The sequence below is a fragment of the Maribacter algae genome, from assembly GCF_047345745.1.
In the GTDB taxonomy this organism is placed as follows: domain Bacteria; phylum Bacteroidota; class Bacteroidia; order Flavobacteriales; family Flavobacteriaceae; genus Maribacter.
In genome coordinates, this window is sequence record NZ_JBLFES010000003.1 from 288356 (window position 1) to 346026 (window position 57671).

Sequence of the window (57671 nt, forward strand, 5' to 3'; positions counted from 1 at the left end):
AAACCACTGCAAGGGTCCCAAAAATACAGGCCGTTCCAAAAATTGTTTTCTCCATAACTTTTAATGCTTATTTTTTTATAAATCTAACAATTTGATACCTTAGCTATTCTTAAGTCATAAAAGTAGGTAATAAGTATGTCGCGAAAAATTCTTGTAGTAGGTGCCGGGAAGTCTACGTCCTATTTATTGGATTACTTTTTAGAAAAAGCAAGTGCCGAAAACCTTTTGCTCACTGTAGTTGATAAAGACCTAAGTCAGATTCCATCATCTATTTCAGAACATCCGAACTGTAAGGCAATTTCTTTGGATATTTTCAATGAAGAAGCGCGAAAAAATGCAATAGCCGAATCTGATATTGTTGTTTCTATGTTACCCGCGCGGTTTCACATAAAACTGGCCGAAGACTGTATTACTTTTAAAAAGCATTTGGTTACGGCTTCTTATGTAAGTCCTGAAATAAAGGCTATGGAGCATCGTGTGAAGGAGAACAATCTTGTTTTTATGAACGAGGTAGGCCTTGACCCCGGTATAGATCATATGAGCGCCATGCAAGTAATTGATAGTATTCGGGAAAAAGGAGGTAAGATGTTATTGTTCGAGTCTTTTACCGGAGGGCTGGTCGCTCCCGAATCCGATACCAATCTATGGAACTATAAATTTACTTGGAATCCAAGAAACGTAGTCATGGCCGGACATGGCGGTACGGCGAAATTCATTCAGGAAGGTACCTACAAGTACATTCCCTATCATCGGCTTTTTAGGCGCACGGAATTTTTTGAAATCGAAGGATATGGTAAGTTTGAAGGATATGCCAATAGGGATTCCTTGAACTATAGGGAAGCATACGGACTACAAGATGCCCTCACCATCTATAGGGGCACCATGCGGAGAGTGGGTTTTTCCAAAGCTTGGAACATGTTCGTACAACTGGGCATGACAGATGACAGCTATACAGTAGAAGATTCTGAAAATTTGACCAATCGCGAATTTGTAAACTTGTTTCTTCCCTATTCCCCAACGGATTCTGTTGAATTAAAACTGCGTCATTACCTGAAAATTGACCAAGATGATATTATGTGGGAGAAATTAAAGGAGCTGAACTTATTTGACGATACTAAAAAAGTAAATCTTAAAAATGCTACTCCCGCCCAAATATTACAAAAAATATTGGAAGATAGTTGGACGTTACAATCGGACGATAAGGACATGATCGTGATGTATCATAAATTCGGTTATGAGATCAATGGTGAAAAAAAACAAATAGATTCCAATATGGCGGTCATTGGTGAAGACAGGGTACACACTGCCATGGCAAAAACAGTGGGGCTGCCTACAGCAATCGCTACGCTGCTTATCCTAAATAAAAAAATTATGACTCCGGGAGTTCAGATTCCCATTTCGAAAGAAATCTATGCACCCATACTTTCCGAACTCAAAAACTATGGAATTGTCTTTAAGGAATTCGAGGTGCCCTATGTTGGCTATAACCCTGATTCGGTTTCAACTTAAAGGAATCCAAACGAAGTTTTTAAAATGATAACTATTGTGGGATAATAATCAATTCCATTAGCTAAATATCTACTGACCTCTACAAAGTTTTATTTTCTGGTTATCGATTTAAGGGATAATGGCTATTTTTACTTCAATCTGAAATTAGAAATATGAAATCCAATAACGTAAAGGTCAAAATTGATGGAATTGACAAAAAAATCCTAAGATTTTTGATGGAAGATGCCCGAAAACCCGTTTTAGAGATAGCCCGAAGCATAGGAATCTCGGGAGCGGCCATTCACCAACGTTTACGAAAGCTAGAGGCCTCAGGGTTGTTGGCAGGCTCAAAATTCATCATCAATCCTAAAGTGATGGGGTATACCACAATGGCCTATATAGGTATCTATTTGGATAAGGCCATGAGCAATCCCGTTGCCGTAAAACAATTGGAAAAAATCCCCGAAGTCTTGGAATGTCACTATACCACGGGCAATTGGTCCATTCTTATAAAAATATTATGCAGGGACAATGAGCATTTAATGCATGTCTTAAATAAAGAAATACAACAAATAGAAGGAGTCTCCCGTACGGAAACTTTTATCTCTTTGGCACAGCAGATCGATAGGCAGATTACAATTTAGCGACCAACTCTGTCCATGCCACATAAACCATATTATTTTTGGGGATGCCTATTATTCCTTTTTATACGCTCGGCCAATACTTTTGGTCAGCAACTCCACGATTCAATTCCCTTGCATCAAATTGAGTTAAGGCACGATAACGATTTTTTCCTGTTGACCGATCGGTATTATTCTTCCGGACTATTTGTTACTTATCGTAAACTTTTAAATAGAGGGATTTTAGGAAAGGGTGGAGAACAATTATCGTTCAGCCTGAATCAAGAGGTATACACCCCGTCACAAACACAGTCTACCGACCCGAATGTCTTTGATAGACCTTATGCCGGTTTCACTGGATTAACCACTTCATGGTCCATTGCACAAAAAAATCAGTTGTTCGAAACCCGTTTTCTCTTGGGAGTTGCCGGTTTAAATTCTGGTGCGGGCGGCTTTCAAAGATGGTACCACGATGCGGTAGCCATTTCCGATTCCCCACTGTGGATAGAAGAATTGGCGGACAGCTTTCACGTGAACCTCTATTTTAGTTATGTAAAAGAATGGCAATTGGCTCCTGTTCCCTTTGGTGTGAGATTTGCCCTAAAACCAAATTTGGCATTGGGCACACGAGATATTTATGCGGAACCAGAAGCTATTTTTTACTTTGGTAGGCGCAATGAGACCCATAAGACCATTGCATATGACCGTTTGGGAAGTTTACAACGTGAAATCTATTTCGCGTTACGATTTGGGTATCGGCAGGTGTTTTATAACGGACTTATTGAGGGGAATCTATTAGGAGATAACTCCGTTCGTGTTAAAAATCCAAAGAATTCGGTCTACCGGATTGGTCTTGATTTTTTTCATCGCTTTAAAAAGAACGATTACAAGGTTGGGATTCGTTTTAATTCCCAGGAAACCGTTCAGGCTAAAAATCATCAATATTTTCTATTGGCTTACGGACTTACTTTTTAGTTTGGCACCCATTATTCCTTCCCGACTTTATTTTTGGATTTTCCTCTAGTTGAAAATCGAACATAATCAAATGCTGAGGTGCTTTTTTCCCTCCGGAAGCAGTGTACATTTTTTGTGCAGCTACATTATCCGTATCCGTTAATACCCATGAAGACGAACATCCCAACGATTTTCCATGTTCATTTAGGAACTTTACCAAACTTCTTCCAATCCCCTTATTTTGATGGGTTTCAAGTACTCCTACCTCATCAATGAACAAACTGGGCATTTTGTCAGGATGTACATAATGAACCCCGGAAGCCATTCCCACCACCTTTTCATTATCCAAGGCAATCGCCATATGGTGTCTTTTGCTATTCAAAAACGCTATAGCACTTTTTTCCTTGATCGGATAATCAAACAAAGCGTCCCCAACAACGATCAATTTTTCAAGGTCTTCATTATTTGCCAGACGGATTCTCAAGTTACTTTTCATCACTTCATTCCTATAAAAAAAGCCTGCTCGGAAAATCACGAACAGGCCTCTATATTCAAATTTACATGTGGTTTAATCTCTTCCTCCAAGAACTTGAAGCCCCCAATATACTAGAGTAGCCAGAGAACCTATTGCTGCCACCAAGTATGTTCGTGCCGCCCACTTCAAGGCATCTTCGGAGCCTTTGTATTCCTGTTGCGTCACAATGTTCTTATTTTTTAACCAAGCCAATGCCCTATTACTGGCATCATACTCGACGGGAAGGGTAATAAAGCTGAACAGCGTTGCAAAACTCATCATCACCAAACCGGCAATAGCTACCCAATATCCAAAACCAACTCCAGCCGCGGCACCCAATGCCAAACCACCGAAAACCACCCAAGTGGACATACTGGAAGTAACACTTACAACGGGCACTAATTTAGAACGCATAGTCAACCACTCATAAGCCGTAGCATGTTGTACAGCATGGCCTACCTCATGTGCAGCAACCGCCGCGGCAGAAGCGTTCCGTTGATTATAAACTCCTTCACTCAGATTCACGGTTTTGTTTTTGGGATTGTAGTGGTCCGTTAACATTCCGGGAGTGGAAATCACCTTTACATCCCTTATCCCATGGTCATCCAACATTTTTTGAGCGATTTCTGCGCCGCTCATTCCGTTTTGTAAGTGTACCTTGGAATAATGTTTGAACTTACTTTTTAAGCGGCTACTGACTAGCCAACTGACCAAAGCAATTGCTCCAATTAATATATAATATCCTATCATAACTTTTCAAATTTTAAATTCTATTAAATATACTAAGATTCCGATTATTCTAAGAACCTGCCTATTGAAAAGCAAAAACCCCGCCAAAACTGAACGGGGTTATTCAACTGACAAAATGTACTTTTATTTAAAAACCTCTTCCCAGCCAAAGGCCTCTATAATTTCTTCATAGACCACTTTTCCTTCAATAATATTCAAGCCTTTTCGCAAGGTTTCATCTTTATCGCAAGCTGCTTTCCAACCTAAATTGGCCAATTTCAAGGCATAAGGCAAGGTAACGTTCGTGAGTGCCATAGTGGAAGTATAAGGTACCGCTCCGGGCATGTTTGCCACGGAATAATGCACCACGTCATCAATAATATAAATAGGGTCTTCATGGGTAGTGGGTCTGGTAGTTTCCACGCAGCCCCCTTGATCTACCGCAACATCAACGATGACCGTTCCCGGACGCATTTCCTTCAACATATCCTTCGTAATAAGATTTGGGGCCTTGGCACCTTTCAACAATACCCCTCCAATAATTAAATCATGGGTTTTTATGTGCTTTCTGATGTTGAACTCATTGGAGAATTCCGTGACCACATGCGGCGGCATTACGTCATTGACATATCTGAGGCGTTTCATATTAATGTCCATAATCGTGACGTGCGCTCCCAATCCCGCTGCCATTTTAGCAGCCTGAATTCCAACAACGCCCGCACCCAAGACCAAAACTTTACCGGGAGCCACTCCGGGCACTCCTCCTAAAAGTACACCTCTACCTTTTACGGGTTTCTCCAAATATTTTGCCCCTTGTTGTATGGCCATACGTCCCGCTACTTCAGACATTGGAGTCAATAACGGTAAGCTGCCATCTTTATCCTCTACCGTTTCATAAGCAATACAGATTGCTTTTTGTTTGATCATGGCCTTGGTCAACGTTTCGCTAGATGCAAAATGGAAATAGGTAAATACGATTTGACCTTCTTGAATTAAATCGTATTCTTCTGCAATGGGTTCCTTGACTTTAACGATCATTTCACTCATAGCATACACTTGATCAATAGTATCCAAGATAACCGCTCCGGCTTGTTTGTAATCCGAATTGAAAAAACCGCTCCCTTCCCCTGCATTGGACTGCACGCACACGGTATGGTTGTTCTTTACGAGTTCAAATACTCCGGCCGGCGTCATACCGACCCTACTTTCATTATTTTTAATTTCTTTTGGGATACCAACAATCATTGTTATGTAGTTTTGAATTACACCGCTAAATTGTGATAATTTAAACACATATCAAAAAAATATTCGATAAAAAGTAGGGGTTAGTTGACGAAAAATATATTTTTAAACATAACACCCCCTAAATTTTAGGGGGTGTTATGTTTTTATTTAAAAAAAATAAAATCGAAATTATAATTATGAACACTGAAATAATAAGTGTTAGCCCACAATATTTACAATTTTACCAGGCACCACAATTACTTTTTTAGGCGTACGACCTTGCAGCTGGTTCTGTGTTTTTTCATGTGCCATAACCGCTGCTTCTATCTCATCTTTTCCCAAATCCAAAGGCAATTCCATGGTAAACTTCATCTTTCCATTAAAGGAAATGGGGTATTCCTTGCTGCTTTCTATCAAGTAACTACCCTCGAATTTTGGAAAGGGAGCAGCACTGATGGATTCCGAATGCCCTAATTTTTGCCAAAGCTCCTCAGCAATATGAGGCGCATAGGGCGAAACCAAAATGGCCAAAGGTTCTAAAATTTCTCTATGAGTACACTTTTGTGCTTGTAGCTCGTTCACACAAATCATAAAAGTGGATACCGATGTATTAAAACTGAAATTTTCGATATCTTCTTCTACTTTTTTGATGGTCTTGTGCAAGGTTTTAAGGGCCTCCCCCAGCCCCTCAGAAGAAGGGGAATCAGTCACATAAAAAGCTCCATTGGCACCTGTATGATACAACCGCCACAATTTCTTTAAAAACGAATGTACGCCCGTAATCCCAGACGTGTTCCAAGGTTTGGACTGCTCCAAAGGCCCTAAGAACATTTCGTATAGGCGTAGACTGTCCGCCCCATATTCTTTAACAATATCATCTGGGTTAACGACATTGTATTTGGATTTGGACATTTTTTCGACTTCGCGATGAACAATATAAGCCCCTCCCGGCCTCCCCAAAGGGGAGGAGTCGGCTACATAAACTTCTCCATTTTCTAGAATAAATTCTGCATCTCTATATTCTGGTCTCCATTTCTTAAAACTTTCAATATCCAACTCATCGGAACCATTTACCAAACTAACGTCAACTCGATGTCTAAGTAATTTGAAATTCATTTCATATTCAACACCGTCTTCCTCAAAATAGAATTTGTCCAAATCATCAATAAAACTTCTAATAAAGTCAAAAATAATCTTTGAATCAGATGTTTCTTCATAGCCTAATTTTCCATCAATTTCCTCAAGCAAATCAACCATTTCTACTGAGATAAATAGCGGCGGGAAATATTTTCCTTTTCCAAAGAAATTATTCTTTTCTTTGCTTCTCCTTATTCCAGGCATTACTTGAAAAACAAAAGCACTCGTCCCCGTAATCATCCCTTGATTGATTAGTTTTTTGGCAAACTCATCTTTGGGTACATAGCCCCTGTCAAACATAAACTTCTGCCAAAAACGGGCATACAATAAATGTCCCGTGGCATGTTCACTTCCGCCAATATATAAGTCTACATCTTGCCAATAGTCAATGGCTTCCTTAGAGAAGATTTCCTCGTCATTATGAGGGTCCATATACCTATTGAAGTACTGGGAACTCCCGGCCCAGCCCGGCATGGTGTTGAGTTCAAGTGGCCCTCCTTTGATTTCGGTGCTTCGGCTCCGCTCAGCATCCGAAATTGCTTTATTAAATTCTTCTTCAGACACTACATTGCCCTCGTCACCATACTGTAACCAATGCCATTTTTTTGCATTTCCCAATGGCGGTTCCCCTGTTTCAGTAGGCAGATATTTATCAACCTCAGGCAACTCTAATGGTAGGAATTTTTTGTCCAACATTTGAGGCATTCCATCTTCGTTATAATACACAGGAAATGGTTCGCCCCAATAGCGTTGTCTGCTAAAAACGGCATCGCGTAAGCGGTAGTTGATTTTTCCTTTTCCCTGTCCCAGTTTTTCCAATTCGAAAATGGCGCGTTTTACCGCTTTTTTATAAGGCAATCCGTTTAGAAAATCAGAATTGGCGATGACCGTTTTTCCTTTGTCCGCAAAAGCTTCCTCGGAAATATCCACACCCTCAAAAATATTGGGAATAGGAATATCAAAATGTTTGGCAAAATCATAATCCCGTTGGTCCCCACAGGGTACTGACATTACCGCACCAGTACCATAACCCGCCAATACGTAATCCCCAATCCAAATGGGAATAGGTTCCTTGGTAAACGGATGCTCCGCATAGGCTCCTGTAAAAGCGCCGGAAATGGTCTTTACGTCTGCCATGCGGTCACGCTCGGAACGTTTGGCGGTGGCCTTTATATAAGCATCTACCTTAGCTTTTTGTTCCGGAGTCGTGATTTTTGACACCAATTCATGTTCCGGTGCCAAGGTCATAAAAGAGACTCCGAAAATAGTATCTGGACGGGTGGTGAAGACTTCAATTTTATGGCCCCCTCCCTTGGAGGGGGTTGGGGGGAGGATATTAAACGTAACACTAGCCCCTTCACTTCTTCCAATCCAATTGGTCTGGGAATCCTTCAACGGTTGTGGCCAATCTATTTTTTCCAATCCGTCCAGCAAGCGCTGCGCATAAGCAGAGATACGCATGCTCCATTGGGTCATTTTTTTCCGAATTACGGGATGCCCCCCACGTTCCGAAACGCCGTTTACAATTTCATCATTGGCCAAAACGGTCCCCAAAGCCGGACACCAGTTCACTTCGCTTTCGGCCAAGTACGTCAATCTATATTTCAATAAAATTTCCTGTTTTTCCTTCTCTGAAAAAGAGTCCCAATCCACCGCAGAAAAAATGGTGACCTCTTCATCGCAAACCGCATTAACACTTGCATTCCCATCGGTCTTAAAAATGGAAATCAACTTTTCTATATCCTCGGCCTTATCGGCATCAACATTATACCAAGAATTGAACAATTGGATGAATATCCACTGTGTCCATTTATAATATTTAGGGTCCGAAGTTCTTACTTCTCTATCCCAATCGAAAGAAAAGCCAATTTTATCAAGTTGCCTTCTATAACCCTTGATGATATTATCGCGATAATTATCGTCGTGAATAGAAGTAGGTAAATTTTTATCTATTAAAGCTTCATTTTTTATTGAGCCATCTCTGTTAAGATACTTCTCGAGAATATTCTCCTTTTCATCTAAACAACCTTCAATATTTATTTCTGTAGTATCTCGAGGATGCTGTCCTGTCTGTATGGCGTATTGCTCCGCCGGAAGTCCAAAGGAATCATAGCCTTGGGGGTGTAGGACATTAAAGCCTTTATGTCTTTTATACCGCGCATAGATATCACTGGCAATATAGCCTAACGGATGCCCAACATGCAGCCCGGCTCCGGAAGGATACGGAAACATATCCAACACATAGAACTTCTTTTTTTCGGCCCCGTCGCTTCCGGGGTTTTCCGCTTTAAAAGTTTGGTTTTCGGCCCAATATTTCTGCCATTTGGCCTCAATTTCGTTGAAATTGTAATTCATTTTATATATTTCAGCAATAGATAGGCAAAAATAGGTTTAATACCGCAAAGCGGAAAAGATTAAATAATTGTTCCGTTAGGAATTAAAAGGAAAAAAATTGCAGCATCACAAGGTATTCCTGGTTCTACTTTTTGCCCTGTCGTTTGGTACAACGTATGGCCAATTGGGGTTTTGTAGCGGCAGTTCCGGCGACCCTATTTTTACAGAGGATTTTGGAACGGGAACTACGCAAGGACCCGCGCTGCCATTTGGCACTACCACTTATACCTTTACATCGGGCACCCCGAACGATGGCAGTTATACCATTTCCAGTAATTCCAGGTTTTTTGAATTTCATGATATTCCTGACCATACCCCAGGGGATACCAACGGAAAAATGTTTATCATCAATGCCGATGATTCCGTAAACGGGGGTGAATTTTTCCGGACTACCGTTACGGGACTCTGTGAAAATACCACCTACGAGTTTTCATCATGGCTGATCAATATATTATCCTCTAACTCCGTCTGTCCGGGTGGAGGAATCCCCATCAATGTAAAATTCCAAATTTTGGACAGCTCCAATACTATCGTTTTGGCGGAAGGTGATACAGGGGACATTCCCGGCACACTATCACCCGTTTGGGACCAATATGCTTTGGTCTTCACCACAAAACCGGGGGAAAACTCGGTAGTCCTAAAGATGTTGAACAACGGGATAGGAGGCTGTGGGAATGATCTGGCCATTGATGATATTGCCTTTAGGACTTGTGGCGATTTTGTTTCCCTAACGGATACCGCCAACAATACTTTTTTGGTACAATGTGAGGCTGAGGGCGCCCTATCGGCTACTTTGAACGTAAAACCTGATTTTTCGATTTTTACATCACATGCATACCAATGGCAACAAAGCGCCGATGGAAGTATTTGGAACGATATCATTGGGGAAACAAGCACTACCTACACCACACCTCTTATAACCGAGGATACTTTTTACAGGGTGAAAGTGGCGGAAGACCCCATCAATCTTAATAATGATTCCTGTAACATCGTTTCCGACATTTTTGACATAAATATTGTACCGCAACCCAATCCACCCGTTAGCAATGGAGATATTACCGTGTGCCGCAATGCTATTGAACCGATTACGGTGACCGTTCCAAACGGACTTAGCACAAATTGGTACGATGCGCCTATTGACGGTAATCTTATATTGGAAGGAAGCAGAAGTTTTAGAACCGAGACCGCAGGCACCTATTATGCCGAAGCTATCTCGAGTCTTGGCGGATGCGTTTCGGGCATGAGAACACCGGTTAGGCTTACCTTAAATGAACCTCCCACAGTAACGGATGAAATCCTTACGTTCTGTGAAAACGAATCTATTGAGTTTTCCGCAAGTGTAGACAATGCCTCGTACAGATGGAACAATGGGGAAACTACACGAGAAATTAGGGTAAACGAGCCTGGTACTTACACTGTGGAAATTACCGCTTCCAATAATTGCATCGTTACTAAAACCATTGAGCTGAACGAAATAAAGCAACCTATTATAAAAGAGATTATATCCGACCATAGGGATGTTGTCATACTTATGGCCAACGAAGGCGACTTTGAATATGCTATTGATGGATTTAAGTATACGGACAGCCCTCGTTTTGAGAACTTACGCGGAGGCAGGTATACTGCTTTTGTGAGAGGAAAAACTGGATGCGGAGCGGTACAACAGGAGTTTATTCATCTGGTTATCCCAAGATTTTTTACCCCGAACGGAGATGGTTCCAATGACTCTTTTCAGGTAGAAGGAGCTGGTTTGTTCGCCACTTTTGAAATCCAAATTTTTGACCGTATGGCCAGACTTTTGAAGCAGTCCAACAACGCCGATTTTCTTTGGGACGGCACCGTTGATAATAATCCGGTGTTGGCAGATGATTATTGGTATTCCATACAAATTGATGAAGCCATTTTTAAGGGACATTTTACTCTGAAGCGTTAGCTCCCTTTTTTCACATTCATTTCATATTACTTTCCTATTTTTACGGAACGATTACCTACTATGAGCAATTCTTTTGAAAATTATCAAAAACGCAAACTAATATCCTCCTACTTTTCCGTGGTATTGAGTATTGCTCTTGTTCTGTTCCTGCTTGGTATTTTGGGGCTGCTGGTCCTGAATACCAAAAAGATGGCGGATCGCTCCAAAGAACAGATAACGGTCTCCGTATTTTTAAAGGAAGAGGCCAAGGAGGTAGAAGTGGAGCAATTGAAAAAAACCTTGGTGATGTCCGACTATACAAAATCGGCCACGTATGTTTCAAAAGAGGAGGCCGCCATGGCCCACAGTGCCGAAATAGGCGAGGATTTTGTGGGTTATCTAGGCTATAATCCCCTTAAGAACTCAATAGACGTAAAACTAAATGCCGATTTTGTCACCGCCGAAAAGGTAGCCGAAATTGCAGATGACCTCTCGGAGAAAAGCTATGTGGACGAAGTAAGCTATGACAAAGTGCTGGTGAGTATGGTGGCCAAAAGTGTTGAAAAAATAGGATTTTGGATACTGGTGGCCAGTGCCATATTCACCTTTATCGCCGTGCTATTGATCAATAGTTCTATCAGGTTATCCATTTATTCCAAACGCTTTATTATCAAAACCATGCAAATGGTCGGTGCTACCAAAACCTTTATCAGAAAGCCCTTTATCTGGCAAAATATAAAATTGGGAATGCTCGGTGCGCTTTTGGCCTTGGTGGCCATTGGTGGGGTCATTTATTATGTAAATATCAATTTTCAAGACCTAGGGCTTCTAGAGGAGCCTTATATATTGATTATTTTATTGGTCGGCGTGTTTCTTTTGGGCATCTTAATATCTTTGGTCAGCACCTATTTTGCCACGCAACGTTTCCTAAATCTTAGAACGGACGAATTATATTACTAAATTTGCGCCATGAGTAAAAAGAACAAAGCGGAACAAACGCCAAAGCAAGAGTTTATTTTTCAGAAGAAAAATTACCTCTTCATGTTTGTTGGGTTAGCCTGTATTACCTTGGGGTTCATATTGATGAGTGGCGGTGGTAGTGACGACCCAAACGTTTTTAATCCCGAAATCTATAATTTTAGACGCATTCGTTTGGCACCTACCTTAGTTCTCATTGGGCTTGGTATTGAAGTCTACGCCATTTTATTAAATCCCCATAAAAAGAAAAACTAAGTGGATACACTTGATGCTATTCTGCTGGGAATCATACAAGGATTAACAGAATTCCTTCCGGTTTCCTCCAGCGGACATTTAGAATTGGGAAAAGCCATTTTAGGCGATAGTTCCGTTCCCGAAGAAAGTCTTTTGTTCACCGTAATCCTTCATTTTGCAACGGCTCTGAGTACCCTAGTGGTTTTTAGAAAAGATGTTTGGGAAATCATCAGGGGGTTGCTTCAATTTCAATGGAACGAGGAATCTCAATTTTCAGTTAAAATCATTATTTCCATGCTACCCGCTGTTTTAGTGGGATTATTTTTTGAGGAACAGCTCGAAGCTTTTTTTGGCGGAAACATTCGTTTTGTTGGCTTTATGTTATTGATTACCGCAATACTGCTCTACTTTGCGGACAAAGCCAAGGATACCGAAAAGAAAGTAAGTTTTAAAAACTCCTTTATTATTGGAATTTCACAAGCCATTGCCATGTTACCCGGTATTTCGCGTAGTGGGGCCACTATATCTACTTCCGTACTATTGGGTGTGGATAAATCCAAAGCGGCACGTTTTTCATTTTTGATGGTAGTTCCTTTGATTTTTGGAAAAATAGCCAAAGATGTATTAAGCGGTGACCTTACTTTTTCCGGCGAGAACAACGTTGCGATGGGCGCGGGTTTTATAGCGGCTTTCATTTCAGGATTGGCAGCATGTACTTGGATGATCAAATTGGTCCGTAAAAGCAAGTTATCTTACTTCGCTATCTATTGCCTGATTGTTGGGGTGATTGCAATCGTCTATGGATTCATCAACCCATAAATTTATTTTAATATTCCTCTCATGAACAAATTGACCAAAGAGGATTTTTTGAACGGTCAATTGTTACTGATCGATAAGCCCATGGGCTGGTCTTCTTTTCAAGCCGTTAACAAACTGAAATGGGCCATCCGGAAGAAATTCGGTTTAAAAAAAATAAAAATCGGCCATGCCGGTACGCTAGATCCTTTGGCTACCGGACTCTTATTGATTTGCACCGGAAAATTCACAAAGAAAATACCTGAATTTCAGGGACAAATAAAAGAGTATACCGGCACCATTACCTTGGGAGCCACCACCCCATCTTACGATTTAGAAACCGAGGTGGACAAAAACTACCCTACGTCCCATATTACAGAAGATCTCATTTTAGAAAAAACCAAGGCCTTTATTGGTGAAATAGAACAATATCCACCAGTATTCTCAGCGCTTAAAAAGGATGGAAAACGTCTTTATGAATTTGCCCGGGAGGGTAAAACAGTGGACATACAACCTAGAAAAATTACCGTTCAATCTTTTGAGATTACCAATATTGCACTTCCAAAAATCGATTTTAGGATTGTGTGCAGTAAAGGTACTTACATCCGTTCTTTGGCACATGATTTTGGTAAAGCTTTGGCTTCCGGAGGGTATTTAACAAGCCTCAAAAGAACCAAAATAGGAGATTATACCGTAAATAAAGCCATAGACCCTACGGTCTTTGCCAATGAATTACTTGAGGAAACGGACAATTAAAGTTGAATTTAACACCTCGTTTTCATCGATTTTCTGAAATATTTCGGCAAAAAAAAGGTTATACTAATCATGAACTTCAACAGGCAACAATTATCGGCAATCATCACCACTCTCTCTATGGCGATCATGGTATTGGTCCTGTACAACATTCAATTGGGCAAGCAGAGCGAGGAAGATGACGATTATGTAGTGGAGATGGTCATGGAAGAAGCCCTTACCGAAGAAGAGGAAAAAATATTGGAAGAAATGGCCAATGCGGACCCTATTAAAAGTCATATGGCCTTTAATGAAACCGCTAAACCCAGTTATGGTGATCCAGAACCGCTAAAGACCTTGGAAGAAATTTTAGCAGAACGTGCCGAAGCCAATGATGGCACTCCCGAAGAAAATTCACTTTCCGATGCGGAATATGTGGAAAGAGTCAAGGAACTGGCAAAAAAACGCGAGGAAAATGAACAAATGCTTGGTGAGAAAGAGGCTCAAAAACAGGAATTTACCAATAATCTAGCGGCAAAGAGAACCAGTATATCCTATTCTTTAATAGACAGGAATAGCTATAGATTGCCGCCACCCATTTATACTTGTATTGAAGGTGGGAAAGTTGTTATCAATATTGAAGTTGATGGTCTTGGAAACGTAATCGAAGCCGATTTTAATCAAAAAAGTTCCGGTACCTCAAACGGATGTTTGGTAGACAACGCCATTGCCTATGCCTTAAAAGCAAAATTCAGCGCTTCTGAAAAAGCTTCACAAAAAGGGACTATTACCTATTTATTCCAAAGGAAGTAATTCCATTAAATCTTTGAGAATGTTCTGCCCTTTGTCCTTATTGTACCAAATTTGGATGTCTTCCTTAAACTGAGGAAGTATTTCGCCATGTTCCAATTTATGGGCTTCAACAAGAGCTGTGGCCGCTTTTGAACGCGGGCCCCAATCGTCGAGAACTTCATGGGTCTCAGTATCCAATTGTATCAATTTGGGAATGGACATTCCTCCGTTGGTCAAAAACTGATCCATTAGAAGTAAATTTTCATCCCTCAGCACGATCTTAAGTTCAATATTGGGATTCAATGCTGCAATTTTGTGCATGACCGGCAGCGCTGGGGAAGCATCTCCGCACCAACTTTCCGTGAGTACCAACCAAGTAATCCTTCTATCTATTTTTGAGATTTTTTGAGCTATATCCTCATCGAGCTTAAACACTTTGTCCCAGCGTTTCATACGCCTGTCGTTGAGCTGGGTATAATTGGCCAAAGCTTCGGTTTGTACGGGTCCGGTCGACTTTTCTTCGGCTGCCAGTTGTCTTACCAAATCTCTGTATTCCATATAGGAAATAGCCTTTCTTAAAGTTGTTTTGATAAGATCTGTAATCCCTTCCAAATTATCTGTATTCATGGCACTATTGGTTATGAGCATACTAAGTGGTAAAATTATCCAAAGCCTTACTTAAAAAGTTAAAATATTCTAGAATTTTTAATATAATATTTCTTTAACCATTACTTAAGTTTCACATTGTAATTTAGTGTAATAAAATATTGGGAATATGTTGTTGCCTAAGCCACCAAATAATAAAGATTATGCTACTTTTTATCTATACGGACATCTTAAAAATTTTCATGAATACAAAGCTTATATTGATGAAATCACAGTGTCCAAAAATGAGTTGATCTATAGACCCCCTACCTATGAAAATTATATTTATGAAGTTGTAGAAGGTGCCATTAAATTGGGCAGTTATTCCGATTGCGGTAACGAGCATGCCCATGATATCTTGACAAAAGGAGATCTTTTTGGAAACTTAAGGTATTTGAACGGGCAATTTTTTGAGTTTTCCAAAACTTTAGTGGACAGTAAAATTAGGGTTTATGACTTGGGCTTTTTTAAAAAAACTATTGTCCGTGACCCTGATTTGGCAGACTGGTTCATTTCTTATTTATTGAAACGATGGTGTTCCTCCGAAAAAAAGCTTGACAGTATAAACGGAAACAATATCCAAGAACGCATACAATACCTACAATTTCAATTTAACATTGACGTTACCGATGCCAATGGAAATCGGCACGTCTTATTTGAATTACTGACCCAAAAAGATTTAGGTGACCTTATTGGGGCCACCCGCCAAACTGTGTCAACTATTTTAAAAAAGAATCAATCTTTTCTCTCTAAAATCCCCGGATAAAGAACACCATTTTCAGCTTTAAAATTCAATTGTAAAAGTTCATTGATTAAAGGAGCAATATCCTCAAGGCCCATTTTTTCTATATTTTTCGCTTTAGAAATACCAGCACCCCAAGCTATAAAACCCGTTTCAATTTGAGGAAAATCAGGAAAATAACCGTGCGTACCTCCCTTTCTGGGCTTTAATACAGCTCCTTTGGACGAGGCATTCATAGCTATTCCGGGAATAGGCGCCAAGGCCAATACTGCGTTGGGGTCGGCCCCTATACCATCCAACTCATCCCTCTCCACAATGCGAAATAATTTCCGGTAGTTTTGTGGTAAGGCTTTCAACTTCTCCCTGATCTTGTTCAATGTCTTTATATCTTTTTTGTCCTTCAACATCAAAAAAGCCGATGCCCCAGAAGTATGAAAGGTAGCCTTCCAGTTTCCCCTATCCTTTTTATCCTCCATAAAACCTTCTTCCACTAACCAAACGTTAGGACTTAATGCGGAGTGGATGTCCACAAAACCATGATCCCCAGTGATAATAAAGGTAGTTTGCTCCAATATCCCTGAACGTTCAGCAACTTCTAAAATTTTCCCAATAGCGCGATCTACGGCAGCTATGGCGGTATGTACCTTTTTCCCGTTCCTACCCTGCTCATGTTGAAAATGATCTGTAGCGATCAAATGAACGGTCATTAGGTTGGGTTTGTACTTACTTAAGATATATGCGGCCATTTCACCTGTACGGTCTTCCCTGTTCAAATAGTCTCCATTAAAATTAGTGGGGTTCATTTTGCCCAAAACGGCTACTTCCATTTCCTCCAGAAGCCCTTTTGGTGCCTGGTTGTTTCGCATAGGGGTTATTCTTCCCACACTCTTGTCCAAGGTCCAAACTTCTGGGATGTTATAATCGATCGGGGCTCCTACGGAAACGGGCCATATAAGACTTGCACTTTTTAATCCCGATTCCCTGACCGCATCCCAAAGTGTTCTGGTCTTGATAAGACTACTTTCCCAAAACCAACGGCCCGTTTGCCCCTCTGGCTCAAAAGGACTGTTGTAATAGATACCATGCACGGCCGGATAGGCTCCTGTGATTAAAGTTGTGTGCGAGGGATAGGTGACGGAAGGGAACACCCCACGCACACCATTGGCACTCACCCCTTCCTCTGCCATGGTCTTTAGGTTGGGGGCAGGCCATTTTGCCTCCTGATAAAAATTAGGTCTAAAACCATCTATAGAAATTAAAATGACATGCTCCGATAATTTTTTTTCTTGAGCGTTTATGGCAAATACGGTAAAAATGAATTGTACCGCTAAAAGATATTTATTTTTCACTTTTTTATTTTTAGATTGAAGGAGTTTAACGATTAAAGTCAAGTACCTTTCCTGATTAAAAAACTAACTTGGACCAACTTTTAGTTAAATGTATATCTCGCCCCGATCTGTAAACGCCATGGGTCTCCGTTTATGGGTTCAGTACCTGCTCCGGTCTGTACACTGTAATCATAGGCGTTCGTTGTGGCGTCAAAACCATTTACTCTCATAAAATCCCTTCTTCGATCAAAATCATTGGTACGCCCCCACTCTTTGTTCAATAGGTTCGCAAAATTGAAAACATCCGCAGTAAGCTCCAGACCATGTTTATTGTTGTTAAACCCAAAACGCTTTTGTAAGCGCAAATCAATAGTGGCCCTAAAAGGATTTTTACCTCCATTACGTTCAGCGAAACCCCCAAAACTATTTCTCAAATAGTCTTTAAAACCTTCCGGCGTTTCCGGGTCGTCCAATACTTGGTTATATGCATCGGTAATGGCTTGTGGGGTATTCGGGTCGTTAGGATCAAATATATAGGCGATATCGTTCCTTAGGTTAAAATCGCCATTGGCACTTGTATTATCGTCCACATGCAAGGAATACCGCGTTCCACCCGTACCTATAAGCGTAGCACCGAACGTAAATCCTCTCCAAGTAGGTGTAGCACCGTTAACAATGACTTTCGTATCAAAATGATTATCGGAAAAACCGTAATTTAAATCTCTTGGGTCACCTTCTACCGGTAAAAAAGTGGATGTATTGGCCACGCAACAATTATAGGATGAATTATCCTTTGAACGATTGGCCGTAAAACTGGCATTGATATAACCGTCTAGGCCTATTCTCGCCGTTCCTTCCAATACCAGAGCAATATTATCCGAAACACCATCGGAAGTAAGCACTAAAGTCCTACCGATCAAATCCGAAATTCTGGAATTGGTCCAATCCGTATTTCCGTTTTCGGCAATGGTACTGGCCGGAACAAATACTTCCCTGCCTTGTGGAGTAGTAAAAAAAGGTTCCGTGACCAAGTTCGCTTCTTGATATACATAGTTATTAACGGTATGGCTAAAAATAGCATTGATTCCCAAGCTGTACCTATCACCAAAAAAATGGGTGTAGTTTATGTTTCCCTTATAGATAGTAGGGACCTCAAAATCCTGTCCTACCGCATTGATCGTAGAAAAGGGCGTTACGCCGTCCGGCACTCCTGGAACCGTACCCGGGTCATTTCTATAGGCAGGAAAATCAGGAATTGGCACATTGGCACCGGTTACATCTATAGCACCCAATAAAGTACCGCTGTTCTGTATATTGTTTACCTGTGCATAATAATGGGGTTGAGCCGTAAAAACACCACCCCCGACTTTTAAGATATCCGAATTGGTCCCTTTTATATTCCAAGTTAGCTGTAGTCTTGGTTGGATATTGTCAAAATCATTAGGTTTTTCATCTGTACGAATCCCAAGTTCATCAAATACAGTTTGATTGAATTCCGCTTCGTCCAAAAAAGCCGTAGCATCATAGCGGAGCCCAGCTATAAGGTTTAGATTAGGATTGATGTCAAATTCTACTTCTCCAAAAAGCGATAGATCCAAAACCGTTTGTTTTACCAATGAAGAGCCCTGTAATGGGACTTCACGAGCATAACGGGAAGGATTAAGATTTTCAAAATCGTCCAGGGAATCGAAGAAAAACCGACCATTTTGTTCGTTGGACAGTTGTGTTTCCAAGTAGGTAATCAAATTATCCGTTCCAAAGGTAAAATTAAACTTCCCCGAACTCACATACGTAGTATTGGCTATCTGAAGCTGGTTCTCCAGGTTTGTTTCCGGTGTAAAACGCTGTCCCCCTAATTGAACACTTCTATTTCTGGTATTTCCATTTGGCAAAACCGATGAAACCTCAACTATGGCCCTAGGTATGTTCTGTGAAGGCAATTCTGGATTCGGGCCAAAAAGACGCTCCGCATACTGGTACTGTATTTTAAATTCGTTCGTAACATTCGGCGAAAACATGGAACGTAGTGACAAGAATGCACTGTTTTCCTGTGATTCAAAATCCGAAAAAGATTCCGCAACTTCAATATTGGAATTATCGCTTACGCTTAATGGATTTTCCCATTTGTTGTACAGATTTCTGAACGTTAACCTATGCTTGTCATTTATCTGCCAATCCAAACGGAGAAAAAGATTGTTCGCTTCGGTCACTCGATCAAACTGCCCCACTTGTTGAGCGTTGCTCAATCCATACGAATCGCGGCCAATCTGTAAAAAGCGGTCTAGATTTTCCTGTGTTATTCCTAACCTATTGGCATCAGCATCACTCTGTATATTCGCAATAAATTGCGGGTCACCTGCATCTTGCCTTTCATACACCAAAAAAAAGTGCAATTTGTCCTTGATCAACGGTCCCCCAACACTTAAACCATATTGGGAATTATAAAAATCCGCCTCTCTTTCCTCTCCTTGAATATTAAATTGACTTTGAAGCGCATCAGCTCTGTGAAAAAAGAAAGCGCTTCCTTCAAATTTATTTGTCCCGGATTTGGTAACAGATGTAATGGCCCCTCCTCCTTGGCGACCTTGTGCCACATCATAATCATTGGTCGAAACCTCAAATTCACGTATCGCCTCTTGTGATATCGTATAGGGTCCGCGGCCTATCTCGCCGGCCGTCAATGTATTTCTAAAGTTTACCCCATCTATGGTAACGTTCGTAGATGTTCTTCTTTGCCCGCCGAGATTTATACTTCCACCTCCCTGCAATGGTGATAGACTAGTCAATCTTGTGAAATTTCGCCCTTCCGTGGGCAAATTTTTAATCTGTCCGGCAGATATTTTTGTGGAAGCACCCACTTGTTCTATCCTTTTGGTAAGACTGTTTGAAGATACCGTCACTTCATCCAATCCGGTGGCGGATTCTTGCATATTAAAATTTAAGGTCAAAGCGTCTCCCAAATTTAAAGTGAATCCTTCTTTCACAATATCTTGAAATCCCAGATACTGAGCGGTAATTTGATAAGGCCCGCCCAAGGGCAACTGTTGAATTTTATAGTTTCCGTTTTCATTGGTGACTGAACCGGAAGTGAAACCTGTTGCGTTGTTTTTTACGATTATGGTAGTACCCATCAAAGGCACTCCTTCTGCATCAGTTACCTTACCCTTTATTGAGGCATTCGTGGCTTGACCCAATACAACTGAGCTCATTCCCAAAAAAAATATAAGGGAAAGCAAAAGATAATAATCTGATGTTTTTTGATTTGTTGAATAATAGTTTTTCATCTTCGTACTTTTAGTTTGAAGTGCAAAACTATTTAGGCAAAAAGCTACCTGATGTTAAGTTTTAACATTGGTGCCGAACTTAACTTTAAGTTTTAGATTTTTTAATACTTAGTGAACTAGGACTCATTTTAAAATTTGAATCAAAAAGGTAAAGTAAATCATAAAAACCCTTCTTTTTACTAGGGTTTTTATGATTTATAGAAGAAGAAGCATTAAAAAATTATTTGACGCAAGAATAGGGATTAAAATCTTTTGGTAGGTATTTTTTCACGTCAAAACCTAAGTCGATTTCTTCTTCGGTATCAATGACCTCGATTTCATTAAGTACCATAGTCATACCTTCGTATGGATCAAAATTAAGGGGTAAATAATTGTAAGTGTCAAATCCTAGATTTACTTCCTGTTCAATCTCGATTAAATTGATGTGCGAGATATCAAAATTTCCTAAGCCTTCATCATCAGTACTCTTTTCTACTGCACAACTATTCATATGTACATCATTAAATGGATTTGTAGCTTCCATAACATTAAAAGCGCTTACGTTTTGATTGATTAAAAATCCAAAAAATACGATACTACTGATTAATTTGTTTCTATTTTTCATGTTGAGCATTTTAATTCTAATTATATAACTGTTAATTCGTTTTTGAGGAATGATTTTTCTAGTTCGGCATAAATTCTAGCTATCCTTTTAGAGAAAGGGGTTCCATCCATTCTATCAAGAACTGCGTAATATGTTCCATTTTTCATCTTTAAAATACTCGTTACCAAAACTTCCGTTCCTTCAAATTGCGATAGTTCTTTAAGACTGTAGACCCTATGTTCCGAAAAATTTAGCGAAGGGTATATATATTCAAAATAACGGTTGGACGGCTTTCCTAATTTAAGTCTTTGGCCCGGTCGTATATCTTCCCATTGAAGCCCCTGTACATCTATATTATTTTCAGTACTGTCATACTCCGGAAACGGTATTGGTCTTTCTCTCTTTTTCATGCTTTTGCCATTTTATAATTACACTATAAATTGACCAGATTGTTTTACTTATTGCTTGTACAAATATAACTTGGAAAAACCTATTTAATAGTATTAATCCGTTAAACAATAGTTAATGTATTATATATTAATAGTTTTACTATTAATATATAATTTAATAAATACAAATAATTGGAATCTATCTAAAAAAACTCTTGATGAAAGTGTTTTGAGAAAAGTGAAGTTTATAAATGCCGCTTTTTGATCATCCCGCCACGGGTATCATTGATTCTGCTCATGACTACGAAGGCTTTGGGGTCAATTTTATTGATTTCGATGTTTAACCGCCTGATTTCCAAACGTGTGATTACGGTAAAAAGAACATCGTGCTCACTATGAACGCCGTTTTTACCAAAGCCCCCTTTAGCATGATAGATTGTGACTCCATGGCCCAGCTTTTCAATCAGCATTTTTCTAATTTCATCGCTCGAATCGGAAATAATCGAAACCCCTGTATATTCCTCGATTCCGTCCACGACAAAATCCAAGGTCTTTGATGCCGCCAAATAGGTAAGCATACTGTACAAAGCCGTTTCAATAGATAAAAAATATGCAGCCGCCAAAAAAATAAGAATATTGATGAGAATGATAATATCCCCTATGGTGGTCCCCAATTTTCTACTTAAATAAATAGCCAAAACCTCGGTGCCATCCAAAACACCACCACCTCTAATGGACAGCCCTATACCCGCGCCTAGAAAAAAACCACCAAAGACAGCGACCAAGAGTTTGTCCTGCGTAATTTCCGGAAAATGTATCGTGGCCAGAACCAAAGCCAATCCCAATATGGCCAAAGTAGCTTTTATCCCAAATTGTTTGCCGATAACCTTAAACCCCAAAAGGAGAAACGGCAAGTTTACCATAACGATCAAAGTAGATAACGGCAATGGACTAATCGTAGTAATCAAAAGAGAAATTCCCGTTGCACCACCGTCTATGAAGCTATTGGGCAGTAAAAAACTTTCCAAACCAAAAGCTGCGGCGAATATTCCGGATACAATGAAAAAAACATCTTTTAAATAGGATTTAATCATAGGACTTTCAGGTTTGGAAAAGAAAGATAGTGTAATTTAATAAAGCCTAGAGTATCTTGAAAACTATAGGTTTTCAGGATTTACCGCTAAACTTTGAAACAGTTTTGCCTTGGCCTTAAAGTATTTATTTTCCACTTTGTTCTGTTTCAAGACCGCATCTATTAATTTGCTTTCGCGGGAGTTGATCAAAAATAGGGAGCTTTCCCCAAAACTGAATTTACGTTCTTCCGCGGCCAACAAGGTTTCATAATTAAAAACAATATCGTCTATAAGAACATTTTGGTTTTCAAAAGAGTCCAATTCATTATAAATGGCCAATACCTTATTTCGAATTTGAATCTCCGCATTGTCCAATTCAAACTGAGCATCCCTTAATTTGATTTTTGCCAGTTTTAAATCGCCCCTTTCCTTTCTCAAAAATAACGGAAATTGAAAGTTAATACCTCCTTTATACTCTTCCGTTACAAAGGAATTGATAAGGTCCGGTGTCTCCGTTAAAAAATTATACTCCACATCTATCTTAGGCAATAACTTGTTTGTTTTTAGCCTTTTATCTACTCTTAACCCATCAATCTTAAAGCCTAGGGATTTTAATTTAGGGTGACTTTCCAAAGTAAAACTGTCCAAAGGCTTTCCCAAGATTTCCAAGGTCCGATCGATTTCCACATCCAAATCAAGATCAGGAATTACGTTGGGTTGTATCTCCATTGGTATATTATCTCCCATCCAAAGGAAGTTGGAAAGTTCTAAAGATTTATTGCGTAGTACCACTTTTGCCTGTTCCAATTCCAACGACCTGTTCTGAACGGCTATTTTGGCCTCAACGGTATCTATAGCTGCTTTGTCGCCTGCTAGTGCACTTCTTTTGATTCCTTCGAACCGTATGGCGGCGTTATCCAAAAAATTATTGAACACCAAGCTGTTCCTATAAGCTTGTAGCCAATCAAAATAGGCCAGCGAAGCATCGAAAAGAATCTGGTTGACCAATAAATCCCGATCTGCTTTGGTCTGCTCCCTAAAAAATTTTGCTTTTTTTAAAGTTGCCATACGTTCATTGATCCATGACCCTCTGGCCAAGGCAACAGAAACCCCTGCACTGTAGAGTCCGTCATCTGGCACATCCTCTGAACGATTGATAAAATCTCCGTCGTTCTGCTCAAAATTCCCTTTTAATTCTATCCCGTACCATGTAGGGATTTTAAACGTAGCATTGAGCCTGTCCCAATATTCGGTATCCTTAAATTCTTTGCGCTCATAATCCACGCTCACCTTGGGGTCAAACCCGCCACGGGATTTCATGAGATTTGCCTGTCCGGCACTAATGGTCAATTCTGCTTGTTTGGCAATGGGATGAAATTTTTTGACATAGCCTAAATACTCGGCAAATTTCAAAGTCAGGGTATCCTGCGTTTGAGCATTTGCGGTAAGACAGATTCCAAAAAATAAATAAATAACGTAGTTCCGCATCTTTATTTTTTAATCGGTTTTGCCATGGCGCCTTCTGGTTGATAGTAATTAGGAGGGAAACCGTTCAGTTGCCTCCATAATTCAAACCAAATAGGCACATCTTCCAATAAGGCGATAGTGGTTGCGCCGGAACCGACACGCAGTTCCTTGGGCCATTCATGATCGTCTTTGTCCGGGGCCAACAAAATACGGTACTTTCCATTATCGCTTATAAAAGTTTCAATGGCCACTACGGTGCCCCCATAGGTTCCATACGAAACGTTTGGCCAGCCACTAAATATAATCGCAGGCCAGCCATCAAACTGAATACGTACTTTCTCGCCCAAATGAATCAACGGCAAATCTATGGGTGCCACAAAGGTCTCCACGGCCATATCATAGTCGGATGGCATGATGCCCACCAAACGATCACCCTCTTTAAACGTCTCCCCAATCCCTGCCTGTATGGCCTTGTTTATATATCCGTTTTGTGGGGCCCTTATGTAATAGAGGTCATTCCGCATTTCATAATTGGTATATTCGTTTTCCAGTTTTGTAACCTGGGCCTCGGAATCAAATTGGTTGGACTGCGCCGTAAACATATCGCTCTGCGCTTTGGAAATTTTATCCGTGTAGGATGCCTGTACCCTATTTATTTCTACCTCGGCATTGATCACCTCATTTCTGGCAGCCAATAATTTATTCTGTTGTGAGATAAGTTTTGCCTGAGTTTCCTGTAATTTCAGTCTTTTTTCCTCAACATCGGTCACCGCTTTCAACCCTTCGCTTTCTAACTGGGTAGTACGGTCAAACTGTCGCTGTGCAATAACAATGTTCGTTTTAGCAGCTTCTAAATCTATGCTATCGCTCTGGACCTTTAGCTTGGCCTGTAACAGTTTGTTCTTGGCTTGCTCCAATTTTAACCTTCTTTCGTTGGCCAACGCAGAAATCTGGTTGTTCAATGCCTTTACTTTTCCTTGATAGGAATTTACGGAGGCCGACTTTGCCTTGATTTGTTGACCGGTACGTTCCACCAATCTAGGGTCAAAGTATTCGTTCTTTATCTCGGAAATAAACAAAATGGTATCTCCCTTTTCTACATAATCCCCTTCCTGAACATACCATTTTTCGATACGCCCCGGAATAGGCGATTGTACGGTTTGTGGACGTTGGCCCGGCTTTAAGGTCGTTAAAAACCCTTTACCGCTGATATTTTGGGTCCAAGGAAGAAACAATATGATGAGTCCACAAATGGCAAAGGCCAAAAGGAACCTGTTCAAATGTTTGTAATGCCTTTGGTGAAAGACTATTTTGGCAGATGCATAGCCATCCAAGGACACTTTTTTATTCAATTGATTATTGGATATATTTAGCATTTTACCTCTATTTTTCGTTGATAATTTTTCCGTTTTCCATGGTAATTATCCTCGTACAGCTCTTTGCCCATCTGTCATTGTCACTCACTACCAAAAGTGCCCAACCATTGGTAGGATCACTCAGGAAATTCATGATTTCTACGGACTCTGATTCCCCAAATTGATCAAGAGGGTCTTTAAGAATCAATAGTTTTGGTTTTCTTACGATGCTTCTGGCCAGGACAATTTTCTTTGAAACGGTATACGGTATTTGCTTTCCTTCCGGATACAGTATCGTATTCAAACCATTGGGTTGTTCTTTTACGAATTCCGTAAGCCCTGTTTTTTCAAGTGCCCAGTATACCTGATCTGTAGGTACTTTTTTATCTCCAAAAGTGATGTTATTCAAAATTGTACCCTCAAAAGGGGACTCTTCGGAAAGCGACTGTCCTAAATGGGAACGGTAATAGTTTAAATTCATTCCCTTTAGAGATACATCATTAACAAAAACACCACCTGAATCTGGCTCTAATATTCCCGCGATAATACGTAGTAAAGTAGATTTACCCGATCCGCTACTACCTTTTAAAAGAATCATGCATGTAGGTGTAATAGAGAGGCTAACATTATCAATAATGATTTTCTCCCTATCCGGTACACTGTAGGACACATCTTTTAATTCTATCGTAAACCCCTCGTTTTCGGTAAAAGGTTTTTCGCCATCCTGTGGTTCAAGTTCCTTATCCACTACCTGCCCCAATTTCTCTAAAGAAGTGAGCAAATCATAAAACGTTTCTAGCCCGGTAATCAACTTTTCTACGGAACTGATAACCAATAAGATGATAATTTCCGCTGCCACAAACTGACCAATGTTCATCTCTTGATTTAGTACCAAAAGACCTCCTATAAGCAATAATCCAGCCGTTACAAGTACTTTGAAACCGATCATTTGTATGAACTGAAGCACCAATACCTTAAAGTGGCTCTCACGAGCCTCTAAATACTGCGCCACCAATTGATCGTTCTTGGATAGGGCATGCGAGGTTTTCCCAGAAAGCTTAAAGCTTACAATGGAGCGAGCAACTTCCTGTAACCAATGCGCTACCTTATATTTTTGCTTGGACTCGTCCAAACTGGTATCCAGTCCTTTTTGTGCCGTAAACTTGAATACCACGTAGATGAGGAGTAATAACAAAATTCCATAAATAATAAAAAATGGATGGTAGAACGACAGTAACAACAGCCCAAAAATAATTTGAAGCAAGGCCGCCGGAAAATCAATCAAGATTTTGGACAGGCCTTTCTGTACCGTTAACGTATCAAAAAAGCGATTGGCCAATTCCGGTGGATAGTAGTTACGTAATTCGCTCATCTTAATTTTTGGGAATCTATAGGCGAATTCAAAAGAAGATCTGGTAAAGATTTTCTGTTGTAAATTCTCAATAATACGAATCTGCATTAATTGCAAAACCCCTACAAAAGCCACCCCAAGGGTCACAACTACCACCAATACAATCCACGAGGTGCTGATTTGGGCACCTTGTATCAAATTGATGATTGCCTGTATTCCCAAAGGCAGGGAAAGATTTACCAGACCTGCAAAAATTGCATAGTAAAACACCTGAAAAATGTCACGTTTGTCCAAACGCAACAGTCCCATTAACCGCTGCCAAGCGGTCAAAATATTTTTAGCCATTATTGGTCGTATTTAAAGCATTGAATACTAAATCCGTGAGGTATTGTGTAGGGGTGACATTATCATTACAATCTGTCATGGAAGAGAAGTGTTCCTTTAAAAAGTGTTGGTGTAACGCACCTTCAACAACGGTACTTGACAAGCTAGAAGGGTATTTGTAATTAGCATCGACCTGTTGTATCATCTGGGTTATCCGCCCGACAAGCCTTTTGTAGATGACAAAATAGCCTTCCTTGTTCTCTTCATCCACTTCTTTGGTCAGATATGATTTTGAATATTCGTTGATTACAATCTTGTTCAATAAGATTTCATTAATATGGGAGAAGGAAGAATCCTCTTTTGTCTCCCTTGTTATTATCTCAATGGCACGTTCCAACTTTTCCTCTGGTACAGCAATACTATTGGTCGCGAATACCAGTTGATATTCCAACCACCCCCAATACCAAGAAGTTAAATAAAGAAGTAACTTGTGCTTGTTTTCAAAATACCGATATATGGAACTTTCATTTGAACCTATTTGTGTCCCCAGCTTTTTAAAGGTAAAACTTTCGAATCCCATATCGTTGATCATCAAGATACTTTTTTCAATAATTCGCTTTCCTAGATTGGAAGACTCAGGGTCTTTGACAAAAATTTTTTCGTTGATCCTAATTTTTACAGAATGTAGAAGTTGTTCCATAGTTAAAATTTACAAAAGCAAATATAATAGTATCACTATCATATTATAATAGTTTAACTATTTTTTAACGAAAGTAACACTATTTTATTTCAAAATGGATATTATCTTTAAGTTGAATTTTAAACTGTTTGGGCCATGAGATTAATATTACTTCTATTTTCAATGTTTATATTTCAATATGGCGCAGCACAAGAGGTTACCTTTTTAAAGTTAAAGGCTGCAGAAAACCCGGAGAGCGCATTTAGTGAAATGCGACCCAATATCAATATCGGCAATCAAAAAGTTGTTGCTATAATGGGCGGCTTAAACGATTGGGACGGCGCCAATAATTATTTCAACCTTTTTGGCAGCAAAGTAATCATAGAACGTAAGGATATTACCTTAAACGGAGCAACGCACTTGGTTCTGAGAAGAGAAGATGGAGAAAATTTTTATGGTCTCTATCCTGTGCTCAATGCCGAAATTGTTCCCGCTCCGAATAAAAAAAGAGATTTTTTTAACCCTAAAATCTGACAAAATGAAAAATTTTCTAACTATTATCATTCTAGCTGTTTTTGTTTCGCACAATTCAATATCCCAAGAATCGGAATCTATTGTTAAACAAGGAGATATTCTAATCATCAGTAAAGACTCCAATGTTCCTTTTAAACATATTCATTTCCCAAGGAAAAACTTCATCCTTAAAAGAGGAAACATTGCCAATTATAAAAATCTGGATGGCATGGCGGTAAGAGTCGAGGAGCTCATCAATAATAGTGATACGAAACAAAGAGCAACGCTGTCGCCTCTTTCGAGAAAAAAATTTTTTAACAGCTATACCACTGTTACAGCAGATATCTCAAAAGCGATTCAAAGCGGCGAACTTGTTCCCCATGTTCCTAAAGGACAATCAATTGCCCAACAATAATATAAGCTTTGTTCTCTAACACCGGCCTCCTTCCTCTGTTTCTTCGCTAGTCATAAGGGAAATTTTAGGTCGGTGTTAAATTTACGTCCATGATATTAGCCCATATAATTGTAAGAGACAAAGAACAAGCCATGGAAATTGCCTCTTGTTTAACGCGTAAAAAGCTCATCTTAAATGCCGGTATTTCCGTAAAGGAGGTGTTTGAACTGAACAAGCGAACCAAAAAACTGGAACGCAAAGAACAAACGCTGATCATAGGAAAGACCAAAGCGTTGCTTTTTGCGGAAATCAACAATGCGCTGAAAACAAAATACAAGGAAACAATGCCTTGGCTATATGCCATCCCTATTGTTTATATGGATGAAGAACAAACCATATTCCTAAGAGCCAATACCGCTAAAATCTAAACACTCTTAATATTCCTTTATCCAACTAAAGTGTTTTTGGATAATGGCCTCTTTTTCCTCATTTAAATACTCCAAAAAGGCGGTAGCTGCCGGGGAAAGCTTTTTAGATTTAAGCCATATCAAGTTCCACGTGGTGCTGATGGGAAGACCCGAAACCTTCACGATACGCAAATCATTGTTTTTTATTTCGTTCTTAATTCCGATTAATGGCATAATGGAATATCCCAAACCCGAAACGACCGCTTGCTTCACGGCCTCATTGGAGGTTAGCTCCATTTTTTTTATGGTTTTAAAGTTATTCTCGGATATAAACGCTTCCATAGCATTTCTAGTTGCCGACCCTTGCTCTCGGTAGATAAGGGGACGCGTTTCAAAAAGATGCCTTTTGGAATGGCTTTTTTTTAGTTCCTCTTGAGTTCCTCCTACAAAAAACAACTTGTTTTCCATCAACTCAACCCTATCTATTTGTAAATGTTCGGGCAAAACAGACACCAGGGCAAAATCAATTTCATTCTTTTCCAAGGCCCGTACCACTTTAAGTTTATTGGTAACGTCCATAATTAGCTCCAGTCCTTCATGTTGTCGCATAAAATCTGTCAAAAAAAATGGCATTAAATACTTTCCCGTGGATACAACGGATATTTTGATTCTACCGGAAAGGTTGCCTTGATAGGCCAACGTACGATAGTTTATGGCGTGCACCTCATCAAGGATTTTCTGGGCCGCTTCAGCAATCTCCTTCCCAAATTCGGTTATAAAAAGCTTTCTGCCTATGACCTCTGTCAAGGGAATGGGAAATTGATCTTGAAAATTTTTTAGCTGTATGGATACGGCCGGTTGCGTTAAAAAAAGCTCTTCCGCAGCTAGTGTAATACTCTGTTTTTCAGATACCTTAAGAAACACCTGAAGTTGATGCAATGTATAATTCATAAAATGATTTTATGTATTTCATAATAAATATAAATAAAAATTTATGAATTAATTCCTTCACCTTTGTACAAAATAAAAGATTATGATATTCAGACTTATACAAACACAAGCCATAAGGTATCAGGAGGAAAAAGTAAAAAAAGTTGACCGATATTATCCATTGTATTATGCAATCATGTCCGTACTATTTGTTGGCATATTGTTGCTCTCCGCTTTGAACGGGTTTTTATTCTTTGGATGGCTGAGCGTATCAATGGCTATTGTATTCGGAATAATGACCATACATCTTATTGGACAAAAACAAACAAAAAAATCCTAACCTAAATATTGGAAAAAATGAAGACAGACATTCTTACAAAGCAAGACATTAAATTAATAGACGGTAAATTTACCCCAACTGAGGCCAAAGACCTTTTGGTGGCCTTGATAGACCACAAAATAAATTTTCACAAATTAGAGCGATTGGCTGTCTACGCTGTTGCTCCCGATGGTGATACCGAAGAACCTTCTGGAAGAATCGGAGAATTGGAATATGAGAAAAACGTATTAAATGATATTATCGCGATAGCTCGCAGAGAGGGCAAAAAATTAAAAATAAGCGGTGACGTAGAAATAACATTTGAGGATTAACCTGAAAACAAAGGAATCTCAAGCACAAAGTTTCCCTCTAAAGAGCCTTCACCCAAAATAAATAGTGGACTTACATTATTCAATTTAAGGATGAAGGCTTTTTTACGCGCAAAAAATACTGCATTTCATGCATCGTCAAACCAATTTTTTTACCTAATTAATGGATTTACATCTACTCATAGATAACCTCACCAACCCTGCACTTCTTTTTTTCTTTTTAGGAATTATTGCCGTTCAATTAAAGAGCGATTTGGAAATTCCGCCAAATTCCTCAAAATTCATCTCGCTATACCTTATGTTTTCCATAGGTTTCAAAGGTGGCTTGGAATTGTCACACAGCAATTTGAATATGGAGATACTGTGGTCACTCCTATTTGGGGTTTTTTTAGCATTATTTGTACCTATTTACACCTATTTTATCCTAAGGAGAAAGTTTAGCGTAGCCAACTCAGGCGCCATTGCCGCTTCTTATGGCTCCGTAAGTGCCGTGACTTTCGTGACCGCGGTTTCCTTTTTAGAAATTGAGCAAATTGATTTTGGCGGGCATATGGTCGCCGTTATGGCATTGATGGAAGCGCCATCCATCATTATCGGGGTTCTTTTAATGTCCTACTTCCAGAAAGAAAAGAACAAGAGCATAAACCTTGGGAGCGTGGTAAAACATTCCCTCACCAATGGGAGTGTATTGCTTATTATGGGAAGTCTGATCATCGGTTTTTTGGCCAGTGACCAACAAGCTAGGGGTATTGAACCTTTTACTACGGATATTTTCAAGGGTTTTCTCGCCGTATTCTTATTGGATATGGGCATCACCAGTGGCAAAAAATTAGCTGATTTTTTAAAGAAAGGATGGTTCGCCTTCTTCTTCGCTATCATCATCCCATTAATCAACGGTTGTACGGTAGCGTTGGTCAGCAGTGTTTTTACGGACAGTATCGGGAATCGGTTTCTATTCGCCATCCTAGCGGCCAGTGCCTCCTATATTGCCGTTCCCGCAGCAATGCGACTCGCCGCTCCAAAAGCCAATCCAAGTCTCTATTTGCCTATGGCACTCGCCATTACTTTCCCTTTTAATATCACATTGGGCATGCCTATTTATCTGTGCATAATACAAGCATGTTAAAAATTGGATTATCTTTAAATTCGATTTTTACGTATGGAAAAACATAGATGTGGTTGGTGTGTTGGAGATGCTTTGTACGAAGCATACCATGATGAAGAATGGGGCACACCTGTAAAGGATGATGCAACCTTGTTTGAATTTTTAATACTGGAAAGTTTTCAGGCAGGTTTGAGCTGGATCACCATCCTAAAAAAAAGGAAAAACTTTAGGAAGGCATTTGATAATTTCGATTATAAAAAAATTGCCACATATAATCAGTCTAAAATAGACAGCCTTTTAGAGGACGCTGGTATCGTTCGGAACAAGCTAAAGATAAATGCTACCGTGGCCAACGCCAAAGCTTTTCTTGAAGTCCAAAAAGAATTTGGGAGTTTCAGCAATTATATTTGGGATTTTGTAGATGGGAAACCCATAAAAAATAGTTTCAAAAACTACAAGGATGCTCCGGCCAACACTCCATTATCGGATGCCATAAGCAAAGACCTTAAAAAAAGAAGCTTCAAGTTTATGGGCAGTACAGTAGTCTACGCGCACATGCAGGCAACAGGAATGGTAAATGACCATGAAACTTCCTGTTTTAGATATCATGAAGTGTAGCAAAAATCATATCTAATGAAGATGCCGTTTAAATTATTTCTTGTTTTCTTTTTGTGCTGTGCCTCGTTGGCCATAGCACAAAACAAATATGAACGGGAATTTCGCATTCGTAAATCCCAGTTTCCGGAAAAGGCCATCGCTTTGATAAAAGAAAAATTGGAGGGTGCAAAGCGTTTAAAATTCTATAAAGAGATTGACAGTTTAAAATCCAGCTTTGAAGCAAAATTCAAAAAAGACCGTCTGTGGTATAGCGTTGAGTTCGATGAAAATGGGGTATTGGAAGATATTGAAATCCTCATAAAGCCCATAGATGTCCCGACCGATACTTTTGGGGAAATTGAAAACTTTTTAAAGCGAAAATTTTCAAAATACCGTATAAAAAGATTACAGCAACAGTACCCTACCTCTGAGGATGAACTCTTGGAAGAAACGGTGAAGAAGGCATTTCAAAATCTTATCGTCCCCTCCGTGAATTACGAAATAATTGTTTCCGGAAAGAATGAAAAGGGTCATTTGGACTATGAAATCCTTTTTGATGCCCAAGGTGAATTTGTAAAACTCCGTCAATCCTTGCCCCCTAATTACGACCATGTATTGTATTAAGAGAAAGCAATCGCTTTTTTTTATCGGCATGTTTTATATGCTTTGCAAATTAAGCGCACAAGAAAACCTAACAGGGTATTGGCAGCCACAATTATCGTTGAATTATGAGGTCGCCAAAAATTATTCCCATAATTTTTCATTGGCCAAACGTTCCTATGTTTTTAGGGACGAAACATTTCTATTTGATATACGCCAATTGGATTTGGTACATTTCTCCAAGCTAAAAGTGAGCGGCAACCAAAGTTTAGGATTTGGGATTCAATATCGATTCCGGGAAACTTTTGAAGAAAATAGGGGTAACGAACTGCGCCTGACGCAACAATACAACATCACCAACAAAATTAGGAGTCTAAGATTGGGGAATCGGTTTCGAGCGGAACAACGTATTACGGCGACAGCAACCATTCATCGGTTTCGATACCGTTTGGCATTGGATTTTCCGTTACAAGGGGAGTCTTTGGATATTGGGGAATCATATGCTATCATTACCACAGAAGCCTTGTTAAGTACAGATAAAGGCCAATCCTCAGCTTATGACCAACGGCTCACTACGCAATTGGGTTGGCTTATTAGCGATGTGACCAAATTTCAGATTGGAACGGAATTTCGTGCCGAAAACTATTCACAAAGCACGGAGTATGTTTTTTTCCTTTTGACCGGTTTAGTTCTTTCCCTTTAAGAGCTTTATAAATGAAGCTCTTGACATTTCTTCCGCGCCCAAGCTCGCCAAATGGTTCGTGTACAATTGGCAATCTATAACTTTATAATTTTGCGCCTCAAGTTCCTTAGCCAATTGGATGAAGGCGAATTTGGAGGAATTCGTCTTTAAACTGAACATACTTTCGCCACAAAAAATATGTCCTAAATCTATACCGTACAATCCGCCGACCAATTCACCGTTTTCCCATACCTCATAAGATTGCGCATATCCTTTTTTGTGCAATTCCCAATAGGCATCTTTCATTTCTTGTGTAATCCAAGTACCTTCCTGATCTTTTCGCGCTATGGCAGCACAATGCTCCATCACCTTTTTAAAACTTTTGTTTTTCGTAAACTTAAATTTACCATCGCGAATGATCTTGCGCATACTTTTAGAAATACGCACTTTGTTTGGAAAGAGTACCATCCGCGGATCCGGACTCCACCACATGATCAAAGAGCTATCGTTGAACCAGGGAAAAATTCCATTTTGATAAGCCAGTAACAATCGTTCCGTGGACAAATCACCGCCTACTGCCAAAAGCCCTTCGGAATTAGCTTCTTCTACGGGCGGAAACACCAGCCTATCCGTCAAAAAATGTATATGTCTATCCCCTTCTTTCAATCTTTTTCTTTTGAAATTAGAAAAAAGAAGTGTCATCTAAAAACTTGTTCAACCCTTTGCAAAAAAAAGAACCTTGCCAAAAGCAAGGTTCTTTTTTATTATTTCAGTTGTAAAGAAATTCGAATACGAGTTACTTCTTAAAAAGGAAGGTCATCATGATCTTCATCGTTAATGTTATCCGCAGGCTCAAAAGCTTCCATTGGCGGTACTGGAGGCATGCCCTCCGGTTGTGCTTGTGTTACGTTTTCTATTCTCCACCCTTGGATAGCGTTGAAATATTTAACTTCTCCTTGGGGGTTTGTCCATTCCCTGCCCCTAAGATTTATACTAACTTTCACATCTTGGCCAACGGCATAACCATTCAACAAATCACACTTATCCTGAACAAATTCTATAAGAATATGCTGTGGATATTGTTCGTCCGTGGTAACCACCAATTCTCTTTTTCTAAAACCGTTGTTCCCAAAGGTCTTGGTCTCTCCTATTACTTTTACTTTTCCTTCTATTTCCATCTTTTACGCGCTTTTTACTATAAAAATCAAAAATACATAAAGAACCGGTCCAAACTTTTTGATTTACCTAAAAAATATAAACAAGTTTTTAGCAATGGTGATTAGCGTTGAATTACGTACACAGAAACTACGGCGAATACAACAATTACCTACATTTTGGGTTATCTTTAGTAGCAGAAACTGGCTGGATGAATTTCAATCCTAAAAAAAAGATTTCCAATATTTTTCTCTTGGTAGGTTCTTTCATTGTGGTGAGCCTTATCCTTTGGAACACGAACAGCTTTTTTAAAACCTTTAAAGAAGAGGAACGCTTAAAAATGGAAATCTGGGCTACGGCCCAGTCGGAATTTTTGCAATCTGCGGAAGATGTGGATCTGGGGAGTCTCCACCTAAAAGTTTTTCAGAACAACACCTCCACTCCCATGATATTGATCAACAAGGACGGTTCTATTCGTGTGAACAATATCCCAGCGGAAATGGCTTCCGATTCCATATATATTCAAAAACGATTGAGAAAATTTCAAAGCGAGAATACGCCCATATCCATTGACCAGCAGGGAGAACATTTGGCCACGCTTTATTACGGGAATTCTGAGGTTTTGAACAAACTGAAATTCTATCCCATTGCCTTATTATTGATCATCTTTTTGTTCGGAGCGGTGATTTATTTTTTGTTCAAGACCAACAAAGCCTCTGAGCAGAACAAACTTTGGGCAGGGATGGCCAAGGAAACGGCACACCAAATAGGAACCCCTTTGTCATCATTGTTAGGATGGAACGAACTGTTGAAGACCGAAAATATAAACCCGGACATCACCAAGGAAATCGAGAAAGATATCTCCCGCTTGGAAACCATAACGGAACGCTTTTCCAAAATAGGCTCCTTGCCAAAATTGAACGAGACCGATATCGTTTCAGAAACCAGGGAAGCTTATGAATATTTAAAAATGAGAAGTTCCAAACTCATTCACTTTTCATTTACCACACAGGTTGAAAAACTTCCGGTATTATTGAATAGCTCCCTTTTTAATTGGACCATCGAGAATTTGGTAAAAAACGGAATAGATGCCATGAGGGGCAAGGGCAGCATCGCCATTGATATTATTCCGGACGGGAAATTTGTAAAGATTTTAGTGGCAGATACCGGACACGGCATCCCAAAGAGCGATTATACACGTATATTTAATCCAGGGGTCACTTCTAAAAAAAGAGGTTGGGGACTTGGCCTTTCATTGGTGAAGCGTATTGTGGAAGAATACCACAACGGAAAAATAAGAGTACTTTCCTCTGGAAAGGAAGGTACGATTATGCAGATATCCTTAAAAATAAAGCAGTAGTTATGGCAAAAGAAAAACTTGTCGCCATTAAAGAGGCAGATTTAAAGAACAATTGTCCCGAGTGTTTTAATCAGGATTTAAAGCTTACTTTTTTTCAAAAACACACCTATGGTACCTTTTTCCATAAAACTACGAACGAGGTAAGCAACCAAATAGTATGTAGAAAATGTAGTTCTATGATATATCCGGTAAAATGGACGGACGATATTGAACGAATGTTCGATTATTATCAGAAGACCGCTACCCCGGAACCAAAATCTTCAAAACCTACTTTTATTTTCTATTTATTGCTCTTAGTCTTAATTGCCTTAGTTGCAGCGGGAGTCTATTTTTATTTGGGAGGAACTATTGAATTTTAGCACTTATTAGCGCTGCCGTAGCTTCAAATTCCTCGGGAGACAGTTTTACCTTATGTTGAAAAGTAGCATTATCCATAGTATTCAAAGGGATAAGATGCACATGAGCGTGCGGTACTTCCAGCCCGATTACCGTTAATCCCACTCGTTTACAAGGAATAGCTTTTTCAATGGCCTTGCCCACTTTTCTGGAGAAAGTCATGAGTCCCGTATACGTTTTCTCATCCAAATCCATGATTTTATCTACTTCTTTCTTAGGGATGCATAGCGTATGTCCTTTGGCATTGGGATTAATGTCCAAAAAAGCGAGAAACGAATCGTTTTCCGCTACTTTATAACAGGGAATTTCCCTATTGATGATTTTAGTGAAAATTGTTGGCATGGTCGTGTAGTTTAACTAAAAAGTCCCGTCATCTTTAAAGATGACGGGACTAAATATATAATAATTTTAGGGTCTTAGGCCCTTGTAATTTCCAATATATCAAATTTAAGGGTACCGTTAGGAACAGTAATCTCTGCGGTGTCGCCAACACTTTTGCCCAACAGGCCCTTACCAATTGGGGAACTTACCGAAATTTTTCCCGATTTTAAGTCCGCCTCACTTTCCGCGACCAGCGTATACTCCATCGTCATACCGTTACCTTGGTTTTTGAGTTTTACTTTGGAGAGCACCAATACTTTAGAGGTATCCAATTGCGATTCGTCTATAATTCTGGCGTTGGACAAGGTGGCTTCCATTTTAGCAATTTTCATTTCTAAAAGACCTTGTGCCTCTTTTGCGGCATCATATTCGGCATTTTCGGACAAATCTCCCTTATCACGGGCTTCTGCGATGGCCTGCGATGCTTTAGGGCGCTCTATGTCACGAAGATGGTTCAACTCATCTTTTAGTTTTTTTAGCCCTTCTGGGGTGTAATAGGATACTTCACTCATGATAGTGTCGTTTTTATAAATAGTAAATCCTCTGCAAAGGCCATATATACGAGGCTTTTTAGCGAGGATTTAACGCAAATATACATAATTTTTGTGCAATTTTGTTTACGTTTTCTTAAAAATAGATTCCTATAATGAAGCAATTTTTAATCCCATTTTTACTCCTGATTGTTTTGTCATGCGAAAGTGATAGAACCAATAGAAATCCATTTTTACAGGAAATTGGGTTTCGGTTTGATGCCAATTTGAATTTGCCGCTCTATAGCCCGTTGACCAATACCGGCAGTGTAGTATTAATTGAAAATAACGGGGTGGGTACTCGCGGTGTATTTGTCATCAATACCGGATTTGACCAGTTTAGGGCTTTTGAAGCAAGTTGTCCCAACCATACCCCGAACGACTGTTCTACCATGAGTTTTAATGGTCAAGTGGCCACTTGTTCCTGTGAGGATTATGAGTACAGTCTTTTCACCGGAGAACAATTCAACAGGCCCGATGACGGAAACAGGTACTACAATATGTTGGAATACAGAGCTGTTTTCAGCGGAAACATAGTGAGCATAACCAATTAGAAAACCAGAATTATCACCCTTTTAAGCGCATCCATTTTTTGTGGTAGGTATCGTTCAGCATCTTGGTAAACTCATCCAGTTCCTCCCCAACGCTTTTAAGGTAAGTGGCGTACATTTTTAAGGATTCCTTATCCAAGTCCTTTTCAATCTCAATGACCGAAATAATACTCATCAACGTTGTGATGGGCTTTCTAAGCACGTGAGAAATATCAAAAGACATCTGCTCCAAAGCATTGGTATATTCCTTTTTGTTGGAAACATCTTGAAAAGTCCCGTACCAAAAAATACTACCGTTCGCTGTTTTTTCGGGTTTTGCAATCCCCAAATACCAAGAATAACTACCATCTGCTCTTTTGATACGAAATTCCGTTTCCCAATTTTTGCAGTTCAAAGAAGATTCCAAAATACTTTTAAGCACATAATCGCAATCATCGGGATGTATCACATCCAACACTTTCTTTGGATGTTTTTTAAGGACCTTTGGTGTTAATATAGGATTGATTTTCTGAATTTCCTGGCTGATAAAATTGAACGCTATTTTTCCCTTGGAGGAAACCTCAAATTGTAGAAAAACACTTTTGGATTGCCTTGAAAAATTGATGAGGTCAGCCGATTTTTTCTGTAGGGTTTCCGATTGACGCATTAGCAATCTGCGCGTTTCCAAATATTCCATGACTTCATTGGAAAGCAACTTTAGTGCCGCTAACTTTTTCTCACCTATTTTCCTTGGCTTATCATCCATAACGCATAAAGTTCCCAAAACGTGACCTTCCTTTGTTCTTAGCGGTGCACCTGCGTAATATCTGATATTTGGGTTGCCTTTTACTAAAGGATTATTGGCAAATCTAGAATCGTTCAATGGATCATTGACCACCAAAATCTCATTAGGGCTTTGTAGCGCGTGATTACAAAAGAAATCTTCTCTACGGGTCTGGGAAATTTCCAATCCCTTTTTGGCTTTGAACCATTGCCTATCCGAATCTACTAGGGATACTAACGAAATAGGAGTGTCGCAAAGGGCTGTTGCAATCTCTACAATATCGTCCAATTTCTTCTCGGACGGTGTATCGAGAACTTTGTAGTTATAAAGTTCTTTCAACCTTTTGGACTCTTTCATAGTTATTTTAGGCTTGGTTTTACCAAGATATATAAAAACTAAGAATTTTCCTACCTTATCGATTATATTTTCTTAAAGTTCAAATACCAAATCCCGGTATGTTAAGGGTTTGGATTCCAAGCCGTTGTTTTTTAACCAAGCTATGAACTCATTAACTTCTCTCTCGTTTAACAGTCCCCAATTGTCTTTATTACCGTAGAAGGGAGACGTAAACTCTTGACTTTCCAGCAAATTAATCGTCGAATCGTTTACAGAAACGAATGGTGTCAAAAAATTGGCGGCATCCAAGGGATGTTCCTGCGCATATAAAAATCCTTTTTTTGTGGCTTCCAGAAAAAGTTTATAGTCATTCCTATGCTCGGAAACATGCTTCTTACTCGCCATAACAACGGGGGAATATCCGTAAGGAATTCCATAATCCGCCATTTTGAAAAGGTTTAATTGCACTCCTTCATTTTTTGCCCTTATACCTTCCCAATTGGTAAAAATCCATGTAGCATCCGAGCTATTTCCCAGAATAGTTTCCCAGATTCCCAGTTTTTCCGGATATACAATCTTAAAGTCACCTTTTCCTCCGTCATTTTTAATCATCCGCCTAACGATTTCATCTTCATAACGGGCCTTATAGGAGGCATATAATTTACCGTCCAAATCCTTCGGCCTACCGATACCACTTTCTGCCAGGACGGCAATAGCACTTACATCTTCCCGAAAAATGGCCGCTAGTGCCACGGCATCGAACGGACTGCTTTTTGTGCGATAGCTAATGATACTTTCCATAGGGCATAAAGCCATGTGCGCTTCTCCCAGTTCTACTTTTTTAGCGGGGGTAACGGCATAATTATCAATATCTGGAGTGAGCAAGGTTACCTCCAACCCTAAGTCCTTATAAAATCCTTTTTTCTGGGCTACATAAAAACCACTATGGTTTGTATTCGCCGTCCAATCTAACGCTAACTTAAGTGCTTTCATCTTAAAAATTTAAGGTTGCTCCCAAAAGGAAATTAGTTCCTGCCTGTGGATAATATCCTTGGACTTCAAAAGAATTTCCCGGTGTAGAAAAATCATCTAAAAAGGTATAACCATCGGACACATATAGTTGATTGAAAATATTGTTCACCAGTCCAGAAAAAACAATGGACTTTAGTATTTTTTCTGTTTTGATTTCATAAGTAATATTGAAATCCGTCGTAAAATAAGCATCCAGTTTAGAGGCTTCCGTATCCGTGTTGCTCAAGTATTGTTCGCCTACATATTTACTCAAAAGTGCCATTTGAAGGTTTTCAGTTGGCAAATAGGCCAACCTGTTGCCTGCAATTATATTTGGCGAAAAAGCGATATTGGTGTTCCCCAAATCTTGAAATGCCCCATCCCTATTAATAAAAAAATCTAGGTTCTTGTTGGAACTTACCGCGATATTGGGCGTTATTTGAAATTTACCACCCAAGGCAATGTTAGCATCTATTTCCAAGCCCAAACGATAGCTATCCCCAACATTTTCCCTAATCGGGGCACCTACATCATTAAGTGCACCCGTCAATACCAATTGATTCTTATAGTTCATATAATACACGTTTGTATTTAACTGAACATTTTGGGAAACATAACGCCAGCCCAATTCGAAATCATTTAAACGTTCCGGCTCCGGATTTCCGTTTTCGTAGTCGTTACGGTTTGGTTCCCTATTGGCTACGGCATAGGACAGGTAAAAATTATTGTTTCTGTTTAAATCGAATATGACCCCAGCTTTTGGATTGAAAAAATTAAAAGTATCATCTACCAATCCTGTGTCTTCACCATTTGCTTGATACCTGACCATGCGGTATTGCAAATCTCCATACAATGCCCATTGATCGTTCAATTTATAGTTGGCCTTCGCGTAAACATTAAAGTCTTTCTTTACGGAGCTATCATCATAATAACGGTCCCTATATTCGCTATTACTTGCAAAACGGGCCCATATTACCTCTCCAAAATGGTCTCCTTCATATTTGTTCCATCCACCTCCAAAGATTAGATTAAGATTTTCCTTTTGATAATTGGCCGAAAAAACGGTCCCATAAAAATCATTGTCCAACCAGCGTCTTCTGATTAGATCCGTGGTATTTACGGCTGCTCCATTTACCGTTAAAGGATCAAAATTATAGGTACTAAAATCATCGTCTTCCCTAAATTGCTCAAAAAAACCACGTCCTCTGGTGTAGTGCAATGCGATATTGGTACTCCAAAATTCTGAAAGCTGTTCGTTCCACAGTAGTTGTGCATGGTCCTGTTTGTAATTATCCACTTCATTCTCATAGAACTGCGTTTCTCCATTTTCGTCAGTATATTCCCCCGCAGGGTTGAAAGTTCTATTTTCCCGCAAAGTTTCGGCATCTATTCCAAACCAAGATTGATAGGTAATTTCGTGACCCCCGAACAATATTGCCTTTATCAATGTATTATCATCCTTGAAAGCACCTTGTAAAAAATAGGAATCCAACTCCGAGCTTGCCCTATCCACATAACCATCCGATGTAATTCTGGACAATCTCCCGGAAATTTCCACTTGATCGTTCAAAAGACCGGTGCTGAACTTGATGTTATTCCTTAGGGTATTGAAGCTTCCAAAAGAAGAAGATATTTGACCATAGGCCTCCTCGGAGAACCTATCCGTCAACAGATTGAGACTGGCACCAAAGGCCCCTGCCCCGTTGGTGGAAGTGCCTACACCTCGTTGTAATTGTAAACTCTCTGTTGAAGATGCAAAATCTGGCATATTCACCCAAAAAGTTCCTTGGGATTCCGCATCATTGTAGGGTATGCCATTAATGGTTACGTTTACCCTTGTGGCGTCACTGCCCCTAACCCGTATGCCCGTATATCCTATTCCTGCACCTGCATTGGAAGTGGTTACCACGGACGGCAAAAAATTCATGATAATAGGAATATCCTGACCTAAGTTTCGAGGTTTGATATCTTCCTTTGTCAAATTTGAAAAGGTTACCGGAGACTCTTTTGTAACACGGATAGCAGAGACAAAAACTTCATCTAGTACCACCTTTTTACCTTCCAAAGAATCTGTAGGTTGTTGTTGGGCCCGTGAGGCCATGGTCAGGCCAACGAGGGCCAGCGTAGTGAACATAGTGTATTTCATTCGTAAAATTTTTTACGAATAAAAGGGGCTATTATTCTAAATTAAAATTGATTTTAGCTGCTTTCCAAAACTTTTTTGGCGCAACCATGAATAACCTAAATGGCGACTATCGCCTCCCTTGGCGGCATTACCCGCCCAGGTTCATTGGGTATAATCTCAGCTTCATCCAGAACTCGCTTCAGGACCTACCTGATTCAAATTCGGGATTCAGCACCCCTTTGAGATGGGACAAATGTACTACCACAGACTTAACTTTCATAATGAAATCCGAAAATTATGATCAAATCCCATTTCGTACAGAATTAACAGGGTTTTAGAACTGTACCCACCTTTACACACGTATGTATGGTAAGCCCTACACGTCATGAACCGCCCAAAAAATACTTTTACCATAAAAATACTGCTCAGTTATCTTTTACTGATAGGGATGGCCTTGGTGGCTTCTTTCTACATCTATTCGGAAATACGACAGCACCTGACCAATAATATCGTTAATGAAAATGATACAAAATTGCTACAAACCAGTACTACGTTGACCCAATTGTACGAGTCCGAAAGTCTTTCGAGGTTGGCTTTACAATCCAAAAAGAAAAAAGATTTTATGACCTACGCGCGTAAAATCGATTCGATTTATATTGATATTGATGCGCTAAAAACGCTGACCGAAAGCGAGCAACAGCATCTTTTGCTAGACAGTCTGAAAATATTGTTGAAGAAAAAGGTGGCCAACAACGAGCTATTGCGCAATCTTAAAAAACAGAACCAGGCCAGTATCGCCATAGATTCCGCCTTAAAAGAATTTGATGCCATGGAAGCTTCCTTGGGCATTATCACTCCGGAAGGGCTCGCCCCCAACTTTGCCGATCTGCCTCCCAAAGCGCAGGAGACCATTAAAAAAGTTGCTATGTATTTGAACGAAAACGTTCCAAAAAAAGGCTCGGAACAATTAAAGACACAGCGTTTTGATAGTATTTTACGGGTTTCCAAGAATTTATTGAAACAGGTTCAAGAAGAAAAAACCCTCAACCAAAATACGGCGGAGCGAAGAGAAATCGCCATCAATAAAAACGATTTGGAACTTTCACGAAAATTGCGAAGTATCCTTTCTTCTTTTGAGCAAGAAATCATGATCAATGGCATTAACGATAATATTAAAAAAGAGGCCGCACTTAAAAAGAGTATCCGCTTGGCCATTACGACCGCTTTGTTAGGTTTTCTGGTGGTTGCCCTATTTGCTTTTATTTTGAATCGGGATTTTTGGAAAGCACATCTGTATCGTAAAAAGCTGGAAAAGGAAAAAAAATACTCGGAATCGCTCCTTACGAGCAGGGAACAGCTCATTGCTACCGTAAGCCATGATCTAAGAACACCGTTGAACGCTATTTCCGGATATTCCGAACTCATTGAGGAGACCGGGCCTTCGTCCAAACAAAAAGAGTACGTAGCCTATATAAAATCTGCCGCCGATTATGTGAACAATCTTGTGAACGATCTGTTGGATTTTTCCCGATTGGAAGCCGGAAAAATGACGATTTCGCTCGAGAATTTCAATCTTTCTAAGTTGTTGACCGAAACGGCACATCAAATTGCGGCCAACTACGACCACAAGAACATAAAACTTGTTTTGGATATTGATTCTGTTTTTGAAAAACCGATTATAAGCGATGCTTTTCGAATACGTCAAATCGTCTCCAACCTCATTGGAAATGCCTATAAATTCACGCAAGAAGGTGAAATTACAATCACTGCAAACTTGGTTGATAAAAAAGACAAGAACTATGGACTCTCCGTTTCGGTAAGCGATACGGGAATAGGAATTTCCAAGGAAAAGCAACCGCTCATCTTTAAGGAATTTACACAAGGAGAAGAACACACCGTCAAAAAATATGGGGGTTACGGACTGGGACTCACCATTTCCAAAAAACTGTCCCAACTTCTGAACGGAACGTTGAGCCTTAAAAGCAATCCGGGAGAAGGAAGCGTTTTTACACTGGAAATTCCTTTTGAATTTAGTGAAACGACTACCGTCGAAAATCCCAGAGACAACAGTCAAGATGTATTAACAGGCCTTACCGTAATCCTTTTTGATGACGATACTACCTTTTTACAGCTCATTGGGGAGCTATTGGAAAAATCGGGTATGGAAACCAAGCAATTTTCCAGTTTTAACGACTTCAGTAGCGCTGATGCCCACATTCAATACGATATTGTTTTAACGGATATTGAAATGCCCGATATTACCGGCTTTGAAATCGTAGACGAATTGAAAACCAATAAGTATAAAAGCTACACGGACCAACCTATTATTGCCATGACCGGAAGACAGGACATTAAAAAAGAGGTATTTCTTTCCCATGGATTTTCCGCTATACTTCGAAAACCTTTTGATAAAACCGCGCTTCTTCATACGCTACATTCGCTCCTCTCAAAAGATTTTAAAATTCCTGAAAATACTGTCCAGAAAACCCATGGCACTGATACCCGAGAAGGCTACAGTTTGGAAATACTGACCTCTTTTTTAGGCGATGACAAAGAAGCATTGGACAACGTATTACATACCTTTTTAATGGATACCAAAGCGAATATGGCGGCTCTGGAAAACGCTTTATCGAACAACGATTATGATATACTCCAAAAAACCGCCCATAGAATGCTGCCCATGTTCAAGCAATTAAAAGCACAATCGTGTGTTCCCATACTGGCGCACTATGAAATTGCGGAACCAAAAACAGCTAGCTTGGAAAAGCTAAAAGAAGATTTATGTGTACTGGAAGAACGTGTAGCTCAATTGGAAAAATCGCTATTAGAGGAACTGACTATATATCCAGACCATAGTGGCTAATGCGATTGTAAAGGGTTTTCCGGGTGACCTGTAACAATTTTGCCGCTTTGGACTTATTATAATTGGTACGTTTTAAGGCCTTTACAATTTGTTCTTTTTCAAAATCGGCTTTGGAGAGGGTTTCCATATCCGCTCTTTTTGTTCCGGGCGATTTCATTTCTTTCGTCAAGGCCTTCAATTGTACTTCGGTCCCATCGGTCAATAATACGGCACGCTGAATACAATTTTTCAATTCCCTAATGTTGCCCGGCCAATGATATGTATTGAACACCTCCCAGACTTCCTGCGAAAAACCCGCCACCTTTTTTCCCAATTTTTGGTTGGATTTCGCTAAAAAGTGTTGGATCAAAAGGGGTAAATCACCGACCCTATCCACCAAAGTGGGAAGTTGCAGCGAAAATTCATTTAACCTATGGTATAGGTCCTCCCTAAATTCACCTTTGGCGACCGCTAATTGTAAGTCTTCATTGGTAGCGGATAGGATACGTACATCCACTTTTATTTCGGTATTACTGCCAATACGTTTGATCTTTCGTTCCTGTAGGGCCCTTAGCAATTGTATCTGGTTTTCATAAGAAAGGTTCCCTACCTCGTCCAAAAATAGGGTTCCGCCGTTCGCGGCCTCAAAACTGCCCATTTTATCATCAATGGCCCCTGTAAAACTTCCTTTTAAATGGCCAAAAAATTCACTGGCCGCCAATTCTTTGGGAATTGCCCCACAATCCAAGGGAACAAACGCTTCCCCTGCGCGCTTGCTTTGTTGATGTATTGCTTTTGCGGTGACCTCTTTTCCGGTACCGCTTTCCCCGATAATCAAGACCGACATATCCGTAGGAGCGACCAAAGAAATATATTCCTCCAGTTTTTCCGAAGCTTCACTTACGAATTCAAATTCCGTTCTAGGAGTAGCTACTGCGATTTCACCGGCTTTTTTAATTTTTCCGGAAATAGAATCAGTAACATTTGAAGTGCTTTTGCCCTTTTCCTCTAATCCGTTCTGTAGAATTCTAAGCAATTGGTCCGGTGGAAAAGGTTTGGCAATATAATCAAAAGCGCCCTGTTTCATAGCTTTTACGGCAGTGGCTACTTCGGCAAAACCGGTCATGACCACCACGGGAACGGTATGCCCCCATTTAGAGACCAGTTTAATACCGTCATAATCGGGCAACCTTAAATCCGTTAGGACAATATCAAAAGAACTGTTCTCCAATTGTCGTTCCCCATCAGGACCGGTCAGGCTTAACAATACCTCAAAGTGTTTCCGCTCCAAAAACTTTTGAAGCATTTGACCAAAGGAGGCATCGTCCTCTATGATTAAGATTTTGGGCATGATATTTTATTGCTTATCAATAGGTACGTAAAAATACCACCTGATAGCTATTTTGGTTCTAAAATTATCATAAAGCTTTATAACAATGAACTTAAAAACTTTTTGGTATTTTGTTCAACAGACATTTTCTTAGTTTTATTTTTATGCGTTCTCGCAAGCCATTTTTTAATCCCAAGAATCTTTGGAGAATTGGATTTAGAATCAATAAACAAGTTTCATCCGTCAGTTGGATTAGGATACACGATTATGGTATTTGATGCTTCTGGAACTAATGATGGATTTGACGTTATAGATGCAAGTGATACCCAAAGTGGATTTAACTTTGATCTCGGACTTGCTTACAATGCAACCGAAAAACTTTTTGTTCAGGCTCAATATGATTTTGTCAAACTCGGAATTAATAATGATGTTCCTGATACAAAATTCAATACGAATGTGAATATTTTGAAAATCGGACTTGGATACCGATTATAAAAACTACTTTCAACAAAGAAGGTTATAGTTCATTACGGCGAGATGATACTCGCGTACCATTCCATAACGAAACTATAATCAAAACTATTGGCAATAATTCCAGAACACCTCTTCCTTTACCACAGAATTAGTATAAAACAATAAATATTCTTTAAACCATTTGCGTAACCGAATGATTACATTTATATTTGTAACCGATTAGTTACTTAATATAATGAGAAGAGACGTTTTTCAGGCAATCGCCGACCCAGTAAGACGGGACATTATTGAACTCTTAGCGGAAGAAATACTTTCAGTAAACTCAATTGCAGAAAAATTCGAAATCAGTAGACCTGCCATCTCCAAACATCTAAAAATTTTAAAGGAGTGCGAAATAATCGACTATAAAAAAGAAGGAAGGGAACGATTTTGCTTCATTAAACCGAAAAACCTCATTCCTGCATTTATGTGGATTGAGCAATACCGTGAACTATGGGAAGACAAATTGAACTCTTTTGACAGGTATTTAAACAAATTACAATCTAAAACCAACCAAAATGAATAAATCTAACGAAATGGACAACAAAACAATAACGATAACACGAACCTTCAATGCACCAATAAATTTAGTCTGGGAAGCTTGGACGCGACCAGAACACATAGCGGAATGGTGGAGTCCAAAAGGAGTTAAAACAGAAGTAGTAGAGCACGATTTCAAAGTTGGTGGAAAATGGAAATATAGTATGCCCATGCCAAATGGTCAAGAATTTATAGCTGAGGGCGTATACACGGAAATAGTAGAATTTGAAAAAATCGTTTCTTCGGCTAATTTTAGACCAATGACTGAAGGGGTTGAAATCCAATCATTGTTTAAACCCAATGGAAACAAAACGGATTTTACATTTAATGTGGTTCATCCAACCGAAGAATATAAGATACAACAGGAGAAAATGGGAATTATGAACGGTTGGGGCTCTGTTTTCGAAAGACTTGATGAACTTCTAAAAAATAGGTAACCAATAAATAGAAATATAATGAAAACAATGACCTGTAAACAATTAGGCGGAGCGTGCGACCAAGAATTTCGCGCATATACATTCGAGGAAATTGCCGAATTGAGTAAAAATCACGGAATGGAAATGTTTCCAAAAAAAGGACGAGGCACATCAAAAAGCTATGGGAGAAATACAAAAATTAATGCAATTGCCCGAAGAAATGAAAAAATGGTTTGAGAATAAGAGGAAAGAATTTAATGCACTACCCGAGAATAAGTAGTAAAAAACAATTATTGCCAGCGGAATCTGCACGCTACCCCCATGACTCAGGTTTTCCCTAACTTGCAAATAAGGGAGCAGAAGCCAAAAAAGTACGGCCCCCAACTTTGAATATAACCCATGGGCGCACCCCGTACGTTACCCCGTGAGGCTGCGCCCACAGGCCATATACAGATTCCATTGTACATAATTATGAGAAACCTTAAACTATAGACCTAATGAAATATTTTTATTTAACATTCTTAGTTATTTTCTATCTATCCTTCTCTATTCGAGTCCAAAGTCAAGATACGCTAGTAGACGTTGGGGGCTATAAAATGTATTTCAACATAATAAAAGGAAAAGGAACTCCAATTCTTTTTGACGCTGGTGCAGGTAACGATGGTTCTGTCTGGGACAACATATTAGAAAAAATTCATAAGGTTACAGGCACAACCTTAATCACCTATGACCGCTCTGGATTTGGACAAAGTGAGTTAAATCCAAATTTGAAAAACGATTTGGATTTTGGAATAGAGAACGGAATTAAAGAACTGGAGGTAGGTCTTTTAATGTTGGGCTACAACAACGATGAAGTTATATTGGTTTCCCATTCATACGGTGGACTGTATAATCTGTTATTCGCACATAAACATCCTGAAAAAGTTAAGTCGGTCATTTTAATAGATGCTACGCTTAACGATTTTTGGAATGAGGAATTACTGACAATGAGAGATAGCAATGTTGATATTAGTACAATAGCTAAACCTTCAGGAGACTATTATCTGAATGCCAATTTTAATGAAACCATGCGATATGCGAGAAATATACATTTTCCTGAAAACATCCCAATTATAAATATTTTTCCAGAAATCTCCTTTTCAGGAGCACCAGAGGTATACACAAATCGATGGACAAAACTACACAAAGAGTTTGGTGACAATAGGGATAATGTAACAAACATTATCGCTCAAGGAAGTGGTCATTATGTATTTCAGGATAACCCTTCGTTAGTAATCAATGCTATTATCAAAGCGTACTCAAAAACATTAGACGAAGAGCAACAAAATGAGATATTACAAAAGGCTTTGGATAATGCCATAGAATTATCTATTGAAGCTAAGATAAATAACCGTTCAGAACAAGATTTGAATACATTAGGATATTCATTTTTGGGAAATGAAGAATTAGATAAGGCTTTAGAAGTTTTCAAATTAACTATAATTTTATTTCCTGATAGTTTCAATGCATATGATAGCTATGGTGAAGCTTTATTAAAAGCAAATCGAAAAGCAGAAGCAATTGAAATGTATGAGAAATCGATAGAATTGAATCCAGAAAATGAAAATGGAAAAAAGGTTTTACTGCAATTGAAACAAAAATAACTATGTGCAACTAGGACTGTAACAACTAGGGCATAAAGTTGCTATAATTAAAAGTTTTTATGTGTTTATGAAGCAGGTAGGTCCGCAAAATCTTTGGCCCGAACATGCCGTTCAGTACGGGCAGTCAAAAAGATTTTGCTACGCACGTGGCAAAAAGCAAACGCTAGTTTGCTCCCGTATCGTTCATATTGCAACCATTAGTACAAACACAGGATATCAAAAATAACAACATGGCTAAATGGCCATAACCTATATTTATATACATAAAAAATAAGTTATCTTGCGACTTGGCCCGGAGTTCAAAAAGATTCTTGACCAACCATCACAATTAATATCAGTTTCAATATGCGTCTTATCAAATTTTTGACTTTTCCCATCGCCTCTATATGTATTTTGTTTATTCTGGTTCTAGGTTGTGCCGAAAAAAAGAATGCCTCACCAGAAGAGGAAAAATCGGCAAATCTTGTAAATCCTAAAGATTGGCCAAGCATCAAACCGTTACCATTAGACCCGGTAATCGAAGCTCAGATAGATGATATCCTACCAAAACTGACGTTGGAACAAAAAGTAGGTCAGGTCATCCAAGCGGATAATGGATCTATTACCCCGGAAGAAGTTAAACAATATCGCTTAGGCGCTATATTAAGTGGTGGAAATTCCGCGCCCGGGCCATTACCTTATGCAGATACAAAAACTTGGCTGGAAAAGGCCGATGAATACTATAACGCATCCATCGATGAAGAAGGTGTAGAAATCGCCATTCCTTGTATATGGGGAATAGATGCGGTACATGGTCACGCCAACCTTACGGGAGCTATAGTCTTTCCCCATAATATTGGGCTCGGTGCGATGAACAATCCGGACTTAATCGAGCAAATTGCATCGGTGACCGCTCACGAGCTTACCGTATCCGGACACGACTGGACCTTTGCCCCAACTTTAGCGGTGCCCCAAGACATACGTTGGGGTAGAAGCTATGAAGGCTTCTCCGAAGACCCGAAGATTGTAAAATCCTATGGTAATCGCATCGTTTACGGATTGCAAGGTCATTTTGGTGAAGAAGATTTTATGGGAGATGGCCGGGTCATCTCCAGTGCCAAACACTTTCTTGCTGATGGTGCTACGGAAAAAGGAGTGGATCAAGGCGATGCCCTCATCAGTGAAAAAGAGTTACGCGATGTGCATGCGGCAGGCTATTACAGTGCTATACCCGCAGGTGTGCAAACGGTGATGGCTTCGTTCTCCAGTTGGCAAGGTAGAAAACTCCATGGCGATAAGGAACTGTTGACCGATGTCCTGAAGGGGCAACTTGGTTTCAACGGTTTTGTGGTAGGTGACTGGAACGGTCATGGTCAGGTTCCTGGCTGTACCAATACAGATTGTCCGCAGTCATTGAATGCAGGCCTGGATATGTATATGGCCCCTGACAGTTGGAAGGGTCTGTATGAAAGTACCTTAAAGCATGTAAAAAGCGGAACTATCCCTATGTCCCGCTTGGACGATGCGGTACGCCGTATCCTTAGGGTAAAAATTGCTTCTGGCATATTTACCAAAGGTGCGCCGAGTACCCGCAAAAACGCAGGAGATGAAAGTCTTTTGGGACTTCCCAAAAATAGGGCCATTGCAAGGCAAGCAGTAAGGGAGTCCATGGTTTTGCTTAAAAACAACGACGGTACGTTACCGATAAATCCTAAGAAAACCATTTTGGTAATCGGGGATGGGGCAGAAAGTATTTCCAAGGCCTGTGGCGGTTGGACATTGTCATGGCAAGGCACAGGTCATACAAACGATGAGTTTCCCAATGGCATCTCCATCTTGGACGGCATAAAAGAGGCTGTAGCTGCGGCCGGCGGCAAAGTAATGTATTCGGCCAGTGGAGATACAAGTGTGGCGGCAGATGTCGTAATCGCTGTATATGGAGAGGATCCATACGCAGAATTTCAAGGCGATAGGGAAAATCTTGACTTTGCCCCGAACGGTTTCGATGTAAGTAAATTGGCGGAATTTAAAAATAAAGGTATTCCGGTCGTATCCGTTTTTCTATCCGGTAGGCCGCTATGGAGCAACCCTGAAATAAACCAGTCGGATGCATTTATCGCCGCATGGCTGCCCGGTAGTGAAGGGGGAGGAATTTCCGATCTGTTGTTTCAGAGAGACCCTGCTTTTGATTTTACGGGCCGTCTATCGTTCTCTTGGCCCGCGAGTGCCGTAGTGGACAAGGCTGCGGAACCCTTGTTTAAATTAGGGTACGGACTTTCTTATAATAGTGCCGAAACGGTAGGCTTACTTCCGGAAAACTCGGGCCTAGAAAATAACGAGGTAAAATCTACGGGTGAATTTTTCAACAAGGGTGTTCCTGTTGCGCCCTGGGGACTATGGTTGAATTCCGGAGATCTAGTAAAACAAATTGCCAGTTTCCCTACCTCTGTCGGAGGATTGTTAATCAGCAAAACGGACCATTTGGCACAAGAAGATGCTTTAAGAATAAACTGGACCAAAGCTGATCGTGATGAAATGCGAATCAGTACGGCTTCACCAAGCAATATGTCCCGAGAGTCAAACGGAGCCATGGAGCTTACGTTCTCGGCAAAATCATTTAAGGTAGACGAGGCCGTTGTTCAAATTGGCATGTGTAGCGCAGACTCCTCCTGTGATCAAACCCTAACTATCAATATCACGGGCAATGATTGGCAAGAATATCGAATTAGCTTAAGTTGCTTTGAAAAACTTGGGGTAGACATGACCAAGGTCACCTCTGCATTTATGATTACGGCCGGAGAAGGTATAGATATTGGAATTAGTAATATCCGTTTGGAATCGGATATTGATGCTAAACCCGGATGCGATGGTAAGTAGGGCTTTTTTTCGGATAACTTAAATGATATGAACGAGACCGTTGCTATTTACGATTAAGGTAGGTATGATGGTCCGGAATCCAAAGAAAATCGGATGCATGTAGTTGTAAAGAAACAAAATGTCGCATGTAGCATTAGCTCAATCTTCTAACCATTATGTTTAGATTTTTAAATTCCTACACTACAATTATTTTAGTATTAGTTTCTTTTACGAGTTTTTCCCAAAATAATTCGTTCTCAATTTCAGGTCAGATTTTGGACTTAGAAACTTCCGAGCCAATACCATATGCTTCGGTATATATTAAATCGGAATCCATAGGAACAACAACAAATGAAGATGGTTTTTTTGTTTTTCATATACCATCAGGAAAAGAAGAAAGTACCGTCATAATTTCAATAATCGGTTATTCATCGATTTCAAAAAAAGCAAATACGTTTACTAAAAATCAAAAAATATTTCTTTCGGCAAAAGCTACTAATCTTGACGAGGTTACGATAATGGCAAGCAAAAAGAAAGAACTTACAGCTAAAGAAATCGTTAAAAAAGCATACGAGGCAATCGAGAATAATTACCCTAGCCAACCTTATATTTTGGAAGGTTATGTAAGAGACCTTCAAAAAGAAGATGACAGATATGTTGAATACTTGGAGTGCGCTATCAAACTTTTATACCAAAGCTATAAAGTTAAAAGAGAGCCTAAGGTTGATCTAGTAGAAGTAAAGACAAGTTACTTAGCAGAAAAACATCCTTGGAATAAAAACTCTGAACGAAAAAATTCAATTATAGACTTAGTTGAAGACGATTTAATTCGTTTTGATTACGGTTCAATAAAAGGAAAAAACGGATGGAAATACAAAATAGAAAGTGTGTTACCGTATGGGAATGGACTGGTTTATAAAATAAACTGTGTAGACAAACCTTTTCAAACTTCAACTCTATATATAGATACGAAAACTTTTGCATTCGTAAGAATTGAACTCACAAGAGAAGCCATAAAAAATAGGTCTTGGGCAAGAAGGTTTTCAAATGGCGCGCTTCAGATATATTATAGCTTGGTTTTGGAATATCAAGAGTATAACGGAAAAATGTATCTAAAATATCAGAAGGAAGAGGATAACTGGAGAATTTTTAAAGGATTGGAATCAAATAAAGTGCTTTTTACCAAATACCCTAAAAAAGAGCTATTTATAAATAAAATTATTACACAAGATTTAGAAAATTATCCATTCAATAGCAATATGGATATTGGTTCTAGTATTGAAAATCAGGCAAAAATATTTAATGCAGCATTCTGGAATTCATATAACATCCCAACACAGACAGCAAAAGAGAGTAAAATTATATCAGAATTGAGAAATCATACCAATTAACTTGAACTAATTAATAGGCAGCTTACTCCTACTGTAACAACTCATGCTCAAAGATTATAAAATAGCTCTTGTATTATTCGAAAATTATCCCTTTTTTCAGTGCTCCTTTTCATATAAGAAGCCCTTGACAAATATTTGAATGAGAATAAAAATCCATATATCAAGCTTCCTCTTGGTTATTTCAGTATCGGCTTTTGGACAGTTCCGCCAAAAGAAAATAGAAACTGATTCTTCAAACATCGAAATAACAAAAAACGCTGTTTATCATATTTACGAGGAACGCTATAAAAACAAAGACTCTGTTTGGTATAGTGTCCACTTTATAAAAGATACCTTGAGATTAAATACAGAAGGTTGGGTAACTAAAAGCGGTAAACGGCTTGGTGTTTGGAAAGAATATAATTTTAACAAGCAATTATTATTCACAAGAGATTATGACAATGCCATTTGTGAAGTTAATAGAAAACTATTTCCGTATCACGAAATATTAGAGCATATGAAAAAGAAGGCCGATAGCTTAATAATTTCTAATTATGGCAGAGTCTTTTATGACAACCAAGTGCGCTTTGATTTTGATGGTTACGCTTACGATAAAGATGGCTATGTAGGTAGTTGGACAGAGCCCTTGAAAAGAAAACCGACCGAGTTTGTTTTTCGTTATCAAGTCAGGGTAATGGACTCGGATTGGCAAAGTGACATGATTGGAATTAATCTTGACGAAAATGGTAATTATGTTCCGAGCCATGATCGTTTCAACAACTATGGCTTTGAAAAACTCGATGTAGAACAGAAAACGTTTAAAATTGATAAAATCAAAGCGATTTCAATTGCAAAGAATCACGGATTAAAAAAAGAAAATGTTTCCGAGTTTCTAAAATGGGAGCAATTTAATACTGCTACTTTTTATAATGGCCAATTCAGATACTATATTGCCGAATTGATCGATCAAATTGAAGATATAAAAAATGAAGGCCATTCAAGAATAACCTATAAGTACAATGTATATTTATTTAATCCTTGGAGTGGTGAATTCTTGGGAATAAAAAAAATGAAACAAATTAAAGAATGGGGAGAAGATAGCGGATTTACCTCCGATTTGCTCCCTGATGATTGAGAATAATTTGCGGACGATAGCCATAAATACCTAGGCCGATACCGTTATTTGTCATACTGAAAAACCACAATAACTATATAAATTCAACTTATTCAATAATAATATTGATTATGATCAAACTAAAACTAATAATTTACACTTTTTTAGGCTTGATTACATGCCATAGTCCTATAAACAAGAAAACGATTCATAAAAGTCAGATTGAAAATACAGTGATTGATTTCAAGGTTTTGAATGATTCAACTTTGGATGTACAAATTCAAATTGACCAGAGAGTTTTGGACTTCGTTAAAAATCTGAAACATGGAGAAAAACTGGGTCCATTTTTTGTTGAAAATTGGATTCTCGTTTATCACGAGGACAATAGATGTGATGGTTCAACTGATGGGCAGATAGGTAATTTAACAAGTACGAAGATCGATTCGGCTATTAAGCTACAAGTAAAAAATGACGGAGATGGTTGGGCGTGTGATAAGAAAGCACCAAAGACCTATGACATGGACTTTGATTTAAAGAAAAAAATAGCAGGTTGGGATAGATTTGAAATTCCAGACTATGAAAATGAAGAAAAGAATATCGTTTATGTTGTTGGAGCAGGAGAATCTGATTATTTAAAACTTCATTATAATGATGATAACCTGATTTTTAAATTAGAATATAGAAGCGAAGATCCCGGATAAGATAGCATCAAAAAATATAATGCGCCCAACGTTGTAGTGTTCATCAAAACCAGAACGAAGATGGCACCGAATAAATCCGAAATGAAAAATTCAGGTGAAAAAAGCTCCTAAAATAATCATTGATGGAAAAGAATCCAGCAAAATGGAATTCGAAAAACTATCTCCGGACGATATTGAAAAAGTTGAAATCTTTAAAGGTGAGAAAGCAGTAGAAAAATACAAAAGTCCCAATGGCGTCATTGTGATAAAGACCAAGAAAGGACAGCGAAATTAAATTTGGAAAAACTTACTTATTAAATGAAACAGAAAGGGATAGCAAAATGCTATCCCTTCCAGACCAAACCAACTTGATACAAACAAGTTACCTCTTGTTACATATCCAACCAATTACCGTTTTCGTCAGCGTACAATGTACCAGAAGTTCCGTCTTCTAAAGATACTTCCAACTTATATTGTTTCTCTCCGTTCACGTAGGCCTTGTTAATGGTCGAAGTGGGGTAATTCTTAGCTACCGCTTCAGTTACCGCAGTTGGCAGTTCTGAAGTTTCAATCTCCGTAAAATCCTGGGCTGCCTCTACTATTTCCGTAGCGTCTTCTTGTACGGCAGCAACATCTTGAGCAGTTACCGATAAACTTCCCATGGCCAAGGCTCCTAAAACAAATAATTTTTTCATTTTACTATATTTTAAATTCTAAATTCATTTTTAAAATCGATTAGTATAAAGAAAAAAAGATGCCAAAAAGTCCAACTTTTATAACCTGTTGAAATACAGTTTTTTATAGAATTTAATGATTTTTTTAGCTGAGTAAAAATGTTCTTAAGCCAAAGAAATGTGTAAAAATTATACAGTACAAGAGTTCTTTCTTGCTATTATAGACAAAAAAGGGAGCTACTCTCGTAGCTCCCTCTCAACAACCGACCAAAAAAATCCTTTTCCGCTAAAATTTTCAAACTGCTTCCTAATCTATCTTCCTTCCTAAAATCCAGACCAGTTCATGTCAATTTGAGGGGGAACAAATTTTAGCTCATTACGTCATCTCTTCTTGGCGGCGCCTCTATAGTTAATGGTTAGTGTTTCCTATAAAAGCGTCTAAATCCTGTTTATTCTTTCCAGTATATCTGTGCTATGGTACACAAGCCGGTGACCAGTAGTACTATAATCATGGATGTTAAAGCTATTGTGACCATTCTGTTTCTTTTAAGGGTTAATTTACTTCCTGTTTTATTTCTAATCCTTTTTTGGAAGCCTTTCAATAGTTTAGACACCACTATTCTCAAAAGGTCACTTTTAGGCACAAAAAAACTCCGCAATGCGGAGTTTTTTTCTTTAAGTATTTATAACTATTTCTTTTTCAGCCAATTGCCGTTTACATCAATATAAACAGTTCTTCTAGTGCCGCTCTTTAATACCATGATCAATTTGAATTCTCCGCTGTTATTCTTGTAAACTGCCGCCAGTTTGGAAGTAGGATATTGTTTTAGTATTTCTTCCACCACGGGGGGAGTCAATTCTTTTGAAGATACTTTTTTAAACTCATCCGTTACACTTGCCAAAGTTGTTTTTTCATTTGAGATATGCATAGCTTCCACACTAAAAATCATTCCAACTGCTAAAAGCGCCATCATTATGTATTTTTTCATCCTGTTCATTTTAATAATTCATATTTATTTTATGTACGGGCCAAAATCGAGGCTAGATTTTAAGAGACATCACTTTTGGGATTATTTAACTTTAAAACAAAAAAAGACTGCCGTAGCAGTCTTTACATTTAAACTAACAAACTATAGAGAACAATTATAGCTCTACCCAATTGCCTTCGGCATCTGCATACAGTTCTGATGTACTGCCATCGGCCGAGGCCACTTCTAATTTGTAAATTCCTGAACCGTTCACGTAGGCCTTGCTCAATACAACATCCGGATGGTCCGCTGCCAACGCCGTAGTCACGGCCTCAGGTACGTCTGAAGTTGCTATCTCCTGAAAGTCCTGTACCGTTACTTCTTCTACAATCGCGGTATTGAAAATTGGTGCTGCCGCAGTTACCATGGTTAAACTTCCTATTGCCAAAGCTGTTGCAAAAACTAATTTTTTCATCTTATTAAGTGTTTTAATTAAACTTATTTACAACTGTACAAGAGAAAACCATGCCGAGCCCTAT

At 39.2% G+C, this 57671-nt stretch carries 60 protein-coding genes (1 of these 60 cut by a window edge); 33 read left to right on the plus strand and 27 right to left on the minus strand.

What is annotated here, in order from left to right; all coding sequences use genetic code 11:
- Positions 1-55 carry the 5' end (the start) of a DUF423 domain-containing protein gene (locus tag ACKWBX_RS12810; protein ID WP_413969095.1) on the minus strand. Its footprint begins 338 nt before the window's first position, so the window shows 55 of its 393 coding nt (coding positions 1-55); its start codon is at positions 53-55; its stop codon lies beyond the left edge, outside the window.
- A gap of 80 nt (positions 56-135) precedes the next feature.
- On the opposite strand from ACKWBX_RS12810, the gene ACKWBX_RS12815 reads away from it, so the two are divergent.
- The 3 genes from ACKWBX_RS12815 to ACKWBX_RS12825 all read left to right on the plus strand — a co-directional run bounded on the left by ACKWBX_RS12815 (position 136) and on the right by ACKWBX_RS12825 (position 3083).
- Positions 136-1509 (plus strand): saccharopine dehydrogenase family protein, encoded by a 1374-nt coding sequence (locus tag ACKWBX_RS12815; RefSeq protein ID WP_413969096.1) that lies wholly within the window; start codon positions 136-138, stop codon positions 1507-1509.
- A 152-nt stretch (positions 1510-1661) separates the two neighbouring features.
- Positions 1662-2132, plus strand: coding sequence for an Lrp/AsnC ligand binding domain-containing protein (locus ACKWBX_RS12820; protein WP_413969097.1), 471 nt, complete (start codon positions 1662-1664; stop codon positions 2130-2132).
- A gap of 15 nt (positions 2133-2147) precedes the next feature.
- Entirely contained in the window at positions 2148-3083 is a 936-nt protein-coding gene (locus tag ACKWBX_RS12825; RefSeq protein ID WP_413969098.1) for a lipid A-modifier LpxR family protein, read from the plus strand.
- On the opposite strand, the gene ACKWBX_RS12830 is transcribed toward ACKWBX_RS12825, so the two are convergent.
- The 4 genes from ACKWBX_RS12830 to ACKWBX_RS12845 all read right to left on the minus strand — a co-directional run bounded on the left by ACKWBX_RS12830 (position 3073) and on the right by ACKWBX_RS12845 (position 9021).
- On the minus strand, positions 3073-3558 hold the full coding sequence (locus ACKWBX_RS12830) for a GNAT family N-acetyltransferase (protein ID WP_413969099.1): 486 nt from the start codon (positions 3556-3558) through the stop codon (positions 3073-3075). The two genes, ACKWBX_RS12825 and ACKWBX_RS12830, sit on opposite strands and share 11 nt — an antisense overlap.
- A 72-nt stretch (positions 3559-3630) precedes the next feature.
- Positions 3631-4326, minus strand: a complete 696-nt coding sequence (locus tag ACKWBX_RS12835; RefSeq protein ID WP_413969100.1) for a zinc metallopeptidase — start codon at positions 4324-4326, stop codon at positions 3631-3633.
- 123 nt (positions 4327-4449) lie between these two features.
- Positions 4450-5550 carry an alanine dehydrogenase gene (gene ald / locus ACKWBX_RS12840; protein ID WP_413969101.1) on the minus strand — a complete coding sequence of 367 codons (1101 nt, stop codon included), beginning with the start codon at positions 5548-5550 and terminating at the stop codon, positions 4450-4452.
- 198 nt (positions 5551-5748) lie between these two features.
- Positions 5749-9021, minus strand: a complete 3273-nt coding sequence (locus ACKWBX_RS12845; RefSeq protein ID WP_413969102.1) for a leucine--tRNA ligase — start codon at positions 9019-9021, stop codon at positions 5749-5751.
- A gap of 97 nt (positions 9022-9118) precedes the next feature.
- Between ACKWBX_RS12845 and ACKWBX_RS12850 the strand changes: the two genes are divergently transcribed.
- The 6 genes from ACKWBX_RS12850 (at position 9119) to ACKWBX_RS12875 (ending at position 14524) form a co-directional block, all read left to right on the plus strand.
- Positions 9119-10993, plus strand: a complete 1875-nt coding sequence (locus ACKWBX_RS12850) for a T9SS type B sorting domain-containing protein (RefSeq protein ID WP_413969103.1) — start codon at positions 9119-9121, stop codon at positions 10991-10993.
- Between the two features lie 60 nt (positions 10994-11053).
- Entirely contained in the window at positions 11054-11932 is an 879-nt protein-coding gene (locus ACKWBX_RS12855) for a cell division protein FtsX (RefSeq protein WP_413969104.1), read from the plus strand.
- Between the two features lie 9 nt (positions 11933-11941).
- A complete protein-coding gene (locus tag ACKWBX_RS12860; RefSeq protein WP_413969105.1) occupies positions 11942-12205 on the plus strand; it encodes a DUF3098 domain-containing protein in 264 nt (87 codons plus the stop codon).
- Entirely contained in the window at positions 12206-13003 is a 798-nt protein-coding gene (locus ACKWBX_RS12865) for an undecaprenyl-diphosphate phosphatase (protein WP_413969106.1), read from the plus strand.
- A gap of 21 nt (positions 13004-13024) precedes the next feature.
- Positions 13025-13735, plus strand: coding sequence for a tRNA pseudouridine(55) synthase TruB (gene truB, locus ACKWBX_RS12870; protein WP_413969107.1), 711 nt, complete (start codon positions 13025-13027; stop codon positions 13733-13735).
- 69 nt (positions 13736-13804) lie between these two features.
- Positions 13805-14524: a hypothetical protein gene (locus ACKWBX_RS12875; RefSeq protein WP_413969108.1), complete on the plus strand. Its 720-nt coding sequence runs from the start codon at positions 13805-13807 to the stop codon at positions 14522-14524.
- Here ACKWBX_RS12875 and ACKWBX_RS12880 read toward each other — a convergent pair.
- A complete protein-coding gene (locus ACKWBX_RS12880) occupies positions 14507-15130 on the minus strand; it encodes a thioredoxin family protein (RefSeq protein ID WP_413969109.1) in 624 nt (207 codons plus the stop codon). The two genes, ACKWBX_RS12875 and ACKWBX_RS12880, sit on opposite strands and share 18 nt — an antisense overlap.
- A 148-nt stretch (positions 15131-15278) precedes the next feature.
- Here ACKWBX_RS12880 and ACKWBX_RS12885 point away from each other — a divergent pair, with 148 nt between their 5' ends.
- Positions 15279-15914, plus strand: a complete 636-nt coding sequence (locus ACKWBX_RS12885) for a Crp/Fnr family transcriptional regulator (RefSeq protein ID WP_413969110.1) — start codon at positions 15279-15281, stop codon at positions 15912-15914.
- Here the strand turns inward: ACKWBX_RS12885 and ACKWBX_RS12890 are convergent.
- From ACKWBX_RS12890 to ACKWBX_RS12930, 9 genes are all read right to left on the minus strand, one after another.
- Positions 15884-17239, minus strand: a complete 1356-nt coding sequence (locus ACKWBX_RS12890) for an alkaline phosphatase family protein (RefSeq protein WP_413969111.1) — start codon at positions 17237-17239, stop codon at positions 15884-15886. The genes ACKWBX_RS12885 and ACKWBX_RS12890 overlap by 31 nt on opposite strands.
- Before the next feature lie 80 nt (positions 17240-17319).
- Entirely contained in the window at positions 17320-20502 is a 3183-nt protein-coding gene (locus tag ACKWBX_RS12895) for a TonB-dependent receptor (RefSeq protein ID WP_413969112.1), read from the minus strand.
- Positions 20503-20722: 220 nt separating this feature from the next.
- Positions 20723-21106 carry a hypothetical protein gene (locus tag ACKWBX_RS12900; protein ID WP_413969113.1) on the minus strand — a complete coding sequence of 128 codons (384 nt, stop codon included), beginning with the start codon at positions 21104-21106 and terminating at the stop codon, positions 20723-20725.
- Positions 21107-21126: 20 nt separating this feature from the next.
- Entirely contained in the window at positions 21127-21495 is a 369-nt protein-coding gene (locus tag ACKWBX_RS12905; RefSeq protein ID WP_413969114.1) for a hypothetical protein, read from the minus strand.
- A gap of 224 nt (positions 21496-21719) precedes the next feature.
- Positions 21720-22568 (minus strand): YitT family protein, encoded by an 849-nt coding sequence (locus ACKWBX_RS12910; RefSeq protein WP_413969115.1) that lies wholly within the window; start codon positions 22566-22568, stop codon positions 21720-21722.
- Positions 22569-22631: 63 nt separating this feature from the next.
- A complete protein-coding gene (locus tag ACKWBX_RS12915; protein ID WP_413969116.1) occupies positions 22632-24035 on the minus strand; it encodes a TolC family protein in 1404 nt (467 codons plus the stop codon).
- Positions 24036-24037: 2 nt separating this feature from the next.
- A complete protein-coding gene (locus tag ACKWBX_RS12920) occupies positions 24038-25390 on the minus strand; it encodes an HlyD family secretion protein (RefSeq protein WP_413969117.1) in 1353 nt (450 codons plus the stop codon).
- A gap of 7 nt (positions 25391-25397) precedes the next feature.
- Entirely contained in the window at positions 25398-27065 is a 1668-nt protein-coding gene (locus ACKWBX_RS12925) for a peptidase domain-containing ABC transporter (RefSeq protein ID WP_413969118.1), read from the minus strand.
- Positions 27058-27744: a TetR/AcrR family transcriptional regulator gene (locus tag ACKWBX_RS12930; protein WP_413969119.1), complete on the minus strand. Its 687-nt coding sequence runs from the start codon at positions 27742-27744 to the stop codon at positions 27058-27060. The genes ACKWBX_RS12925 and ACKWBX_RS12930 overlap by 8 nt, the downstream gene beginning before the upstream one ends.
- A gap of 135 nt (positions 27745-27879) precedes the next feature.
- Here ACKWBX_RS12930 and ACKWBX_RS12935 point away from each other — a divergent pair, with 135 nt between their 5' ends.
- The 3 genes from ACKWBX_RS12935 (at position 27880) to ACKWBX_RS12945 (ending at position 29058) form a co-directional block, all read left to right on the plus strand.
- Positions 27880-28257: a hypothetical protein gene (locus tag ACKWBX_RS12935; protein WP_413969120.1), complete on the plus strand. Its 378-nt coding sequence runs from the start codon at positions 27880-27882 to the stop codon at positions 28255-28257.
- A gap of 4 nt (positions 28258-28261) precedes the next feature.
- Positions 28262-28651 (plus strand): hypothetical protein, encoded by a 390-nt coding sequence (locus tag ACKWBX_RS12940; RefSeq protein WP_413969121.1) that lies wholly within the window; start codon positions 28262-28264, stop codon positions 28649-28651.
- 89 nt (positions 28652-28740) lie between these two features.
- Positions 28741-29058, plus strand: coding sequence for a hypothetical protein (locus ACKWBX_RS12945; protein ID WP_413969122.1), 318 nt, complete (start codon positions 28741-28743; stop codon positions 29056-29058).
- Positions 29059-29064: 6 nt separating this feature from the next.
- On the opposite strand, the gene ACKWBX_RS12950 is transcribed toward ACKWBX_RS12945, so the two are convergent.
- A complete protein-coding gene (locus ACKWBX_RS12950; protein WP_413969123.1) occupies positions 29065-29988 on the minus strand; it encodes a LysR family transcriptional regulator in 924 nt (307 codons plus the stop codon).
- Between the two features lie 82 nt (positions 29989-30070).
- On the opposite strand from ACKWBX_RS12950, the gene ACKWBX_RS12955 reads away from it, so the two are divergent.
- From ACKWBX_RS12955 to ACKWBX_RS12980, 6 genes are all read left to right on the plus strand, one after another.
- Complete coding sequence (locus ACKWBX_RS12955; protein WP_413969124.1) at positions 30071-30307, plus strand: hypothetical protein; 237 nt, start codon at positions 30071-30073, stop codon at positions 30305-30307.
- Between the two features lie 17 nt (positions 30308-30324).
- A complete protein-coding gene (locus tag ACKWBX_RS12960) occupies positions 30325-30618 on the plus strand; it encodes a hypothetical protein (RefSeq protein WP_413969125.1) in 294 nt (97 codons plus the stop codon).
- Between the two features lie 160 nt (positions 30619-30778).
- On the plus strand, positions 30779-31741 hold the full coding sequence (locus ACKWBX_RS12965) for a sodium-dependent bicarbonate transport family permease (protein ID WP_413969126.1): 963 nt from the start codon (positions 30779-30781) through the stop codon (positions 31739-31741).
- 33 nt (positions 31742-31774) lie between these two features.
- Entirely contained in the window at positions 31775-32338 is a 564-nt protein-coding gene (locus ACKWBX_RS12970) for a DNA-3-methyladenine glycosylase I (RefSeq protein WP_413969127.1), read from the plus strand.
- A gap of 15 nt (positions 32339-32353) precedes the next feature.
- Positions 32354-32941, plus strand: a complete 588-nt coding sequence (locus ACKWBX_RS12975; protein ID WP_413969128.1) for a hypothetical protein — start codon at positions 32354-32356, stop codon at positions 32939-32941.
- A complete protein-coding gene (locus tag ACKWBX_RS12980) occupies positions 32928-33620 on the plus strand; it encodes a DUF2490 domain-containing protein (RefSeq protein WP_413969129.1) in 693 nt (230 codons plus the stop codon). Before ACKWBX_RS12975 ends, ACKWBX_RS12980 begins: the two co-directional genes overlap by 14 nt.
- On the opposite strand, the gene aat is transcribed toward ACKWBX_RS12980, so the two are convergent.
- A complete protein-coding gene (gene aat / locus ACKWBX_RS12985; RefSeq protein ID WP_413969130.1) occupies positions 33603-34301 on the minus strand; it encodes a leucyl/phenylalanyl-tRNA--protein transferase in 699 nt (232 codons plus the stop codon). The genes ACKWBX_RS12980 and aat overlap by 18 nt on opposite strands.
- Positions 34302-34402: 101 nt before the next feature.
- Positions 34403-34777, minus strand: a complete 375-nt coding sequence (locus ACKWBX_RS12990) for a DUF3127 domain-containing protein (protein WP_413969131.1) — start codon at positions 34775-34777, stop codon at positions 34403-34405.
- 188 nt (positions 34778-34965) lie between these two features.
- Between ACKWBX_RS12990 and ACKWBX_RS12995 the strand changes: the two genes are divergently transcribed.
- Positions 34966-36114 carry a sensor histidine kinase gene (locus ACKWBX_RS12995; protein ID WP_413969132.1) on the plus strand — a complete coding sequence of 383 codons (1149 nt, stop codon included), beginning with the start codon at positions 34966-34968 and terminating at the stop codon, positions 36112-36114.
- A 2-nt stretch (positions 36115-36116) separates the two neighbouring features.
- Positions 36117-36473, plus strand: a complete 357-nt coding sequence (locus ACKWBX_RS13000) for a hypothetical protein (RefSeq protein WP_413969133.1) — start codon at positions 36117-36119, stop codon at positions 36471-36473.
- Here the strand turns inward: ACKWBX_RS13000 and ACKWBX_RS13005 are convergent.
- Positions 36460-36852: an HIT family protein gene (locus ACKWBX_RS13005; RefSeq protein ID WP_413969134.1), complete on the minus strand. Its 393-nt coding sequence runs from the start codon at positions 36850-36852 to the stop codon at positions 36460-36462. The genes ACKWBX_RS13000 and ACKWBX_RS13005 overlap by 14 nt on opposite strands.
- A 74-nt stretch (positions 36853-36926) precedes the next feature.
- Positions 36927-37403, minus strand: coding sequence for a transcription elongation factor GreA (gene greA / locus ACKWBX_RS13010; protein WP_413969135.1), 477 nt, complete (start codon positions 37401-37403; stop codon positions 36927-36929).
- 134 nt (positions 37404-37537) lie between these two features.
- On the opposite strand from greA, the gene ACKWBX_RS13015 reads away from it, so the two are divergent.
- The gene (locus ACKWBX_RS13015) at positions 37538-37975 is read left to right on the plus strand and encodes a Rieske (2Fe-2S) protein (RefSeq protein ID WP_413969136.1); all 438 of its coding nucleotides are present in this window, start codon (positions 37538-37540) and stop codon (positions 37973-37975) included.
- A gap of 13 nt (positions 37976-37988) precedes the next feature.
- Here the strand turns inward: ACKWBX_RS13015 and ACKWBX_RS13020 are convergent, their stop codons facing one another.
- From ACKWBX_RS13020 to ACKWBX_RS13030, 3 genes are all read right to left on the minus strand, one after another.
- Entirely contained in the window at positions 37989-39092 is a 1104-nt protein-coding gene (locus ACKWBX_RS13020; protein ID WP_413969137.1) for a GAF domain-containing protein, read from the minus strand.
- Between the two features lie 72 nt (positions 39093-39164).
- The gene (locus ACKWBX_RS13025) at positions 39165-40064 is read right to left on the minus strand and encodes an ABC transporter substrate-binding protein (protein WP_413969138.1); all 900 of its coding nucleotides are present in this window, start codon (positions 40062-40064) and stop codon (positions 39165-39167) included.
- Between the two features lies 1 nt (position 40065).
- Positions 40066-42228, minus strand: a complete 2163-nt coding sequence (locus ACKWBX_RS13030; RefSeq protein ID WP_413969139.1) for a TonB-dependent receptor — start codon at positions 42226-42228, stop codon at positions 40066-40068.
- Between the two features lie 364 nt (positions 42229-42592).
- Here ACKWBX_RS13030 and ACKWBX_RS13035 point away from each other — a divergent pair, with 364 nt between their 5' ends.
- A complete protein-coding gene (locus ACKWBX_RS13035; protein WP_413969140.1) occupies positions 42593-45070 on the plus strand; it encodes a hybrid sensor histidine kinase/response regulator in 2478 nt (825 codons plus the stop codon).
- Here the strand turns inward: ACKWBX_RS13035 and ACKWBX_RS13040 are convergent.
- A complete protein-coding gene (locus ACKWBX_RS13040) occupies positions 45045-46400 on the minus strand; it encodes a sigma-54-dependent transcriptional regulator (RefSeq protein WP_413969141.1) in 1356 nt (451 codons plus the stop codon). The two genes, ACKWBX_RS13035 and ACKWBX_RS13040, sit on opposite strands and share 26 nt — an antisense overlap.
- Positions 46401-46589: 189 nt before the next feature.
- Between ACKWBX_RS13040 and ACKWBX_RS13045 the strand changes: the two genes are divergently transcribed.
- The 10 genes from ACKWBX_RS13045 to ACKWBX_RS13090 all read left to right on the plus strand — a co-directional run bounded on the left by ACKWBX_RS13045 (position 46590) and on the right by ACKWBX_RS13090 (position 55785).
- On the plus strand, positions 46590-46874 hold the full coding sequence (locus ACKWBX_RS13045; protein ID WP_413969142.1) for an outer membrane protein: 285 nt from the start codon (positions 46590-46592) through the stop codon (positions 46872-46874).
- Between the two features lie 214 nt (positions 46875-47088).
- Entirely contained in the window at positions 47089-47418 is a 330-nt protein-coding gene (locus tag ACKWBX_RS13050) for an ArsR/SmtB family transcription factor (RefSeq protein WP_413969143.1), read from the plus strand.
- Positions 47411-47869: an SRPBCC family protein gene (locus tag ACKWBX_RS13055; protein ID WP_413969144.1), complete on the plus strand. Its 459-nt coding sequence runs from the start codon at positions 47411-47413 to the stop codon at positions 47867-47869. The genes ACKWBX_RS13050 and ACKWBX_RS13055 overlap by 8 nt, the downstream gene beginning before the upstream one ends.
- Positions 47870-47887: 18 nt before the next feature.
- Positions 47888-48085: a hypothetical protein gene (locus tag ACKWBX_RS13060; protein WP_413969145.1), complete on the plus strand. Its 198-nt coding sequence runs from the start codon at positions 47888-47890 to the stop codon at positions 48083-48085.
- 260 nt (positions 48086-48345) lie between these two features.
- Positions 48346-49491, plus strand: coding sequence for an alpha/beta fold hydrolase (locus ACKWBX_RS13065; protein ID WP_413969146.1), 1146 nt, complete (start codon positions 48346-48348; stop codon positions 49489-49491).
- Positions 49492-49836: 345 nt separating this feature from the next.
- The gene (locus tag ACKWBX_RS13070; protein WP_413969147.1) at positions 49837-52347 is read left to right on the plus strand and encodes a glycoside hydrolase family 3 protein; all 2511 of its coding nucleotides are present in this window, start codon (positions 49837-49839) and stop codon (positions 52345-52347) included.
- 155 nt (positions 52348-52502) lie between these two features.
- Positions 52503-53717: a carboxypeptidase-like regulatory domain-containing protein gene (locus ACKWBX_RS13075; RefSeq protein WP_413969148.1), complete on the plus strand. Its 1215-nt coding sequence runs from the start codon at positions 52503-52505 to the stop codon at positions 53715-53717.
- 139 nt (positions 53718-53856) lie between these two features.
- Positions 53857-54831 (plus strand): hypothetical protein, encoded by a 975-nt coding sequence (locus tag ACKWBX_RS13080; protein WP_413969149.1) that lies wholly within the window; start codon positions 53857-53859, stop codon positions 54829-54831.
- Positions 54832-54941: 110 nt separating this feature from the next.
- Entirely contained in the window at positions 54942-55511 is a 570-nt protein-coding gene (locus ACKWBX_RS13085) for a hypothetical protein (RefSeq protein ID WP_413969150.1), read from the plus strand.
- A gap of 94 nt (positions 55512-55605) precedes the next feature.
- Positions 55606-55785: a hypothetical protein gene (locus ACKWBX_RS13090; protein WP_413969151.1), complete on the plus strand. Its 180-nt coding sequence runs from the start codon at positions 55606-55608 to the stop codon at positions 55783-55785.
- Positions 55786-55882: 97 nt separating this feature from the next.
- Here ACKWBX_RS13090 and ACKWBX_RS13095 read toward each other — a convergent pair whose 3' ends face one another.
- From ACKWBX_RS13095 to ACKWBX_RS13105, 3 genes are all read right to left on the minus strand, one after another.
- Entirely contained in the window at positions 55883-56185 is a 303-nt protein-coding gene (locus ACKWBX_RS13095) for a hypothetical protein (RefSeq protein WP_413969152.1), read from the minus strand.
- Between the two features lie 668 nt (positions 56186-56853).
- A complete protein-coding gene (locus tag ACKWBX_RS13100) occupies positions 56854-57153 on the minus strand; it encodes a hypothetical protein (protein WP_413969153.1) in 300 nt (99 codons plus the stop codon).
- A gap of 154 nt (positions 57154-57307) precedes the next feature.
- Positions 57308-57607 carry a hypothetical protein gene (locus ACKWBX_RS13105; RefSeq protein ID WP_413969154.1) on the minus strand — a complete coding sequence of 100 codons (300 nt, stop codon included), beginning with the start codon at positions 57605-57607 and terminating at the stop codon, positions 57308-57310.
- Positions 57608-57671: the final 64 nt, after the last annotated feature.

Bases quoted from the DNA above. Each gene is read 5' to 3' on its own strand.
- ACKWBX_RS12830 (WP_413969099.1), bottom strand. From the start codon at position 3,558: ATGAAAAGTAACTTGAGAATCCGTCTGGCAAATAATGAAGACCTTGAA.
- ACKWBX_RS12855 (WP_413969104.1), top strand. From the start codon at position 11,054: ATGAGCAATTCTTTTGAAAATTATCAAAAACGCAAACTAATATCCTCC.
- ACKWBX_RS12970 (WP_413969127.1), top strand. From the start codon at position 31,775: ATGGAAAAACATAGATGTGGTTGGTGTGTTGGAGATGCTTTGTACGAA.
- ACKWBX_RS13035 (WP_413969140.1), top strand. From the start codon at position 42,593: ATGAACCGCCCAAAAAATACTTTTACCATAAAAATACTGCTCAGTTAT.
- ACKWBX_RS12920 (WP_413969117.1), bottom strand. From the start codon at position 25,390: ATGCTAAATATATCCAATAATCAATTGAATAAAAAAGTGTCCTTGGAT.
- ACKWBX_RS13105 (WP_413969154.1), bottom strand. From the start codon at position 57,607: ATGAAAAAATTAGTTTTTGCAACAGCTTTGGCAATAGGAAGTTTAACC.
- ACKWBX_RS12905 (WP_413969114.1), bottom strand. From the start codon at position 21,495: ATGAAAAAGAGAGAAAGACCAATACCGTTTCCGGAGTATGACAGTACT.
- ACKWBX_RS12975 (WP_413969128.1), top strand. From the start codon at position 32,354: ATGAAGATGCCGTTTAAATTATTTCTTGTTTTCTTTTTGTGCTGTGCC.
- ACKWBX_RS13040 (WP_413969141.1), bottom strand. From the start codon at position 46,400: ATGCCCAAAATCTTAATCATAGAGGACGATGCCTCCTTTGGTCAAATG.
- aat (WP_413969130.1), bottom strand. From the start codon at position 34,301: ATGACACTTCTTTTTTCTAATTTCAAAAGAAAAAGATTGAAAGAAGGG.
- ACKWBX_RS13000 (WP_413969133.1), top strand. From the start codon at position 36,117: ATGGCAAAAGAAAAACTTGTCGCCATTAAAGAGGCAGATTTAAAGAAC.
- ACKWBX_RS12995 (WP_413969132.1), top strand. From the start codon at position 34,966: ATGAATTTCAATCCTAAAAAAAAGATTTCCAATATTTTTCTCTTGGTA.
- ACKWBX_RS13060 (WP_413969145.1), top strand. From the start codon at position 47,888: ATGAAAACAATGACCTGTAAACAATTAGGCGGAGCGTGCGACCAAGAA.
- ACKWBX_RS13015 (WP_413969136.1), top strand. From the start codon at position 37,538: ATGAAGCAATTTTTAATCCCATTTTTACTCCTGATTGTTTTGTCATGC.
- ACKWBX_RS12935 (WP_413969120.1), top strand. From the start codon at position 27,880: ATGAGATTAATATTACTTCTATTTTCAATGTTTATATTTCAATATGGC.
- ACKWBX_RS12950 (WP_413969123.1), bottom strand. From the start codon at position 29,988: ATGAATTATACATTGCATCAACTTCAGGTGTTTCTTAAGGTATCTGAA.
- truB (WP_413969107.1), top strand. From the start codon at position 13,025: ATGAACAAATTGACCAAAGAGGATTTTTTGAACGGTCAATTGTTACTG.
- ACKWBX_RS13100 (WP_413969153.1), bottom strand. From the start codon at position 57,153: ATGAAAAAATACATAATGATGGCGCTTTTAGCAGTTGGAATGATTTTT.
- ACKWBX_RS13075 (WP_413969148.1), top strand. From the start codon at position 52,503: ATGTTTAGATTTTTAAATTCCTACACTACAATTATTTTAGTATTAGTT.
- ACKWBX_RS12860 (WP_413969105.1), top strand. From the start codon at position 11,942: ATGAGTAAAAAGAACAAAGCGGAACAAACGCCAAAGCAAGAGTTTATT.
- ACKWBX_RS13055 (WP_413969144.1), top strand. From the start codon at position 47,411: ATGAATAAATCTAACGAAATGGACAACAAAACAATAACGATAACACGA.
- ACKWBX_RS12885 (WP_413969110.1), top strand. From the start codon at position 15,279: ATGTTGTTGCCTAAGCCACCAAATAATAAAGATTATGCTACTTTTTAT.
- ACKWBX_RS12945 (WP_413969122.1), top strand. From the start codon at position 28,741: ATGATATTAGCCCATATAATTGTAAGAGACAAAGAACAAGCCATGGAA.
- ACKWBX_RS12895 (WP_413969112.1), bottom strand. From the start codon at position 20,502: ATGAAAAACTATTATTCAACAAATCAAAAAACATCAGATTATTATCTT.
- ACKWBX_RS13085 (WP_413969150.1), top strand. From the start codon at position 54,942: ATGATCAAACTAAAACTAATAATTTACACTTTTTTAGGCTTGATTACA.
- ACKWBX_RS12900 (WP_413969113.1), bottom strand. From the start codon at position 21,106: ATGAAAAATAGAAACAAATTAATCAGTAGTATCGTATTTTTTGGATTT.
- ACKWBX_RS12825 (WP_413969098.1), top strand. From the start codon at position 2,148: ATGCCACATAAACCATATTATTTTTGGGGATGCCTATTATTCCTTTTT.
- ACKWBX_RS12925 (WP_413969118.1), bottom strand. From the start codon at position 27,065: ATGGCTAAAAATATTTTGACCGCTTGGCAGCGGTTAATGGGACTGTTG.
- ACKWBX_RS13030 (WP_413969139.1), bottom strand. From the start codon at position 42,228: ATGAAATACACTATGTTCACTACGCTGGCCCTCGTTGGCCTGACCATG.
- ACKWBX_RS12880 (WP_413969109.1), bottom strand. From the start codon at position 15,130: ATGAATACAGATAATTTGGAAGGGATTACAGATCTTATCAAAACAACT.
- ACKWBX_RS12845 (WP_413969102.1), bottom strand. From the start codon at position 9,021: ATGAATTACAATTTCAACGAAATTGAGGCCAAATGGCAGAAATATTGG.
- ACKWBX_RS12815 (WP_413969096.1), top strand. From the start codon at position 136: ATGTCGCGAAAAATTCTTGTAGTAGGTGCCGGGAAGTCTACGTCCTAT.
- ACKWBX_RS13080 (WP_413969149.1), top strand. From the start codon at position 53,857: ATGAGAATAAAAATCCATATATCAAGCTTCCTCTTGGTTATTTCAGTA.
- ACKWBX_RS12965 (WP_413969126.1), top strand. From the start codon at position 30,779: ATGGATTTACATCTACTCATAGATAACCTCACCAACCCTGCACTTCTT.
- ACKWBX_RS12875 (WP_413969108.1), top strand. From the start codon at position 13,805: ATGAACTTCAACAGGCAACAATTATCGGCAATCATCACCACTCTCTCT.
- ACKWBX_RS12940 (WP_413969121.1), top strand. From the start codon at position 28,262: ATGAAAAATTTTCTAACTATTATCATTCTAGCTGTTTTTGTTTCGCAC.
- ACKWBX_RS13025 (WP_413969138.1), bottom strand. From the start codon at position 40,064: ATGAAAGCACTTAAGTTAGCGTTAGATTGGACGGCGAATACAAACCAT.
- ACKWBX_RS12955 (WP_413969124.1), top strand. From the start codon at position 30,071: ATGATATTCAGACTTATACAAACACAAGCCATAAGGTATCAGGAGGAA.
- ACKWBX_RS13020 (WP_413969137.1), bottom strand. From the start codon at position 39,092: ATGAAAGAGTCCAAAAGGTTGAAAGAACTTTATAACTACAAAGTTCTC.
- ACKWBX_RS12980 (WP_413969129.1), top strand. From the start codon at position 32,928: ATGTATTGTATTAAGAGAAAGCAATCGCTTTTTTTTATCGGCATGTTT.
- ald (WP_413969101.1), bottom strand. From the start codon at position 5,550: ATGATTGTTGGTATCCCAAAAGAAATTAAAAATAATGAAAGTAGGGTC.
- ACKWBX_RS13050 (WP_413969143.1), top strand. From the start codon at position 47,089: ATGAGAAGAGACGTTTTTCAGGCAATCGCCGACCCAGTAAGACGGGAC.
- ACKWBX_RS12910 (WP_413969115.1), bottom strand. From the start codon at position 22,568: ATGATTAAATCCTATTTAAAAGATGTTTTTTTCATTGTATCCGGAATA.
- ACKWBX_RS12990 (WP_413969131.1), bottom strand. From the start codon at position 34,777: ATGGAAATAGAAGGAAAAGTAAAAGTAATAGGAGAGACCAAGACCTTT.
- ACKWBX_RS12960 (WP_413969125.1), top strand. From the start codon at position 30,325: ATGAAGACAGACATTCTTACAAAGCAAGACATTAAATTAATAGACGGT.
- ACKWBX_RS12820 (WP_413969097.1), top strand. From the start codon at position 1,662: ATGAAATCCAATAACGTAAAGGTCAAAATTGATGGAATTGACAAAAAA.
- ACKWBX_RS12915 (WP_413969116.1), bottom strand. From the start codon at position 24,035: ATGCGGAACTACGTTATTTATTTATTTTTTGGAATCTGTCTTACCGCA.
- ACKWBX_RS13095 (WP_413969152.1), bottom strand. From the start codon at position 56,185: ATGAAAAAATTATTTGTTTTAGGAGCCTTGGCCATGGGAAGTTTATCG.
- greA (WP_413969135.1), bottom strand. From the start codon at position 37,403: ATGAGTGAAGTATCCTATTACACCCCAGAAGGGCTAAAAAAACTAAAA.
- ACKWBX_RS12835 (WP_413969100.1), bottom strand. From the start codon at position 4,326: ATGATAGGATATTATATATTAATTGGAGCAATTGCTTTGGTCAGTTGG.
- ACKWBX_RS13065 (WP_413969146.1), top strand. From the start codon at position 48,346: ATGAAATATTTTTATTTAACATTCTTAGTTATTTTCTATCTATCCTTC.
- ACKWBX_RS13070 (WP_413969147.1), top strand. From the start codon at position 49,837: ATGCGTCTTATCAAATTTTTGACTTTTCCCATCGCCTCTATATGTATT.
- ACKWBX_RS12930 (WP_413969119.1), bottom strand. From the start codon at position 27,744: ATGGAACAACTTCTACATTCTGTAAAAATTAGGATCAACGAAAAAATT.
- ACKWBX_RS13005 (WP_413969134.1), bottom strand. From the start codon at position 36,852: ATGCCAACAATTTTCACTAAAATCATCAATAGGGAAATTCCCTGTTAT.